The following is a 56,165-nucleotide window of genomic DNA, read 5'->3' as shown; positions in this document are numbered from 1 at the left end:
GGTCTCCTCCAGGGTGTCGGTGCCCTGCACGACCACCACGCCGTCGGCGCCACCACGCACCGCCCGGTCCGCGGCGGCGGCCAGCTCCGTCACATCCGCGATGCCGATCCGGGAGCTGCCGACGGCCCGGAAATCGACGTGGTCGACCTCGATGCCGAGCGCGGCCACCTCCGGCGCCCGCAGCAGGTCCGCGCCGGTCAGCCGGACCACCGCACCAGCCGCGTCCGTGCCCGTCATGCTGATCGTGCCGCCGAGGAAGAACACCGCCACCGAGGTCACGGCACCACCCTAGTGAGGCCTCAAGCAGCGAGTGCGTGCATGGCGACGCGGCGACGGTGCAGGTGCAGGGCGCCATACCCGGTCAGTGCAACGGCGGCGCCGATCGCGGCGACCAGCAGGAAGCCGCCGCCGAACCCGGTCGAGTCGATGGCTGCGCCGGCCAGCGGAGCCCCGAGGGCGGAGCCGGCGGTCATGAACGACCCGTGCCAGCCCATCGCCTCACCGCGGGCGGCGGACGGCACCACCCGGCTCACAGCATCCACCGTGGCGGTGATCGTCGGAGCGCAGAAGAGGCCGGCGATCAGGGCGATCGCGGCCAGCGACCACGTGCCACCGGCGAGCGCCATCGGCGCGGTGGCCACCGCCAGGCCGAGCAGCAACAGGAACGGCTGGACCGGACGGGACACGGCGCCGTAGATCAGGCCGCCGAACAGCGAACCACCTGCCCAGGGCACCAGCACGATGCTCATCTGACCGACCGCGTCGAATTCGCGCATGGCGGCGACGATGGCCACGTCGCTGCCACCGAGCACGATCGTGCAGGCCGCAGCCGCGCCACAGATCGCCAGGAAGCCGGCCCGGAACCAGGCGCGACGCGGGACGACCTGGCCGGCGGCGTCGGTCTCGGGGTCGGCCCCGCGCAGCGGCGGGTTCAGGACGTAGAGCGCGACGCCGGCCAGCACACCGGCCAACTCGATCCCGCAGAGCACGAAGCGGGTGTCGAAAGCCGTGGCGAGCCACACGGCGAGCACCGGGCCGACCATGAACGCCAGCTCGACACTCATGCTGTCCACCGACAGGGCTGTGCGGCGGTCGCTGTCGGGCACGGCGGCGATCACGCCCTGCCGGATGATCGAGAACGTCGGGACGATGAAAAGCCCTGCGACGGTGGCGAGTACGAGCAACATCCAGTAGCCCGCGAACGGCGCGATCGCCCAACACACGGCGTTGACGACGAGTGAAGGCAGCACGACCCGGCGCAGTCCCATCCGGTCCAGCAGCTTCCCGCGCCACGGTCCGGAAACGGCGATCGCCAGCGTGGCTCCGGCGGCCACCAGGCCCGCCTCCGAGTACGAGCGGCCGAGCGACTGCACGACGTGCAGCGTGAGCACGACGGCGGCCGAGGCGATCGGGATCCGCAGCAGGAGACCCAGGAGCAACACCCGCCGGGCATCGCTGATGCTCAACACGCGCTGGTAGGGGCTGAACGACATACGGGAGTCACTCCTTCACAGGTGTGGAGAACAGGACGAGAGTCGTCAGAACGACCAGATTCAATACTTCCATATCGAAATATTGACGCGCGACCCATTTACCACCCGTGAGACGAAAATCTCACCGGGCGCTCAGGTTGCGTTCCACCAGGTCGGAGACGCGCAGAAATACTCGCCGCACCGGGAATTAATCGGAGGACCCCTCCGTTACACCTACTGTCCGCCGGAGCCAGCAAGCGAAAGGACCTTGGGATGCCACCACGCACCTCCCCCGTCGTGCACCGCACCACCTCCAGGATGCTCGACCAGTTGCACCGAGCTCACATGACGCGCACCCACCAGCAATCGTCCGAGCAGCGCGAACTCCCGCGCATGCGGCCGTATGCCGAGCAACTCGCCTACGAACGCGGCGACGACTGACCGCAGCGCATCCGCCCCGTACGACCAAGCCGACCGGCACCACAGCAGCCCGGTCGGCTTCGTCATGTCCGCAACGTCAGCGGACGACCGCCCCCGGGTGTGTCGCGTCGACCAGCTCGCGATAGCGGGCCGCCGCCGCGGCGCCCGCCGCCGGATCGGACGGTTCGACGGTCGCCGCGACCGGCACGTCCCACGCCGGCGGAGCCTCGACGCCGCTCCACGCCCAGGCCGCCTGCCGGGCGGCGCCCAACGCGACATACTCGGCCGGCTGCGGGACCAGCACCGGCACCCCGAAAATGTCAGCCGCGGCCGAGCGAACGGTGCTCGCCGCCGCGGCTCCACCGATCAGCAGCACACGCCGGCCGTGAATGCCGTTGCGCGCCAGCGCATCGATGCAGCCCTTGAGGTTGCCGAGCATGCCCTCGACATACGCACGCGCCAGGTGCGCCGGCGTCGCGTTGGCACGGGTGATGCCGGCCAACGTCCCGCGCGCGGCCGGCAGATTGGGAGTGCGTTCACCGTCGAGGTAGGGCAGCAGGGTGAGGCCGCCGGCCCCGATCGGGGCCTGCGCCGCCAGTGCGTCGAGGCCGGTGAGGTCCACGTCGAGGGTGTGCGCCGCGGCCACCAGCACGCGAGCCGCATTGAGGGTCGCCAGCAGCGGCAGGTGGCGGCCCGTCGCGTCGGCGAAACCGGCGACGGCACCCGTGAGGTCCCCGACCGGCTGGTCGTGCACGGTGAACACCGCACCGCTGGTGCCCAGCGACACCACGATGTCACCCGGCTCGATCGCCAGCCCCAATGCCGCGGCGGCATTGTCGCCGGTGCCGGCGGCCACCAGCATGCCGTCCGCCGTCCGGCCCGCGGCCTCGGACGGGGCGACGACGCGCGGCACCTGCACGTCGCGACCGAAGGCACGCTGCAGTAGGTCCGGGCGGTATTGGCCGGTCACCGGTGACCAGTACGCCGTACCCGACGCGTCGCCCCGGTCTGTCGTCCAACCCTCGAATGCCTTGCCGTCCTTGAGGATCCGCCCGGTCAGCCAGTCGTGTGGCAGCACCACCGTGGCAGTGCGGGCAGCATTGTCCGGCTCGTGCTCGGCCAACCAGCGCAGTTTGGTGCCGGTGAAGCTGGCCACCGGCACCAGGTCGACGGCGTCGACCCAGGCCGGCGCACCGCCGAGCTCGTCGATCAGGGCCGCCGCCTGCGGCGCCGAGTTGGTGTCGTTCCAGAGCATGGCGTCGCGCACCAGGCCGTCGGCGTCGTCCAGCGTGACCATCCCGTGCTGCTGCCCGCCGACGGCGATCGCCCGCACACCGTCCAGCAGGCCACCGGCCCGTGCCTTCTCGTATGCCGCCCACCACGCTGCAGCATCGACCTGCGTGCCGTCGGGATGGCCGGCCCGCGCCTCCCGCACGATGCGCCCGGTCGCGGCCTCACAGACGACGATCTTGCAGGACTGCGTGGAACTGTCCACTCCGGCGACCAGCGGCTCACTCATACGGCTCCCAGCGTCATGGCCACGAGAGTAGTGGCTGCCCGATGTGGCGGACGCGGGAACGGTAGGGATATGCTCACCTCACTTAGTTGAGCCTTACCTAATTCCCGCAGAGAGGTGTCCGTGCTCGCGACATTCGTGATCGGCCTGCGCGAGGGCCTCGAAGCGGCGTTGATCGTCGGCATCATCGCAGCGTTCCTGAAGAAGAACGGCCACCGGCTCACCACCATGTGGATCGGGGTCGGCGCCGGCGTCGCGATCAGTGTCGCGGTGGGCGTCGTGCTGAAGGTGGTCGAATCGGGCCTGCCGCAACGCCAGCAGGAGATGATGGAGACCGTCATCGGCGCCGTCGCGGTGGTTTTCGTCACCGGGATGATCGTGTGGATGAGCACGCACTCGCGCGGGCTCAAGGGCGAGATCGAGTCGGCCGCGCGGAGCGCCCTCGGCGAAGGCACCTCACGGGCGATGGTCCTCATGGCGTTCCTCGCGGTGCTCAAGGAAGGGTTCGAGACCGCCGTCTTCCTGCTGGCCACCTTCCAGGCCGCGACCAACACGACCAGCGCCATCGCGGGAGCAGCGCTCGGCATCGGTGCGTCGGTGCTGCTCGGCATCGGTCTCTACACCGGTGGTGTCTCGCTCAACCTGGGCAAGTTCTTCAAGGGCACCAGCGCCTTCCTGATCCTCGTCGCCGCGGGCCTGGTGGTCACCGCCCTGCGCACCGCCCACGAGGCCGGCTGGCTCAACGCCGGGCAGGGCAGGACCGTCGACCTGCACTGGCTGGCCCCGGCGGGTTCGATCCGCAGCGCCATCTTCACCGGTGTGCTCGGCATACCCGCCGACCCCCGGCTGATCGAGGTGCTCGGCTGGTTCCTCTACGTCGTGCCCATGGCGCTGATGGCCTTCTGGCCGGCCGCGCACCGCCCGAGCGCCATACAGGGTGTGCGCCTGAAGCTGGCCCTCGCGGGCGGCTGCCTGGTTGGCGCCGTCGCGGCCTTCGCCGTCGTGCCGTCCGCCCACCTGGAGGTGCCCGCCTCGGCTCCGATCGTCGACGCCGCCGGCAGCCCGGTCGGCTCGGTGCGGCTCAGCGACGGAGCGCTGCACCGGTCGGCCGGCGAGCAGATCCGGCTGCGCTCCGCGGGCCGCGCGGTCGTGGCGGGCGTTGGCACCCGCCACTTCACCGGCATACTGCCGACCGCGACCGACGCAGAGCGTCCGGCGACGCTCACCTTGGCGCAGGTGACCGCCCTCAACGGTGGCCGGGTGCCGGTCGGGATCGACCCGAGTGTCGACCCCGGCCCCTACCGCGCGAGCTGGCAGCTGTCGGACACGGTCGAGGCGTGGACCAGCCACGGCAAGCTGTATGACGCCATGCGTACCGCACGCGCCAGCGTCAGCCTCAGCGGCGGAGGATTGAGCACCCAGCGCACGCTGACCATCCCCCCGGGAGCGACGCTGCCGGCCGGAATGTCCGCCCCGAGCGCGTCCTGGTCGGTGAGTCCGGCATACAGCGACGACTTCGCCGCCGCACTGAACCACTTCGCCGGAGAACGTGATTCGGCGAAGTTCTGGGGCCGCGTCGTGCCGCTCGGCCTGCTTGTGGCAGGCGCCGCTCTCGCCGTCGTCGCGTTCCGTGCGCGCCGCCGGCTGCCCCGCACCGGCACACGGGTCGGTGCACCGTCAACCCATCACTCCCCGAGGAGCTCAGCACATGCTTAGCCACCCCATCCGTCACGTTGCCGGGACCGGCGCGGCCGTCGCGATCGCCGTGACGCTCGCCGCCTGCGGATCGTCGTCCTCCGGCAGCTCGGCCGAGGGCGCCAGCGCCGGTGCGACGAGCGCCGCGGCCAAGGTGTCCGGCGGTGCGGCGCAGGTCAAGGTGACCCTGACCGGCGCTGATGGATGCCGACCCGACCACACTTCGGCGCCGGCCGGGCCGGTGACCTTCACAGTGACCAACAAGGACGCCACGGCGATCACCGAGATCGAGCTGCAGAGCGATCAGCGCATCCTGGGTGAGAAGGAGAACCTCGCTCCCGGGCTCGCTCCGGTGAAATTCACGGTCACGTTGTCCGGCGGCAAGTACCAGCTCTACTGCCCCGGCGCTGAGAAGGAGACGGTCCCGTTCACCGTCACCGGCAAGGCGGCTGCCGCTGCGTCGGGCTCGACGGCCACCATCCTGGCGCAGGGCACCAAGGGTTACGCCACGTTCGTCAACCAGAATGCCGCCGACATGGTCACCGGCGTCGCAAAACTGCAGTCCGCCATCGACAACGGCGACGTCGCTGCCGCCAAGAAGGCGTATGCCGGGGCACGCCCGTTCTACGAGAAGATCGAGTCGGATGTCGGTGGTTTCGTCCTGCCGGGATACAAGCCGGGCGACAACGCCGGCAACCTCGACTACCTGATCGACATGCGGCAGTCCAATTTGGACCCCAAGGTCGGCTGGCACGGCTTCCACGCCATCGAGAAGGACCTGTGGCAGGAGGGGAAGATCACCGCCCGGACGAAGAAGTACGCCCAGGAGTTGCACGGCAACGTCAGCAAGCTCGCCGGCCTGGTCAAGGGCATCACCTACCAGCCGGAGGATCTGGCCAACGGGGCAGCCAGTCTGCTGGAAGAGGTGCAGACCAACAAGATCAAGGGCGAGGAGGAGAAGTACAGCCACACCGATCTGGCCGACTTCGCCTCGAACGTCGAGGGCGCACAGCAGGCGTTCGCCTTCCTCAAGCCCGGGCTGCAGAGGATCGATCCGGCGCTCACCGCCCGGGTGAGCAAACAGTTCACCGCGGTCACCAACGCGCTCAACCCCTACCGTGACGGCGCCTCGCTGGGCGGATTCAAGCCCTGGACCGCGCAGCTGCGCAAGACCGACGCCGCATCCCTCAGCAAGAAGGTGCAGGCGCTGCAGGACCCGCTGTCCCAGATCGCGCAGAAGGTGGCGACGGCGGGTTGATCGATCAACAGACTCCGGAGGGGACCTCGGGCCTCCCCCGCCGACGGCTCTTCCAGGGAGCCGCCGGCGGGGTGGCGGCGGGCGCCCTCGCCGTCGGCGCCTCGTGGGGCATGGATGCGTCCCGCTCGCACTCTGCCGAGGCAGCGGACAAGGATGCGATCGACCTCACGACGCGGTACCCCTATTACGACCAGCCGGAGCCCGTCGGCATACGCACACCGCCCCAGCGGTACTCGATCTTCATGACGTTCGACATGGTCGACGGGTCGCTGCGGACGGACCTGCAGTCCCTGCTCGCACGCTGGACCGCCGCCAGTGCCCAGCTGATGAGTGCACAACCGATCGGGCAGGTGCAACCCTCGTCGGACGCTGCAGTCGGCGGAGACACCGGCGAGGCACTCGGGCTCGACGCCGCCAGTCTCACGGTGACCATCGGGCTCGGTCCCTCGCTCTTCGATGATCGATTCGGCCTGGCCGCCCAGCGCCCGAAGCTGCTCCACCCGTTGCCGAAGCTGCCCAGCGACAACCTGGCTGCCGCCACCAGTGACGGCGATCTGTCGGTGCAGGTGTGCGCCGATGATCCCCAGGTGTGCTACCACGCCGTCCGCAACCTGGCCCGTATGGCGCGAGACACCGTGCAAACCCGTTGGACCGTCATGGGATTCGGGCGGGCATCGGCCGGGAAGGGCCAGCAGACGCCGCGGAACCTGTTCGGTTTCAAGGACGGCACCCGCAACATCAGCACGACCGCCGACTTCGACAAGTACGTCTGGCTACGGGACGCGGACTGGATGACCGGCGGCACCTACCAGGTCGTCCGCAAGATCGAGATGAACATCGAGACCTGGGACGCCGACCGGGTCAGCGACCAGGAGCACATCTTCGGTCGCGGCAAGACCGAGGGTGAACCGCTCACCGGGCGCACGGAGCACGACATACCCCACTTCCACGCGAGGGCTGCGGACGGCAAGCCGGTGATCGCGCCCACGTCGCACATCGCACTCGCCGCCCACGAGAACAACGGCGGCATCAAGATCCTGCGTCGTGGCTACAACTACACCGACGGCATCAACGAGTTCGGTCAGCTCGACGCCGGGCTGCTGTTCGTCTGCTACCAGAACGACCCGGCACACTTCGTGCAACTGCAGCGCAAGCTGGGCGCGGCCGACCTGCTGAACGAATACGTCAAGCATGTCGGCTCCGGACTCTTCGCGATCCCGCCGCCCCCGCGGACCGGTCACTACATCGCCGAACAGCTCTTCCAGTAGCCCTCCTCACCGAGCGGACACGAACACCACCGAGCGGACACGAACACCACCGAGCGGACACACAATTTCGCAGGAATCGGCCCCTGGATCGTGTCCGCCCGGGAGTTTCGTGTCCGCTCGATCGGGGGCGCCGGTCAGATGACGAACGCACGCCTCGGCAGCGGTCCGTCGGGGACCGGCCACCCACCGTCCAGCACCGACCGGACGCCGTGGGCCGCGAGGATGCCGGGCAACATGCCAGCCGGCAGGGCCTCGTTCCAGTCCCACCGAGCAACGTCTCGCACGCCCCGGTGACGTCGCAGGAGTAGCTCACGCCGCTTTTCGCCCAGCAGCGCGTCGACGGCGGTGCGCCCCGGATCTTCTTGTTCCACGACGTATTTCAGCTTGCCGTCGCATTCCCCCACCAGCCCCAGGTGCTCCCAGTAGAAGTCGGTGCGACCGATGAATTCGTCGCCGTGGAAGAACTTCCATTGCAGCTCCGGCATCGGCAGGCTCGCCTGGAACATCCGAACCCGACTCAGAGACTCCAGTGGAGACTCGGCCCGCTCGTCGGCAAGATGTATGGCGAGCTCCGCCATGCGGCGACCACGCGCACCTGGTGGCACTCGACGCCATTCAGCGAACAACGCATCACGCGTGGTCAGACCCCGACGCAACGCGTCATCACAGACCGCAACCCCTGATGCGAGCTTCGCCTGGCGGGCGTGGTCGACGATCGTCCTCTCGTAGGTCGTGACACGCAACCCGCCGATGTCCGCGTCCGCAGCAACCAGCGCGCTCCTCCGCCGACGAACGTTCGGCGTGCGCCCTCGTGCGTCTGGCGAGAGGGCGTATTCGACGAGCTGACACCGTGATCCGATGGTCGGCAACTGCCAGATCGCGGCAGCGGTCAGGTGCGAGAAGAGCGGGTCACAGGCGGCCGCATCCTGCACCGCACAGGCCATCACGATCAGCTGGTCCTGCCATGACAGCTCGTCGTACTCGGCGGCCACGTAGGCATTGCGCCGCAGCTTGCGCCGGTCGGTGGGACCGGTGCCAAGGCTGATTCCGACCCCGGCGAGCCGACCGACGGGCAGCGACGCCACCAGCGAGCGCAATCGCGTCACGTGGGCCGCCCGGTTGCGGGTGTGGATGGCCAACAGATCCGGCTGGCTCGGGGCGCTGTCGGGACGTGTCGTCATACGTCATGATCGTTGCAGCTCTGGGCGGCCCGGAACCGTTGTCCACAGGCGGATCGAGCGGACACATCACGACCCAGCGGACACGAAAAACCGGCAAATCAGGCCGGTTTTTCGTGTCCGCCCGGTGTGTTTTGTGTCCGCTCGGTGGGAGGGTGGTGGGTCAGTCGCCGAGGCGGTCGATGAGTTCACGCAGCGTGGCGGCGGCTCCGTTGGCGTGCAACGACTCCAGGGCCGCGACGTAGGGCTCCGTGAACGCCTCCTGCTGTGCGAGATCGCCGAAGAGACTGCGGTCGCGGATGAACGCGAGCCGGTCCTCGCCCTGCCGGGCCGCCGCGGCCATCACCTGCTCCTTGCGGTGGTCGACGATGTCGATCGGCTCGCCGTGTTCGTCGACGCCCTCGGCATACCGCGCCCACGACGCCACCACCAGCGCGGCACGGTCGACCGGTCGCCCGGCGGCGAGGTCGTCACGGATCACCGGCACCAGCCACTTCGGGATCCGGTCACTGCTCTCGGCGCAGAGCCGGGAGAGGGTGTCGCGGATCTCCGGGTTGGCGAAGCGCGCCACGAGTTCGTGCTCGTATGCCGTCAGGTCCACGCCCGGCACGTCCGGCAGCGTCGGCTCACCCTCGTGTTTCATGTAACCCAGCAGGAACCGGGCGAATTCTTCGTCCTGGGCGACCTCGTGCGCGTAGCGGTAGCCGGACAAGTAGCCCAGGTAACACAGCGCCTGGTGGCTGGCGTTGAGCAACCGCAGCTTCATCAGCTCGTAGGGCATGACATCGGGCACGACCTGGACGCCGGCGTCCTCCCACGGTGGCCGACCGGTGGGGAACTCGTCCTCCAGGACCCATTGGGTGAATGGTTCGGTCACCACCGGCCAGGCATCGTCGATGCCGAATTCGTCGGCCAGCCGCTGGACGTCCTCCGGGGTCGTGACCGGCGTGATGCGATCGACCATGCAGTTGGGGAACGAGACGCTGGCGTCGATCCAGCCAGCCAGCTCGGGATCCTTCAGCCGGGCGAACGACGTGATCGTCCCTCGCGCCACATCACCGTTGCCGGGCAGGTTGTCGCACGTCATGACGGTGAACGGAGCGGTCCCGGCCGCCCGACGACGGCGCAACGCTTCGACGATGAAGCCGAACGCCGTGGTGGGCACGGCATTCTCCACCAGGTCCGGCTGGATCGACGGGTGCTTCGGATCGAACTCGCCGGTCACCTGATCGACCAGATAGCTACCCTCGGTGATCGTCAGCGACACGATTCGCGTCGCCGGATCGCTCATCACCTGCAGCACGGCGTCGGGCTCGCTCGGAGCGTGCAACAACCGCTGGATCGAGCCGATGACGCGTGGCTCGAGGTGGCCGTCGGGATGTTTGACGATCAACGTGTAGAGGCCGTCCTGCGCATTGAGCACATCGACGATCCGTTGGTCCCTGGGCAGCACACCGACACCGGTGAACGCCCAATCCTTCGCGCTGCCACCGGAAAGGAGGGTGTCGACATACATCGCCTGGTGGGCACGGTGGAAGCCGCCGACACCGAGGTGGACGATCCCGGTGGTCAGCTCGGTGCGGTCGTATGACGGCACGACAACCCGCGGGTCCAGCGAATCCACTGTTGCGGCAGAGAGTTTCGTCGCCATCCGGGTCACCGTACCGCTCCCATCGACAGGCCCTGGACCAGCTTGTCCTGTGCGGCGAATCCGGCCGCCAGCACCGGCAGCGACACCACGAAGGACGCTGCGCACACCTGCGCCAGGAACAGGCCTTGGCTCGTGACGAAGCCGGTCAGGAACACCGGTGCCGTCTCCGCTCGCGTGCCGGTGAGCACTCGGGCGAAGAGCAGCTCGTTCCAGCTGAAGATGAAGCAGATCAACGCCGCCGACGCGATGCCCGGCATCACGACCGGCGCGATGATCTCCCGCAGCGTCCGGATCAGCCCGGCGCCGTCGACCTGTGCGGCTTCGAGCATCTCGGCGGGGATCTCGGCGAGGAAGGAGCGCAGCATCCACACCGCGATCGGCAGGTTCATCGAGGTGTAGAGGATGATCAGCAGCCAGATGTTGTCCAGGAAGTGCACCTTCTCGGCGAAGAGATAGACCGGCAGCAGCGCTGCGACGACCGGCATGAACTTGGTGGACAGGAAGAAGAACAGCACATCGCTCCAGCGCTTCACCGGCCGGATCGACAGGGCGTATGCCGCGGGCAGCGCAAGACACAGCACCAGGACGGTGCTGATCACACTGGCGGTCAGGGAATTGAGGATCGCCGGCCACGGATTGCTGCCGAAGAAGGACTTGTAACCCTGAACACTCAGAGCTGACAACACTTTCGGCGGGTTGCTCGCTGCGTCGGTCTCGGAGTGGAACGACGTCCAGATCATCCAGACCACGGGGAACACGAACAGGACCGAAATGATCCAGGCAGCGCCGGTCAGCAGCATCCCGGAGCGCTTCTTGCTGCCGGCGACGCGCAACTGCGGCCCGGCCGGAGCGGTTTTGACAGTGGTCATGATCGGGTCTCCTCACGGAAGAGGCTGAGCACGGTTCGCAGCGCGAAGGTCGCGATGATGATGGAGCCGATCACCACGATCACGCCGGCCGCCGACGCGGTGCCGTAATCGTGTGCGGAATAGAAGGTTTGGTAGATGTAGTACGGCAGGTTGGCGGTGCCCAGGCCACCGGAGGTGATGGTGAAGACCGCGTCGAAGTTCTGCACGATGTAGATCGCACCGAGCAGGCCGGCCAGCTCGATGTACTGCCGCAGGTGGGGCAACGTCATGTTGGTGAAGATCTGCCACTCCGAGGCGCCGTCGATCTTCGCCGCCTCGACCACGTCCATCGGGCGGCTTTGCAGTCCCGCCAACAGGATCAGCATCATGAACGGCGTCCACTGCCATACCAATGACACGATGATCGCGATCAGCGGATGGTTGCTGATCCAGTCCGGCTGCGGTGCGCTGTCGCCGAGGATCCACTTGAGCACGCCGTTGAAGAGCCCGTACTGCGCGTTGTAGAGCGCGTGCTTCCACAGCAGCGCTGCCGCGACCGGGACGATGAGGAACGGCGTGATCATCAGCGTCCGGGCGATACTGCGCCCCCGGAACTTGCGGTCCAGCAGCAGCGCGACCGCGAGCCCGATGACCAGGCTGATCAGCACGACGCCGACCGTGAGCAGGACGGTGGCGATGATGGCCGAACGCGCGTCGACGTCCGTCAGCACCGCCTTGAAGTTGTCGACCCCGGCGAAGCCGCGATCATTGGGGTAGTACGCGTTCCAGTGCATGAACGAGATGACCAGCGTCGCCACGAATGGGATCTGCGTCACGATGATCATGAAGACCAGTGCGGGCAACAACGGTGCGCGCCGTGCCCACGCGCCGGACCTGGCCAGCGCACTGCTCGGCTGCTTGGCGCGCCCCTGGGTCGGGACGGGCACACTGCGTTCGGCGACGTTGCTCATTTGCCGGCCCTCCTGCGGTAGTCGGCCGCGACGTCCTCAGCCCGCTGCTGTCCCTTGGCGAGGGCACTTTCGACCGACATCTTCCCGGCGATGGCCGAGCTGATGTCCTGACTGATCTCGGTGCCCAGGTTGGTGAACTCGGGTATGTCGACGAACTGGATGCCGGGCACCGGTCGTGGCTGGACGCCGGGGTCGTTCGGGTCCGCCGACTTGATGGCGTTCAGCGTCGGCGTGGCGAACGCCTTGGCGACCTTGAGGTACTCGGGGTTGGCATACAGCGAGGACCGGAAGCCGGACGGCACCTGGGACCAGCCGAAGGCGGTCGCCGCCTCCTGCGCGTATCCCTTGCCGCTGGCCCACGAGATGAACTTCCAGGCCGCGTCCTTCTTGGCACTGGACGATTCGATCGACCAGGCCCAGGAGTACAACCAGCCGGAGTTCTCGGTCTTGACGACCGGCGCCGGCGCGTAGCCGATCTTGCCCTTGACCGGACTGCCGTTCGCCTCCAGCGAACCGGCTGCCGAGGTGGCGTCGTACCACATGGCGACCGAACCCTGGGTCAGGTCGTTGAGGCACTCGGTGAAGCCGGCCTGGGCGGCACCGGGCTCGCCGTGTGCGCGGACGAGGTCGACATAGAACTTGGTCGCCTTCGTGAATGCAGGTGCATCGACCTTCGCCTGCCAGTCCTTGGTGAACCAGGTGCCGCCGAAGGTGTTCACGACGGTCGTCAGGGGTGCGAACAGCTGCCCCCAGCCGGGCTGCCCGCGTAGACAGATTCCGCGCATGCCCTTCGGGTTGTCGATCTTCGCGGCGATCGCGGCGACCTGCTGCCAGGTGGGGTGCTCGGGCATCGTGATGCCCTTGGCGGCCAGCACGTCCTTGCGGTACATCAGGAACGACGACTCACCGTAGAACGGCTCGCCGTACACCTTCCCGTCGACGCTCAAGGCCGCTCGCATGGACGGCAGGATGTCCTGCTGGTCGAACCCGGGGTCCTTGGCCAGATGGGCGTTCATCGGCTCGACCCAGCCGCTCTTGGCATAGATCGGGATCTCGAAGTTGGACAGTGTCGCCACGTCGTACTGACCGGCCTGCGAGGAGAACTCCTGGCTGGCCTTGTCACGCAGGTCGTCCTCCGGCAGCACGGTGTAGTTGACGCTGATGCCCGTCTTCGCGGTGAAGTACTTGTCGGTCAGCTTCTGCAGATCGATCATCTGCGGGTTGTTGACCATCAGCACGTTGATCGTGCGGCTGCCGCCGCCACCACCCCCGCCGCCCCATCCGGCGGCCGCGCCACAACCGGTCACCGTGGTCAGTGCCACGGCCCCGGCCGCGAGCGCGGCGATCCGTCTCCTGCGAGCAGTCATGCGTCCTCCTGGATTGCTCAAATGAGCGCGTCAGTGCGCAGATGATTAGTAGTGTGACACACACCTCACGCCCGTGGGAGATTCGGAAGCACCCGATGCGAAAGACCGGACGATGACCGCCCAGCCACCCGACAGCTCCGCCACCGACCGCGAGCTGCTCGCCGCCGTCGCACGCCGTTTCTATGTGCAGGACGAATCCAAGGTCGACATCGGCAAGGAACTGGGCATGTCCCGATTCAAGGTCGCCAGATTGCTCGAGGCAGCGCGCGCCCAGGGCGTCGTACGCATCGAGATCGTGGGTGAGCCGAGTGTCGACTACGCGCTCTCGCAACGCCTTTCGCAGTCGCTGTCGATCGATGGCGTGCTGGTCGTGCGCAGTCACGACGGACAGTCCGAGGCCGAGACGCGCCGCGACCTCGGCACCGTCGCCGCGGCGGAGCTGACCCGGATCCTGACCGCGGACGACGTGCTCGGCCTGCCCTGGTCACGCAGCGTCGCCGCGACGGTCGGCGCGCTGCGCAGCCTGCCGGCGGTGCCGATCGTGCAGTTGTCCGGCGCCCTGGCCATCCCCGATCTGCACTCACCCGTCGACCTCGTGCGGTCCGCGGCCAACCTCAGCGGCGGCGCCGCACACCACTTCTATGCACCCCTGGTCGCCGCCGATCCGGCGAGCGCGCAGATGCTGCGGCGGCAGCCCGGTGTCCACGAGGCCGCCTCGCACATCCCCGAGGTGACCGTCGCCGTCGTCGGCATCGGCGGGTGGGCGGCCGGCGAGTCCACCCTCTTCGACCTGGCGACACCGGCCGAACGCGGCGCGATGCGCAAGGCCGGGGCCGTCGGTGAGATCAGCGGCGTCTTCATCGACGTCGACGGCAACGCAGTGGACGGCGGTCTGGCCGATCGGATCATCACGCTGTCCGACGAGCAGCTGGTCGCCATACCGACGGTCATCGGACTGGTGGCCGGCCCCGCCCGGGCACCGGTGGTGCGCGCCGCGATCCGGGGGCGCAAGGTCAACCGGCTCGTCGTGGACGCACCGCTTGCTCTGGAGCTGCTGCGGTAGGGCTATCGTTACGAAGCGTGGCACAACACTTTGACGTCGTCGTCCTCGGTGCAGGCCCCGGTGGGTATGTCGCTGCGATTCGCGCGAGCCAGCTCGGCCTCAAGACCGCCATCATCGAGAAGCAGTACTGGGGCGGTGTGTGCCTCAATGTGGGCTGCATCCCGTCCAAGGCGCTGCTGCGCAATGCGGAGATCGCGCACATCCTGACCAAGGAGGCCACGACCTTCGGCATCTCCGGTGAGGTCTCGATGGACTTCGGCACCGCCTGGAAGCGCAGCCGCGGTGTCGCCGACGCCAGCGCCAAAGGCGTGCATTACCTGATGAAGAAGAACTCCATCACCGAACTCGAGGGCACCGGCACCTTCACCGACGCGCACACCATCCAGGTGGCGCTGACCTCCGGGGAGAGCGAGACGGTGACCGCGGACAACGTGATCATCGCCACCGGCGCGACCACCCGGTTGATCCCGGGCACCGAGCTGTCCGAGCGCGTGGTCACCTATGAGGAGCAGATCCTCACCGACAACCTGCCGAAGTCCATCATCATCGCCGGCTCAGGTGCGATCGGCGTCGAATTCGCCTACGTGCTGTCCAATTACGGCGTCGACGTGACGATCGTGGAGTTCCTGGACCGGATGGTGCCGACCGAGGACGCCGACGTGTCCAAGGAGCTGCTGCGGCACTACAAAAAGCTCGGCGTCAAGGTCATGCTGTCGACCAAGGTCGAGAAGATCGAGGACACCGGCTCCGGCCCGGTCAAGGTCACCGTCTCCCCCGCCGCCGGCGGCGACTCCACCGTGCTCGAGGCGGACAAGGTCTTGCAGGCCATCGGTTTCGCGCCCCGGGTGGACGGCTACGGCCTGGACGCCACCGGTGTGCAGCTGACCGACCGCGGTGCCATCGCGGTCGACGAGCGTGGCCGCACCAACGTCGAGGGCGTCTATGCCATCGGTGACGTCACCGGCAAGCTGATGCTGGCGCACACCGCCGAGGCCATGGGCATCGTCGCGGCCGAGACCATCGGTGACGCCGAGACGGTGGAGATCGACTTCGACATGATCCCGCGAGCGACCTTCTGCCAGCCGCAGATCGCCTCGTTCGGCTACTCAGAGGCGCAGGCCAAGGACCGCGGCTACGACGTGAAGACCGCGTCCTTCCCCTTCTCCGCCAACGGCAAGGCCCGCGGTATGGCGGAGACGGCCGGCTTCGTCAAGATCGTCGCGGACGCCCAGCACCACGAGCTCCTCGGCGCGCACCTCATCGGTCCGGAGGTCACCGAACTGCTGCCGGCACTGACCCTGGCGCAGAAGTGGGACCTGACCGCGGACGAGATCGCCCGCAACGTCTTCGCCCACCCGACGCTGTCCGAGGCGATGAAGGAAGCCGTCGAGGGGATCGTCGGCCACATGATCAACCTCTGAGCTGATCGGGTCGCCCGTCCGGGCCCCGCACGCCCTCTTCGTCGAGGGGTGCGGGGTCGGTCAGGACGTCGCTGCCGAGACGATCGAGAACGCGAGCCCGTCGATCCGGGCTCGCGTTTCGCCGTCCGTGGCGATCTGCTCCCCGACTCGGCGCGCCAGTGCCTGCAACTCCTGTTGGGTCAGGCCGGGCAGCACTGCCAGCACGATCCGCAGCTCACCGGGCGACGCACCGGCTTCGCAACGCGCCTCGGCGATGTCGGGCTCGTCGCGTACTGCCGCCGAAACACCCTGCCGCACATGGTCGTCCAGATGTGGCGGCCGCCACGGCATACGTTGCGCGAGGGCCCACACCATGCTCGGCCGCAGCACCAGCGACCGGGTGGCGACGTCGAGCACCATGACGTCGCAGCGTTCGGCCACCGCGGCCTGCGCGGCCAGGTCGGCGCGCACCGGTGAGGGCCGCGCCTCCGCGTCCCACGCGGCCAGCGCCGCCAGGTCGGTGAAGACCGGCAGGGCACGCTCGCCGGACGGAGCGGTGAGGGTGACCACCGCCATGTCGGTGGCCTTCTCCACCGCGAGATCGCCGGAGTCGTCGACCTCGGTCGGTGCAGCGACGATCGGCACCAACAGCCGAGCCTCGGCCAACGCCGTCAGCAGTGCGGTCTCGTCCGCCGGGCCGGCCAACGCCGCCGCGAGACCGGCGTCGATCGAACCGTCGTCGCCCTCGAAGCCGGTGCCGGACAACGATCGCCCGGAGAAGGACTGACCGGCGGAGTCCGCGGGCTCGCCCGTCACGACCGCTCCTGCGGCCGGCCGGCGAGGTCGAGGGCGTCCGAGAGCCCGAAAGCGCCCCGGTAGAGCGCGGATCCGATGATGGCTCCCTCGACACCGGCAGGGACCAGCGCCCGCAGAGCGCGGATGTCGTCCAGGGTGGACACACCCCCGGAGGCCACGACGGGGCGGTCGGTGCGTGCGCAGACCTCCTGGAGGAGCGCGACATTGGGGCCCTGCAGCATGCCGTCCTTGGCGACGTCGGTGACGACGTAGCGGGCACAGCCCTCCCGGTCCAGACGGTCGAGGGTCTCCCACAGGTCACCGCCCTCCTTGGTCCAGCCGCGCGCCGCCAGCGTGGTGCCGCGCACGTCCAGGCCCACCGCGATCCGGTCACCGTGCTCGGCGATCGCCCGTGCCGTCCACTCCGGGTTCTCCAGCGCCGCTGTGCCGACGTTGACCCGTCGGCAGCCGGTGGCCAGCGCCGCGGTCAGCGACTCCTCGTCGCGTATGCCGCCCGACAGCTCGACCTGCAGGTCCAGCCGGCCGACGATACCGGCGAGCAACTCGGCGTTGTCGCCACGGCCGAACGCTGCGTCCAGATCGACCAGGTGCAGCCATTCGGCGCCGGCGTCCTGCCAGGCGAGGGCGGCCGCCAACGGGTCACCGAACTGTCCCCCGGTGCCGGCGACTCCCTGCACCAGTTGCACGGCTTGGCCACCGGCCACGTCCACGGCGGGCAACAGCTCGAGTCTGGGTGCGTCCTCAACCATCGAATTCTCCTGGAGTTGCTTGATTTCCGTGTTTGCGGACCGCCGACGGTCTCGATACGGCCTCGGCCAGCGCCTCGGCCTACTCGACCAGCGCGGGAGCCCCCGAGCTACTCGACCAGCGCGGAGCGGCGAGGTCGTCACAGCGACCGCAACCAGTTCTCGACCAGCTGCGCGCCGGCGTCGCCGGACTTCTCCGGGTGGAACTGCGTGCCGGCGAGCGGACCGTCCTCGACGGCGGCGACGAACGTCGTGCCGTGCTCGGCGGTGGTGACGGTGGGTTCACCGCCGGAGCGGCCGCCGAGCAGTCGGCGGGCGGCATACGAGTGCACGAAGTAGAAGCGTTCGGCGCCCACACCCGCGAGCAGCCGGGACCCGGCGCCCGCAGTGACGTGCGACCAGCCCATGTGCGGCACCACCGGCGCGTCGAGGCGTTCGACGACCCCGGCGAAGTGTCCGAGGCCCGGTGGCGGCGGCTGGATGGACGTCGGCTCGGTCGAGCCGTCGAAGAGCACCTGGAACCCGACGCAGACGCCCAGCACCGGCCGGCCCGACCGCAGCCGCTGCGCGATGAGTTTCGGTCCGCCGGCGGCGCGCAATCCCGTCATGCAGGCGTGGAAGGCGCCGACGCCGGGCACATACAGCCCGTCGGCGTCGAGCGCGGCCTGCCGGTCGGCGGTCAACGTGACGCGGGCGCCGACGCGTTGGAGCATGCGGACCACGGAGCGGACGTTGCCGCTGCCGTAGTCGAGCACCACCACACTGGGGTTCATAGTTGCTCCAACTCCGTGCGAATCTCGTTGTCCTCCTTGGTGACCCGGGAGAAGCGTTCGACGGCCTTGGCCGCCGGCTCGACGAGTGCGGCGCCCTCGGCGTCCTTCACCTGACCGTCGAGCAGTCGTTCGCCGGGCAGCGCCAGCGCGCCCATGAGGTCGGCGAGCACGTCGTCGAGCAACGCGGTCCGGTCGGTGAGGATCTCCCGCACCGCACGGACGGATTCGGGGACGACACCGGCCGCCATCGCCATGTCGCCCGGGCGTGCCGCCGGCAGGCCGGGCAGGCCGGACACTCCGTCGCCGGGCTCCCACACCAGCCAGCGGGTCATCGCCCGCCACCCCCGCGGGTGGACCACGACGACACCGCGGTCGTCGAGCCGGAACAACCCGATCGCCGCACGCATCCGGGCCGGCACGCGGCGGGCCAGCAGCAACCGTGCGGCGTCGTCGTACGGACTGCCGGCCTGCGAGGGGCCGCCGGGCACCACCGCCGTCCACCCTGCCAGCGGCACCACGTATGACGGCACGACACCTTGCCGCACCCACGCGGAGGCGGTCCTGGCGTCACCGTGCAGCAGCAGCACGCCCGAACGCCGCGCCGAGGAGCCACGAGGCATGCGGTTTACAGCGCTCCCTTCGCGCTCGGGATGCCGACGACGCGGGGGTCCCGGGCGATCGCGGCACGCAGCGCACGGGCGACGGCCTTGAACTGCGCCTCGACGATGTGGTGCGGATCGCGGCCGGCGAGCACCCGCACGTGCAACGCGATCGCGGCGTGGTGCCCGAAGCTCTCCAGCACGTGCTGGGTCAGCGAGCCGGTGTAGGTGCCGCCGATGATCGCGTAGACCTGGCCCTCCGGTTCACCGGTGTGCACGACGTAGGGCCGGCCGGCGACGTCGACCACCGCGTGCACCAGCGCCTCGTCCAACGGCACCGTGGCGTCGCCGAACCGGGAGATGCCGCTCTTGTCACCCAGGGCCTGACGGACCGACTGCCCGAGCACGATCGCGGTGTCCTCGACGGTGTGGTGCGCATCGACGTCGAGATCGCCGGTCGCCGTGACGCGCAGGTCGATCAGGCTGTGCTTGGCGAAGCTCTCGAGCATGTGGTCGTAGAAGCGCACGCCGGTCGAGACCTCGGCCGCGCCGGTGCCGTCGAGATCGACGGACAGGTCGATCCGGCTCTCCCTGGTCGCACGCTCGATGTGTGCGGTGCGGTGGTCGGTCATAGGTCTTCTCCTCGGGTCAGTGGTCTCGATACGCTCGCTCGTCCCTCACGAGCTACTCGACCGACGATGACATGATCTCGATACGCTCGCTCGTCCCTCACGAGCTACTCGACCGACGATGGCATGGTTTCGATACGCTCGCTCGTCCCTCACGAGCTACTCGACCGACGATGACATGGGCCTCGAGACGACCAGCGATCTGAGCGCACGCAGCACGGCGTCGTTCTCCTCGGGTGTGCCAGCAGTGATCCGCAGATGGTGCGGTATGCCGACGTCGCGCACCAGCACCCCACGGTCCAGCAGGGCCTGCCACGTCGCGGCCGCGTCCGCGAAACCGCCGACCAGCACGAAGTTGGCGTCGCTCGGCACCGGTCGCAGACCCAGCGCCGCGCACCCGGCGACCAGTTCGTCCCGCGTGGTCTTGATCTGCTCCACCATCGCCAGCATGGTGTCGGTGTGCTCCAGTGCGGCGCAGGCGACCGCCTGGGTGACCGAAGACAGGTGGTAGGGCAACCGCACCAGGCGCAACAGATCGGTGAATTCCTTTGCCGCCGCGAGGTATCCGAGCCTCGCCCCGGCGAAGGCGAACGCCTTGGACATCGTCCGGCTGACCACCAGCCGCTCACGACCGGGTAGCAGCGAGACTGCACTGCGGGTGCCGGTCCGGGAGAACTCGGTGTAGGCCTCGTCGACGACGACGATCGCGCGGTCGGTCGCGTCATACACGCGCTGCACGACGTCCAGGTCGAGTGCCGTGCCCGTCGGGTTGTTGGGCGAGCACAGGAAGATGATCTCGGGGTCGTGTCGCCGGGTCTGCTCCACCGCGAGGTCGCCGTCGAGGTCGAAGCGGGTCGCGTCAACGTCGCGCAGACCGTCGACCCACGTCGTGCCGTTGCGCCCGCTGATCAGCGGATGCATCGAGTAGGACGGCGTGAAGCCCAGTGCCGTGCGGCCCGCCCCGCCGAACGCCTGCACGATGTGCTGCAGCACCTCGTTGGAGCCGTTGGCCGCCCACACCTGTGCGGCGGTCACCTGCTCCCCCGTGGTCCGCCGCAGGTATGCCGCCAGCAGCTCTCGCAGCCGGGTGAATTCGCGGTCCGGGTAACGGTTGAGCGACCCGGCGACCTCGGCGACGTCCCGGGCGATGCGGTCGACCACCACCTGCGGGACGGGGTAGGACGACTCGTTGGTGTTCACCGCAACCGGGACGTCGAGCTGCGGGGCGCCGTACGGTGTCTGGCCGCGCAACTCGGGCCGGACCAGGTCCTGCAGGGTGCTCACGGGGTGGTTTCGGGAGCGCTGTCGGCGGCGAACCGCACGGTCACGGCGGCGCCGTGCGCCGGCAGGTCCTCGGCACCGGCCAGCGTCACGACGGTCTCGGCGATCTCCGCGAGCGCGTTGCGCGAGTAGTCGATCACGTGGATGCCGCGCAGGAAGGACTGCACCGACAGACCGCCGCTGTGGCAGGCGCACCCGCCGGTCGGCAGCACGTGATTGGAGCCCGCCGCGTAATCGCCGAGGCTCACCGGGGCGTAGTCGCCGACGAAGATGGCACCGGCATTGCGGATGCGCGCGGCGACCGCCGCCGCGTCGCGGGTCTGGATCTCCAGGTGCTCGGCGGCGTAGGCGTCGACCACGCGGACACCTTCCTCGAGCCCGTCGACCAGGACGATGCCGGACTGCGGCCCGCCCAACGCGGCGCGCACGCGCGCGACATGCTTGGTGGCGGCGACCTGCTCCTGGAGTGCCTGCTCGACCTTCGTCGCGAGCACCTCGCTGTCGGTCACCAGGACCGACGCGGCCAGCTCATCGTGCTCGGCCTGGCTGATCAGGTCGGCTGCCACGAGTGCGGGGTCGGCCGTCTCGTCGGCCAGGATCGCGATCTCGGTGGGGCCGGCCTCGGCGTCGATGCCGATGGTGCCCATCAACAATCGCTTGGCCGCCGCGACGTAGACGTTGCCCGGACCGGTCACCAGGTTGACCGGCTCGCACACTGTGGCGCCGTCATCGTCCAGCGCGCCGTAGGCGAACATCGCCACGGCCTGGGCGCCGCCGACGGCATACACCTCGTCGACGCCGAGCAACGCGCAGGCCGCCAGGATCGTGGGGTCGGGGAAGCCGACGAAGTCGCCGGTGTTGGAGCGCTGCGGCGGACTCGCCACCGCGAGGGAGCCGACGCCGGCGATCTGCGCCGGCACGACGTTCATCACCACACTGCTGGGGTAGACGGCCTGACCGCCCGGGACGTAGAGCCCGACACGCTCGACCGGCACGTGCCGCTCGGTGACGGTGCCGCCCGGCACCACCTCGGTCGTGACGTCGGTGCGGCGCTGTGCCTCGTGGACGATCCTGGCGCGCCGGATCGACTCCTCGAGCGCGTCGCGCAGCGCCGGATCGAGTCGCTCGAGCGCCGTCTCGAGCACCGCGGTGGGCACCCGCAGAGCGGGTGGCCGCACTCCGTCGAACTTCTCGTCCAGGTCGAGCAGGGCCGCGACGCCGCCGGCATGAACCTGCTCGCAGATGGGGCGCACGATGTCGAGTGCGGCCTCCACGTCGAGTTCGGCTCGGGGCAGCGTGTTGCGCAGGGCGCGGGCATCCAGATCGCGAAGCGCCGCACCACGCAGGTCAAGGCGGTTGATCACAGCCAGATTCTAGGCCACCCCACGAAGTTCGCCTCCCCCGCTACGCTCCTCCGGCGATACTTCGCGGGGACCCCGACCGATGGGCCGCGGTTGTCCGGCTTCGCTGCCGTCCGGCTTGCGGACCACCGTCGATACTGGGCGTCATGACCTTGGTCCAGATGCACGGGTTGCACGACGACATCGTGGTGCTGATCTTCGTGGTCGTTGGAGCGTTCCTGGCGGCGGGCATCGTGCGGTGGGGCCGACTGGACACCGGCCTGGGTCAACTGACCGCGGGTTTCCGGGCGTGCGTCCAGCTGGCGGCGGTGGGACTGATCATCGGTTTCGTCCTGCGGTCGTGGTTGTTGTCCCTGTTGTTCTGTGCGGTGATGCTGGCGGTGGCGGCATACACCAGCGCTCACCGCATCCTGGGCCGGGCGACGTGGTGGACGCTGGTGCCGATCTGCGGCGGCGCGCTGCCGGGGGTGCTCGGCATCCTGTCCACCGGCCTGGTGCCGTTGCGGCCGATCGCGGTGATCCCGGTGCTCGGCATCGTCGGCGGCAACTCGATGACGGCGACGTCGTTGTCCGGCAAGCGGATCCACGAGGCGTTGCGGACCCGCTACGGCGAGTTCGAGGCCGGTTTGAGCATCGGGCTCACCTCCTCGGAGGCGGCGGACGTCGTCGCGCGCGACGACGCGGCACTGGCGCTGATCCCGGGCATGGACCAGACGCGGACCGTCGGCCTGGTGACGCTGCCGGGAGCGTTCGTCGGCGCCCTGCTCGGCGGGGCCAGCGCGTGGGAGGCGGCCGCGGTCCAGTTGCTGGTGCTGGTGGCGCTGCTCGTGGCGCAGGCGATCTCGGTCCTGCTCACCACCGAGCTGACCATTCACGGGCGCCTCGGCCCGATCGGCGGCCGTCAGCGGGTGGGGTCGACGTCCCGGTCGGCGTCGGGATCGGTGCCGTAGAACTCCCGCTCCACGACGTCGCGCGCCCGGCGGGACACGCGCAGATAGCGTTCGGAGAGCTCGGAACCCGAGCCGACGGGTGAGCCGAGGATCCGGGCAATGCCGTCCGCGTCGGCCAGCGAACCCGGCAGCGAGTCGACCGGACGCCCCCGCCACAGGACCGACGCGTTGCGCAACCGGCTGGCCAAGGTCCACGACTCGCGCAGCAACGCCGCGTCCGGCACGTCGATCAGGCCGTGTTGCGCCATCGCGCGCAGCGGCGTCGTGGTGCCGGTGTGCCGCAGCTGCGGGATCTCGTGGGCGTGCTGCAGTTGCGCGAGCTGGACGGTCCACTCGACGTCGGAGAGGCCGCCGCGGCCCAGCTTGAAGTGGGTGCGCAGGTCGCCGCCGCGCGGCAGGCGTTCGGCTTCCATCCGCGCCTTCAGCATGCGTATGGCGCGCACCGCCTTCTCGTCGATGCCGCCCTCCGGCCAGCGCAGCGGGTCGATGAGCCCGGTGAAGCGCACCCCCAGCTCCTCGTCACCGGCGATCGGCGAGGCACGCAGCAGCGCCTGGGCCTCCCATCCCTCGGACCACCGCTCGTAGTAGGCCGCATACGAGGCGAGAGTGCGCACGATCGGCCCGGCCTTGCCCTCCGGTCGCAGGTCGGCGTCGACCACGAGGGCGGGGTCCGGTCCGCCGGCGCTCAGGCCGTTCTTCAGGTAGGTGACGACTTCCTCGGCCTGGTTCTGCGCCAGTTGCGGGTCGGCGTCCGGCAGCGGGTCGTGCACGAACATGACGTCCGCGTCCGACGAATAGCCCATCTCGGCGCCGCCGAGCCGGCCCATCCCGATGATCGTGATGCGAGTGGAAAGCGTTGCGCCGCTTTCCTTCTCGACATGCCGGACGGCGAGCTCGAGTGTTCCTTGCAGGGTGGCGGCGGCCAGGTCGGTCAGCGCCCGCTCGACGGCGTCGAGCTCGAGGTTGCCGGTCAGGTCCGCGACGGCGATCCGGATGAGTTCGGTGCGTCGGGCCGACCGGATCGCCAACAGTGCTGCGTCGTCGTCGTCCGGTTGGCGGTCGACCGCTGCCCGCATCGCGGTCAGCAGCTGATCCCTGGTCAGCGGCTGTTGCGCGTGCGTGGACCCGAAGACGCGCACGGCGGACGGGGCGTTCTCCAGCAGCTGACCGACATACCGGCTGCTGGCCAGGGACTTGGCGAGGGTCTCGGCGGCACGACCCTCGTCGCGCAGCATCTTCAGGAACCAGTGCGTCGTGCCCAGCGCATCACTCAGCTTGCGGAAGGCCAGCAGTCCGAGGTCGGGGTCGACCTCCTCGGCGAACCACTGCAACATCACCGGCAGCAACGTGCGTTGTATGGCGGCCCGGCGGCTCACCCCCGCCGTCAGCGCCTCGAGGTGCCGCACAGCGCCCTTCGCATCGCGAAAACCCAGCGCCGCGAAGCGATCCTGCGCACTCTCCGGGGTCAGCCGGGCGTCGTCGCGGGAGAGGTTGGCGACCGCGGAGAGCAACGGCCGGTAGAAGATCCGCTCGTGCAGCCGGCGCACCTGCGCGGCACGGTCGCGCCACTGCTTGACCACGTCGGTCTCGGGGTTGGCGCGCAGCCCGACGGATCGTCCGAGGATGCGCAACTCGGTGGAACTCGTCGGGATCAAGTGCGTGCGGCGCATCCGGGACAACTGGATGCGGTGCTCGAGCACGCGCAGCTGGCGGTAGGCCTGGTCCAGCTCGCGAGCGTCCACCCGCCCGATGTATCCGCCGGCCGACAGTGCGGCGATCGCGGCCAGGGTGCCGCGGTCCCGCAGCCGGTCGTCGGTGCGTCCGTGCACCAACTGCAGCAGCTGCACGCTGAACTCGATGTCCCGCAGCCCGCCGGGACCGAGCTTGAGCTGCCGGCCGGACTCTCCGTGCGGCACATGGTCTTCCACCCGCCGGCGCATGGCCTGCACGTCCTCGACGAAGTGGTCGCGGTCGGCGGCGCGCCAGATCAGCGGCCGGATCGCGGACAGGTATGCCGCACCGGTCTGCTCGTCTCCGGCGATGGGTCGTGCCTTGAGCAGCGCCTGGAACTCCCAGGTCTTGGCCCAGCGCTCGTAGTAGGCACGATGCGACTCGACGGTGCGCACCAGCGGACCCTGCTTGCCCTCCGGACGCAGCGCCGGGTCGACCGGCCACAGCGCCCCCTCCCCCGTCGGCTCCGAACAGGCGCGCATCACCTCGGTGGCCAGCCTGTTGCCGACCGTGAGCGCGTCGGCCTCGTCGACCCCATCGGCGGGCTCGGCCACGAAGATCACGTCGACGTCGCTGATGTAGTTGAGTTCCCGGCCGCCGCACTTGCCCATTCCGACGACCGTCAACCGGCACCTGTCCGCGTCCTCGACCGTGGTGCGCGCGATGCGCAGCGCCGCTGCGACAGCGGCCCCGGCCAGTTCCGAGAGGGCCTCGGAGATCCGCGGGAAGTGTTCGATCGGATCGTCGGTCAGGTCGATCGCCGCGATCTGCAGCAGCTGACGGTAGTAGGCGACGCGCAGCGCGTCATACGCCTGCAGGCCGGTGGCGTCTGCGACCGCGTCGGACAGGGCGGCGTAGAGGGCGTCCCGATCACGCACCTGAGCGGCCAGCACGTCCCGCCAGTGCTCGGGGTGCCGGACGACGTGGTCGGTCAGTGCCGTGGAGGCGCCGAGCAGCCGGACCAGCCGGTCCCAGCCGTCCCGATCATCGGCGAACAGCGTTGCGAACGTGTCGGTCTCGGAGTCGGGAAGCACTTCACCCAGACGCACCAGCCCCAGCAGGGCATGGTCGGGCGACGCGGCCTGCGCCAGGGAGGCGACAGCCGCTTCGACCAGAGCCGGTGCGACCCGCAACTCCGCCACCATTGCTTGCGCACGTTCGGGTTCGGTGAAACCGGCGCGGGCGAGCACGGGTCGGGAGCCGACTCCCGTCTCCCTCACAGCGTGCCCAGATAGCGATCCAGTTCGTACTGCGTCACCTGGTCGCGGTAGGCGGCCCACTCGGCGCGCTTGTTGCGCAGGAAGAAGTCGAAGACGTGCTCGCCGAGGGTGTCGGCGACGAGTTCGCTGTGCTCCATCAGGTGGATCGCGTGGTCCAGGGACGCCGGCAACGGATCAATCCCCATGGCGCGCAGCTCTCGGTCGGTCAGCGCCCACACGTTGTCCTCGGCCTCCGGGGGCAGTTCGTAACCCTCGTCGACGCCCTTCATGCCGGCGGCGAGCACCACGGCGTACGCGAGGTAGGGGTTGGCGGCCGAATCCAGTGAGCGGACCTCGATCCGTGAGCTCTGCCCCTTGGACGGCTTGTACATCGGCACCCGCACCATCGCGCTGCGGTTGTTGTGCCCCCAGCAGACGTAGGGCGGCGCCTCCGCCCCGCTCCAGATCCGCTTGTAGGAGTTGACCCACTGGTTGGTGACCGCGCTGATCTCACCCGCATGCCGCAGTATCCCTGCGATGAAACGTCTTGCGGTCGTGGACAGTTGGTATGGCGCGCCGGCCTCGAAGAAGGCGTTGCGGTCGCCTTCGAAGAGCGACACGTGGGTATGCATGCCCGAGCCCGGCGCATCGGCCAACGGCTTGGGCATGAACGAGGCGAAGACGCCCTGCTCGAGCGCGACCTCCTTGATGACGGTGCGGAACGTCATGATGTTGTCGGCCGTGGTGAGCGCATCGGCGTAGCGCAGGTCGATCTCGTTCTGGCCGGGCCCGGCCTCGTGGTGGGAGAACTCCACCGAGATCCCCATCTGCTCCAGCAGCGAGATGGCCGACCGGCGGAAGTCGTGCCCGGTGCCGTGCGGCACGTGGTCGAAGAAGCCGGAATTGTCGACCGGCACCGGCGGCCGGCCGGGTTGGAGGTCCTTCTCGAAGAGGTAGAACTCGATCTCCGGATGGGTGTAGAAGGTCAGCCCCTTGTCGGCGGCCTTGGCCAGTGCGCGCTGCAGCACGTAGCGCGGGTCGGCCATGCTGGCCGACCCGTCGGGCAGCCGGATGTCGCAGAACATCCGGGCGGTGCCGGGGTTCTCACCGCGCCAGGGCAGCACCTGGAACGTGTCGGCGTCCGGCAGGACGAGCATGTCGGACTCGTAGACCCGTGCCAGACCCTCGATGGCACTGCCGTCGAAGCCGATGCCCTCGGCGAACGCACCGTCCAGCTCGGCGGGCGCGACCGCCACCGACTTCAGCGTGCCCAGCACGTCGGTGAACCACAGGCGGATGAACCGGATGTCGCGTTCCTCGATCGTGCGAAGCACGTATTCCTGCTGTCGATCCATGAACAGAATCCTGCCTCATCAACGCGCCGGAGGTCTTGCCACCCGCACATACAAAAGCACGCTGGTCGAGCGGCGCAGGGGCCACTCGACCAGCGTGCTGTGGGTTCGTCCGAGTCCTACTTGCGGAACTTCACGTTCAGCAGCAGACCGTCACCCTGCTTGTGCTTGACGATGATCTGCGTGCCACTGCCGGCGACCTTCACCGAACCGGTGGGGTTCTGGCTGGACCAGTAGGCGTCGGTCCGGCTGTCGTCGAACATCCGGTTGCCCGCCTGCTTGGGCATGTCCAGCGACGTGCCCTTGCGGTGCAACGTGAACTTGTCGGTCTTGTGCAGGCCGAATGTCGAGTCGTAGCTCTGGATCCGGTTGGAGGCGACCTCACCGGTCTTCCAGACGACGGGGACCGGGTGCGCGTCGACCGGCAGCACGAGACCGTGACCCGGGTGGACCGTGGTGTTGTTGTTCTCGTACTCGTTGTCGACGTACCAGACCAGCAGACCGTCCTGGTAGGGGTAGTGCTCGACCCAGTCCGGCTTGTCGCTGAAACCGAAGTTGTACGGACCGGTCTTCAGCGTGTCGTCGTAACCGGAGTAACGACGGGACTCGGCGAGGTAGTAGTGCGACTTGGTGACGGTGTTGCTGCCGGTCATCCGGGTGAACCCGTCGGCCGTCCACGCGGAGTCGGCCGACTCCACGTCGTCGGTGGTGGTCACACCGTCGACCGTCACCGCGAGGTCGTCCAGGAAGGCGCCGTCGTAGTGGACCCCACCGTCGGTCTGGTATGCGAACCGGAAGAGGACCTTCTTGCCGGCATACGGAGTCAGGTCGAAGCTCACCGAGGTCCACGACTTGTGGGAGCCGGTGACTCCGTCGCCGACGGTGGTCCAGGTGGACCCGCCGTCGGTGGAGACCTGGCCGTAGAGGAAGTCGTAGTCCTGCTCGATGTCGTACCACGCCGCGGCGGACACCGAAGCCGACTTGGCACCGGTCAGGTCGATCTGGCGGGACAACGTCGTGTTGAGGTTGTCGGCGCTGCCGCTCCACCACTCATGTGTGCCGGACTTCGGGGTGTTGTAGTCGGTGGTGATCTTCTTGTCCGGCAGGCTGACCGCGACCGCCTGCGGCTCCTTGCGGTTGTCCAGGTCGGCCGGGCCGAGGTGGACCTCGGTGTCCTTGCCGTATTGCACGGTCTGCAGGTCGCTCCAGCCGAGCTGGACCTTGGACCAGGCGTCCATGTAACCGGGCGTGGTGCCGATCGCGTCCTTGCCGTGGTTGAGCCATGAGCCGCTGCTCATCAGGCTCCAGAAGCCGACGGTGTTGTCACCCTTGTTGGTGGTGTCGTAGAGGTCGGGCAGTCCCAGGTCGTGACCGAACTCGTGGGTGAACACGCCCAGGCCGCCGTTCTCCGGCTCGGTGGTGTAGTCCTGCACCCAGATGCCGGTGTCGCCGATCTGGACACCGCCGGACTTGTTGCCGGCCGGGCCCGAGGTGCCGTAGCCGGTCTGCACCGCCCAGCGGTGCGACCAGATGGCGTCGGCGCCCTCGGCGCCGCCGCCGGCTTCCTCGCCCTCGCCGGCGTGCAGTGCCTCGTAGTGGTCGATGTAACCGTCGGGCTCGTTGAAGTCGCCGTCACCGTCGTAGTCGTAACGGTCCCAGGTGTCGAACTGCTTGAGTTCTTCGGTGATCTGCGCCTTGGTCTTACCGGACTCGATCTGCTTGTTGTACCAAGCGGTCAGCGAATCTTTCACGAACGCCCAGTAGCCCTCGGCCTCGCTCGTGCCGTCACCCTTGACCGGGTTGTGGCCGTAGCGCGCCTCGTTGTAGGGCACCTGCACCCAGTCGCTCACGGTCGTGTCGACCTCGAACCGGCCCTGCGACTGATCCTTGTAGAAGTTGCGGAACGACTCGCCGTCACCGTTGAACAGGTCGTTGTAGTGCGCCTGGTTGAAGTCGTCGACCCAGTAGGTCGAGTTGTTGGTGCTGCGGTCCGGCTTGGGGATCTGGTTGTGCAGCGGACCCGCGGCACCACCGGTCTGCGGCTTGGTCTGGGTGCCGAATTCGGCCAGCGTGGTGAAGATCTCGGTCGACTGGTTGGGGTCGTACTGGACGTACTTGCCCTTCTTGGGTGTGGTGCCCTTGCCGCGTTTCTTGGCGTGGGCGGCCGACTCCGGCGCCTGCAGCTCGATGACCTTCTTGCCGTCGATCGTCTTGACCTCGGCCTCGCCCTTGACGAGCTTGTTGACCGCAGCCGTGCGCTCGGCCGCCTGTTGTTCTGCCCGGGGGTTGGGCAGATTGTCCGCGCGGTGGCTGAGGCCGGGTCCGGCCGGGGACACCACCTGTGCATGAGCCGGCTGGGTCAGGCCGACGATGGCGAACGACGCGGTGGCGGCGAATGCCGTCGTTCCGGCGACCGCCTTGAAGACGCGTGTGGTCACTTGTTCCTCCTGTGAGGCTCTCCTGCGAGGTGGACGGCACTCAGCGAGCTACGTGCCCGGACCTCGATGTGAAACGGCCGCCGCGAACGGGGTGTGCGGCGGGCCGCAGTCAGCCTGCCCACTTCTGGGCGTATTTGCGGGCCATCTCCAGGTTCTTTTAATGTTTCCATGCGTGCGCTTTACCTGCCGTTGAGGATTCGCGCGCCGATAGGGTCGACGCCATGACCGACAAATCCTCAGAAGTCAGCGCGCCCTACGGCACCGGGGCACAGGCCGCCCCGCAGCGCCGGGTCCGCGTCCCTCACCTGCAGGCGAAGAAGGCCCGGGGCGAGAAGTGGGCGATGCTGACGGCATACGACATGTATGCCGCCGAGATCTTCGACGAGGCCGGCATCCCGGTGCTGCTGGTCGGCGACTCGGCCGGCAACAACGTCTTCGGCTTCGAGACCACCGTGCCGGTCACCGTCGACCACCTGCTGCCGCTCGTGCGCGCGGTGAGCACGGCGACCTCGCACGCGATGGTGGTGGCGGACCTTCCGTTCGGCTCCTACCAGGCCAGTCCGCAGCAGGCGCTGGAGACCGCTGCCCGCTTCATGAAGGAGGGACTGGCGCACGCCGTCAAGCTCGAGGGTGGCAAACCGATGGTGCCCGAGGTCGAACTCCTCGTCCGCGCCGGTATCCCGGTCATGGGCCACATCGGGTTCACCCCGCAGAGCGAGCACGTGCTGGGCGGCTACCGCGTCCAGGGCCGCGGCGAGGGCGCCGAACGCCTGCTGGAGGACGCGCTGGCGTTGCAGGACGCCGGCTGCTTCGCAATCGTGCTGGAGATGGTTCCGGCCCCGGCCGCACGGAAGGTCACCGAGGCGCTCGCCATCCCGACCATTGGCATCGGCGCCGGTCCGGATTGCGATGCACAGGTGCTCGTCTGGCAGGACATGGCCGGCCTGCGCGGCGGGAAGGCACCGCGGTTCGTCAAGAAGTATGCCGACCTGCGCGGCGAACTCGGCCGTGCCGCACAGGACTACGCTCGCGAGGTCGCGTCCGGCGTGTTCCCCTCCGCGGAGCAGAGTTTCGAGTCCTGACGGGTGTGTGGTCCGGCTCCCTTGGTGGGGACCGACCACCACATGACCGCGGCGGCGAGCAGGCCGAACGCACCGGAGACCACGATCCCGGCGGCCAGCGCGGCCGCCGCGGTGACCACAGACAGCACGGCCGGCCCGACCGTTGCGCCGGCGTCGGAGAGTTCCCGCCAGATCCCGAGGAACTGCGCCCGCCCCACGGATGGTGAGAAGTCCGCCCCGAGCGTCATCACCATGCCGGATCCGATGCCGTTGCCGAAGCCGAGGACGCACGCGACGACGCAGAGCAGGACGGCGCCGTGAGTGAGCGGGATGGCCATCATGGACAACCCCATCACCAGCATCGAGGGCACGGTCACCCAGCGCCGGCCGAACAGGTCCATGACCTTCCCCGCCGGGTAGAACACCAGCATGTCGACGCCCCCGGCGATGCCGGCGATCACCGAGATGGCCTGCGGCGACAACCCGAGGTGCTCCGCCCACAGCGGGATCACCGCCTGCCGGGTGGCACGGATCATCGCGACCAGCAGGATGCCCATGCCGACGGTCAGGAAGATGTGCTTATAGTCCCGGGCCACCCCGCGCACGGTCGCGCTGGCCGCCGTCGTCCCCTCCGCGCCGGCGGCGGCCGGCAGATCCTGCAGGGTGGCCCCCGCCAGGCCGGCGACGGCGAGCGCCACGACACAGACGGCATACGCGCCGTGCAGGCGCCACAGCCCCATCGCGGCCGCGCCCACGAACGGACCGAGGAACATGCCGACGCGCATCACTCCCCCGAGCGTCGACAGCGCTCGGGCGCGATAGCGCGCCGGCACCACCTCGGTCAGGTAGCTCTGCCGCGCGAGCATGAAGACGGAGCCGCTGACGCCCATGAGGAAGGCGCCGGCACCGAAGAGCCACACGGTGTTCGCGGTCATGCACAGGGCAGCCGCCAGCACACCGACGATCGAGGCGCCGATGATCGCGTGGCGTTCGCCGTACCTGGCGGTGATCATCGAGCTCGGGACGTTGAAGAGCAGCGAGCCGATGTTCAGCAGGGTGACCATCAGCGCGGCGGTCGCCACCGAGCCGCCCAGCTCGCGCGCCGACAACGGGACCACGGGAAGCATGGCGCCCTCGGCCACTCCGAAGAGCAGCGACGGAGCGTATGCCGGGATCGCCAGTCGTTTCAGGTCGAAGTCCGGCATCTCACTCATTGTTAGCCAGTCTAATGACTTCGGCCGTCTCCGCGACCGAGTGCCACCCGGGTCCGTGCCGATCCGGATCGTCGTCGGCGACGAATCACCGGTGACTTCGCTCCACTCACCGAACGCAAGGGGTTCGTCATGATCGACCGTTTCCTGGGCAGGCCGCTGCGGTCCCCGCTGCGCCTGCTGGTCGTGGCGGCAGCGCTCGTCGCCGCGTGCGCGCACGTCCCGGTGATCGCGCCGCACCTGGACGAGGCGCCCTACATGGGTGCCTTGTTCATCGTGCTGACGGTCGCGTGCGTCGTGCTGGCAGCCACCCTGCTGGTGCACGACGCGCCGCGTGTCTACGCGCTGTCGGTCCCGACCTGCGGCCTGGCAGTGATCGGGTATGCCGCCACCCGGATCGTGGCGTTCCCGATGCTCGCCGACGACGTCGGCAACTGGTTCGAGCCGCTGGGCGTGGTGTCCGTGATCAGCGAGTCCGTCGTGGTCGTCGCCTCGGTGGTCGCCCTGCGCGGTCGAGCGGTCCATCCGACGCTGCGGGACCGGTCCGCGGCCACGGCATAGCCCCGCGAGCTGCCCCAGCGGGCCCGACGACGCCGCGTCATTCTGTCGACGAACGGCGCCGTCGGCACGACCTCAGCGACCGGTGAGGTGCTCGACCGCGAGCTGGTTCAGCTTCACGAAGCCGTAGTCACGCTCCGCCGCCTGCTGGACGTCGAAGTCGTCGTCCGCCGCCAGGAAGTCGGCGAGCGACTCGCTCGCCGCGAGCGTCGGCTCCTGGAGCGCGGTCACGCCGGCGTAGTCCATGGCCTCGGTGACTCGCGGGTCCGCCCGGAAAGCCCGCGCCTTCTCGGCAAGGTGCAGATAGGTCGACATACACGCCGCGGCCGAATCCCATACGCCCTGCATGTTCTCGGTGCGTGACGGCTTGTAGTCGAAGTGCCGGGGGCCGGTGTAGCGCGGTGCGTCGGGCTGGCCCGGGAAGCCGTTCTCCAACAGGTCGACGGTGAAGAACGCCGACAGCAGGTCGCCGTGCCCGAAGACCAGGTCCTGGTCGTACTTCAGGCCGCGCTGACCGTTGAGATCGAGGTGGAACAGCTTGCCGCTCCACAACGCCTGCGCGAGCTGGTGGCTGTAGTTGAGGTTCGCCATCTGCTCGTGACCGGTCTCCGGGTTGAGCCCGACGATGTCGCCGTTGTCGAGCTCGGCGATGAACGCCAGCGCGTGCCCGACGGTGGGCAGGAAGATGTCACCACGCGGCTCGTTCGGCTTGGGCTCCAACCCGATTCGCAGGTCGTAGCCCTTGTCCTTGATATATGCCGCCACCGTGTCGATGCCCTCCTTGTAGCGCTCGAGGGCGGCATACACGTTCTTGCTGCCGTCGTACTCGGCACCTTCCCGGCCGCCCCACATGACGAAGGTCTGCGCGCCGCACTCGGCCGCGATGTCGACCGCGCCGAGGATCTTGCGCAGTCCGAACCGGCGGACGCCGCGGTCGTTGCTGGTCAGCCCGCCGTCCTTGAAGACCGGGTGGGTGAAGGTGTTGGTCGTGACCATCTCGATGGTGATGCCGGCCTCGTCGCAGGACTTCTTCAACTGCTCGATCCGGGAGCGCTTGGTCGCCTCGTCGGCGTCGAACGCGAAGACGTCGTTGTCGTGGAAGGTGATGCCCCAGACGCCCAGGTCGGCCAAGTGCTTGACGTAGTCCCACGGTTCGAGGGGCTCGCGAGACGCCGTGCCGAACGGGTCCACGCCGGTCCAGCCGACCGTCCACAGGCCGAAGGAGAACTTGTCGTCGGGGGTCGGGGTGAGTGCCATGGGGATGCCTGCTTCCTGGTGAGTGATCAGAACAAGTGTGTATGACGTCAGTGCGGTGCCGTGACGACGGTTGCCGGGGTGTGCAGCACCCGTCCCTCGCCGACCTCCCGGACCGCGCCGTCGATGCGGAACCGTCCGGTGAGCGGCAACGCGTCGCTGGCCGTGCCGAGCGCGATCTCGACGTCGCCCGGCTCGACGATGCGGTGGCCGGCCAGGCCGATGAAGGATGTGCGGTCGGCGTGCACCTCGAAGGTGACGCGCGCTGCCGCACCGGGCGCGAGGTCGACCTTGGCGAACCCGCTGAGCCAGCGGGTCGGCCGGACCACCTGCGCCACCGGATCCGACAGATAGAGCTGGACCACCTCCGCACCGGCCCGATCACCGGTGTTGCGAACGGTCGCACTCACCAGCACGGTGCCGTCCGCCGGAATGGAGTCTGCGGACACGCCGAGGTCGGCGACCTCGAAGGTGGTGTAGCTCAGTCCGTGACCGAAGGGGTACGCCGGCTGCGGGTCGAGGTTGGAGACGCCGTCGTCGCTGATCGCCAACGGCGGTCCCAGATAGGTGCCGGGCTGCCCGCCGCGGAGCGCCGGAAGTCCGACCGGGATCTTGCCGCTCGGGTTGACTCGTCCGGAGAGCACGCCGGCGATGGCAGCACCACCCTCCTCACCGGGCATGAAGGCTTGCACGATCGCGGCCGTCCGGTCGACGAAATCGCCCACCGCGTAAGGACGTCCGGTGATCAGGACCAGGACGACCGGGACACCCAGCCGCTGCGCCTCGGTGAGCACCGCATCGACCAACTGCGGCTGCGCACCGGGCAGGGCGAGATCGACCACGTCGCAGCCCTCGCCCGACGTGCCCCTGCCGAACAGCCCCGCCAGATCGCCGACGGCCAGCACGACCACGTCGCTGTCGCGGACGACCTCGAGCGCCTCGGGCACACCGGACAGATCGAGGTCGGTGAAGTCGACACCGCGTGCGTGCCGCAGCGTCGCCTGCGGCAGCTCGGCATCCAGGGCGTCGACCAACGTCTGCAGGTCGATGCCGGCGCCGTGCTCCTCGAAGCGGGACAACACGTGGTTGGGAAAGGTGTAACACCCGAGGTAGGTGCGGGCCTGCACCGCGGAGGGTCCGATCACACCGACTCGCTGGGCGCCGGCCGTCAGTGGCAGCGCGTGATTCTCGTTGCGCACCAGGACGATCGACCGCTCCGCCATGGTGCGGGCCAGTGCCCGGTTGCCGGCGCTGTCGAGCTCCACCCGGTCGGCCGTCGGCGGCGCCGCGACCCAGTCGGGGTCGAGCAGGCCGAGGGTGATCTTGTGCCGCAGCACCCGCGCCACGGCCCGGTCCAGCACGTCTTCGGCGAGACGGCCGGACCGCACCGCGTCGGCCAGGCCGAAGAAGGCACTGGTCTCGGGCAGCTCGACGTCCATCCCGGCGCTCAGTGCCAGGACGCCGGCGTCGTCCCTGGTCTCCGCCACGCGGTGCATCGACTGCAGGAAGGTCACCGCCCAGTAATCGGACACCACGGTGCCCTCGAATCCCCAACGATCGCGCAGGATCTGGGTCAACAAGCGGTATGACGCCGCGGGTGGTTCGCCGTCCACGTCGGCGTAGGAGTTCATGACCGACTCCACGCCGCCGAGCCGGACCGCCATCTCGAACGGCACCAGGATGACGTCCTCGAACTCACGCGGCCCGATCGACACCGGTGCGTGGTTGCGCCCGGCGCGGGAGGCGGCATACCCGGCGAAGTGCTTGAGGGTGGCGATGACTCCGGCGTCCTGCAGTCCACGCACGTAGGACACGCCCAGGGTGCCGGTCAGATACGGGTCCTCCCCCATCGTCTCCTCGACCCGCCCCCAGCGGTAGTCACGCACCACGTCCAGCACCGGGGACAGGCCCTGGTGCACCCCGACAGCCTTCATGTCATTGCCGATTCGCGTCGCCATCGCCGCCACCAGCTCGGGTTCGAAGGATGCGCCCCAGGCGATGGCGGCGGGATAGCAGGTGGCCCCGAGCGTGGTGAACCCGGTGAGGCACTCCTCGTGGGCGATCGCCGGGATGCCCAGCCGCTGATGGTCGACGACGTACCGCTGCAGCTCACGCAACCGTTGTGCGCCCGTGGCCGGGTCCACCGGTCCGGAGCCGAAGACGCGCGTCAGGTGGCCGAGGCCGTCCCGCGCCGTCCCGGCCAGATCGCGGCGCCCCTCCTCGAAGGCCGACTGCATCGGCGCGACGTCACCGTCTGGCGAATCCTCTTGCGGCCGTGGCCAGTAGGAGCCGAGTTGGGCCGCCTTCTCAGCGACTGTCAGCTCGCCGAGCAGCGCCGCGACGCGGTCCTCGACGGTGAGTGTCGTGTCGTTCCAGGGCAGGGAGGCCATCCCCACCGTCTGTTCTGAAGTCATGGTTCACTTTCCGAAGCCGGCGGTGAGGCCGGCGACCAGTTGGCGACGCCCGATGATGTATGCCGCCAGGATCGGCAGGCAGGACAACACGATCGCCGCGAGCACGGCGGGGATGTCCGAGTTGAACTCGCCCTGGTAGCTCCACAGCGACAACGGCAAGGTGCGCACGTTCTCGCTCTGGGTGAGGATCAACGGGAAGAGGAATCCGTTCCAGCAGTTGAGCGCGTCGTAGATCGCGACCGTCGTGATCGCGGGCTTCGACAGGGGCAGCACCAGGCTGACGAAAGTGCGCCAGTCGCTCGCGCCGTCCGCGTGCATCGAGTCGTAGAGTTCGGCGGGTATGTCGCGCAGGTAGTTGACCAGGATCAGCACGGTGATCGGGATCGCGAATGCGATGCCCGGCAGCATCAGCGCCGGCAGGGTGTCGTAGAGACCGAGCTGCACGATCAGGTAGTAGACCGGCACGATCGTCGCCTGGATCGGGATGGCGATCCCGAGCAGGAAGACGCGTTGCGACATACGGGCGATGAGCGAGGAGCGGCGCACGATGACGTAGCTGGCCATCAGCGAGATCGCCACCACCACGACCACTGTGACCACGGCCACGAGCAGGCTGTTGACGAAGTAGCGCAGGAAGTCGTTGTGCAGCACCGTCCGGTAGGCACGCAGCGTCGGATCGGTCGGGATGCCCAGGGCGTTGGAGCTGTAGTAATCGGCCTGTGACTTCAGGCTGGTGATCACCACGTAGTAGATCGGGCCGATCGTGAGGATCAGCCAGACGAATCCGAGCACACCGCCGAAGACGTTGGGCCGCTGCCGTGTCGTGACCGCGCGCGCCATCACATGCCCTCCATCTGGCTCTCCATGCGGTCCGATCCGCTCAACCGGTTCAGCACCAGCGAGAAGGTCAGTCCGAGGACGATCAGGATCACCGCGATCACACTGGCGACTCCCATGTCATTGCTCTTGAAACCCTGCAGGTACATGTCGACCGGCAGGATGCGCGTTGCGTCCCCGGGGCCGCCGTTGGTCATCACGTAGATGAGGTCGAAGGCCGTCAACGTGCCCACGATCATCAGCGTCGTACTGGTCACGATCGTGTACTTCAGCTGCGGCAGGGTGATGCTGAAGAAGCAGCGGACCCGGCCGGCACCGTCCAGCTGGGCGGCCTCGTAGAGCGACTGCGGGATCTGCCGCGCCCCGGCCTGGTAGAGCAGCGAGTGGAACGGGATGAAGCACCACGAAACGACGGCGATCACGACCCAGAACGCCAGCGTCGGCGAACCGAGCCAATCCTGTTGCAGCAGGCCCAGATGCAGCGCGTTCGACAGCCCGAAGTTGGGATCGAGCAGGTTCTTGAACGCGATGCCGATCGCGGTCGCGGAGAACAGCAGCGGCAGGAAGTAGAGCACCGCCAGCACCGCGCGGTAGCGCTGCCGGCCGGCCATGAAGACGCCGATCAACAGACTCAGCGGGAACTGCACGACGAAGGTCGCGATGCACATCAGGATCGTCAGCCAGAGCGCGTGGTACATCGAGCTCTGCTGCAGCACCGACGTCCAGTTGTCCAGCCCGGAGAAGGCCGGGGTGCCCAGGCCGTTCCAGTCGAAGAAGGACAGCACCAGGGTGCCGACCAGCGGCACCAGTCCGAAGAACGCGAAGAACGCCATGGCCGGGGCCAGCATCCACAGACTCGGACCTCGTCCCGTACCGCGGCCGGCTCCGCGACGGGCGTTCCGGCCGGCGATCCGACTCGCGTTGCGTGGACGGTCCGCCGCGGCTGCGGCAGTCCCGTCCGAACTCATTTGATCGTGCCGTTCATCGCCGTGATGAAGTCCTTGGCGGTCGCCTGGCCGAGGAAGAACGCGGACAACTTGGTGAGCACGGTCTGCGCCTGCTCGTCGGAGAGTGCCTGGTCCCAGGACAGCTGGAAGCTCTTGGCATTCTTGGTCTGGTTGTAGGTGAACAGCAGGAAGTCCTTGTCCTTGCTGGCCTCGAGCTTGCTCTCGATGTTCTGGACAGCGGGGATGAGGCCCATGTCGATGAGTTCCTGACACGCCTTGTCGTCCAGGTTGTACTTGTCGAGGAATTTGGCGGCCAGGTCCTGGTCCGCCTTGGACGCCTTGGCGGACACCGAGAAGTAGTTGGCCGGGTTGCCGTAGACGTTGCTCGGGTCGCCGACGCCACCTTCCACCGACGGGAAGGCGAACCAGCCCAGGTTGCCGTCCTCGACCCACTTCTTGGCATCGGTGGTGAAGGTCGTGTAGACCCAGTTGCCCTGCAGCAACATCGCCGCCTTGTCGGTGTAGACCAGTGCCGCGTCGGCGTTGTTGTCGGCGACCACCGAGCCGAACTTGTTGCCGAACGCCCCGGCGTCGATGAGTTGCTTCAGCTTGCCGAACGCCTTCTCGAAGGCCGGGTCCGACCAGGCGCCCTTCTCCTGCTGGTACGCCTTGTTGAACGGCGCCGGGCCACCGATCCGGTCGACCAGGAACTCGATCCACATCAGCTCCGGCCACTGGCTCTGGCCGGCGAGCGCGATCGGCAGGATGCCCTTGGTCTTCAGCTTCTGGACCGCGGTGAGCAGCTCGTCGAAGGTCTTGGGCACCTCGACGCCGGCCTGCTTGAACAGCTTCTTGTTGTAGTAGATCAATTCGGGCTGCGAGTTGTTGATCGGGACGGCATACACCTTGCCGTCGACCTTGCCGACATCGAGCACGGAGGGGATCGCGCGCTTGGTCAGCGTGGGGATCTTGTCGGTGATGTCGACGACGTCCTTGCTGGCGACGTAGTCGCGCAGCGTGCCGCCCGCCCAGGAATAGATCAGCGTCGGGCCGTTGCCGGACCCGACGCTGGTGCGGATCTTCTGCTTGTAGGAGTCGTTCGCGAAGTACTGGACGGTGAACTTGTGGTCCGGGTTGTCCTTGTTCCAGGCGGCGAAGGTGTCCTTGAAGACCTGCTCGGGCCCACCGGTGAGCGCCCAAGCGGACAGACCGGACGAACCCGCTCCGCCCGGCTTGCCACCGCCGCTACCGCAGGCGGTGAGCGCGAACAGGGGTGCGGACGCCACCGCACCCATCAGAAGCTGACGACGTGACACGGACATGAACGGACTCCTCAGCAGGTCTTCGAAACTTTCGGAAACGTTTCGGTTCGGGTTAATCTAAGTCCGCCCGGGCCACCGGTCAAGCAGTTTCGACGAACGTTCGGCCAGAACGTCCACGCACAGCAGGGAGCGACATGCACATCGAACGAGCCGCATCATGACGACGCTGCGGGCCGTTGCCGAGGACGCCGGCGTGTCGATGTCCACCGCGTCAAAGGTGCTCAACGGCCGCCCGGACGTGAGCCCGAAGACCGCCGAGAAGGTGCTGCGGTCGGCCGCCAATCTCGGCTATCACGCACGCCACCGAGCCCGGCAGCGCGCCAATTCGGTGCTGATCCTCTTCGACGACCTGATCAGCCCCTACTCGCTGTCGGTGCTCAGCGGCGCCACCGAAGCCGCCATGCGGCTGGGGCAGTCGCTGGTCATCGAGCGGATGCTGACCGACGAGCAACCGCGGGGGCTCACCAAGCGATGGTTCGACTCGGTCGCCGCCCGCGGCATCGGCGCCCTGGTGACGGTGACGACGCCGATGACCGACCTGGAGCTGCAGTGGTGTGCCGACGCCGGCATCGCGCTGGTGGTGGTCGACCCGATCGGCACCACCACCCGGTCGGTGGTGACCGTCGCGGCGACCAACTGGGCCGGTGGCCGGGAGGCGACCCAGCACCTGCTCGACCTCGGGCACCGCCGCATCGGCTTCCTCAACGGCCCACCGACCTCGCAACCGGCCCGCGAGCGACTGCACGGCTACACCAGCGCGCTGACCGATGCCGGGATCGACTTCGACCCCGCACTCGTCCTCGGCGACGTGTATGCCGTCGAGCCGAGCCTGCACGCCGCACACGCCATGCTGGCGTTGCCCGATCCCCCGACGGCGATCTTCGCCTCCAGCGACGCCAGTGCGTTGGGTACCCTGCGCGCAGCGATGGAACGCGGTATGACGGTCCCGGGCGACCTGTCGGTGGTCGGCTTCGACGACACCCTGATGGCCCGTTGGGCGCCGATCCCGCTGACCACCGTCTATCAGCCGCTGGTCGAGATGGGCAAGGTCGCGGTCGAGCGGGTGCTGACGCTCGCCGACGACCCCGACGCGTTCTCGCACCCGTTCCAGCTGGAGACGCATCTGATCGTGCGCAAGACCACCGGACCGCTCGCGGGTCAGCCGGACAGCTGAATCTCGGCCGGAGGTGCCGGCGGGGCGGTCCGCTGCAACAGACGGAACGCCAACGCGGCCAGTGCGATCGCGCCGACCCCGGACAGCACGGGCACGGCATACGCGACGTGAGCGTTCCACCGCTCGATGACCGCGCCGCTGATCGCCGAGCCGGCCGCGACCCCGATCAGCAGCCCGGTGAAGACCACGCCCATCGATTCGTTGACCTGCCCGGGCCGCACGAGCGTCTGTGCCAGCTTCATCGAGGTGATCAACGTGGGTGCGGTGGCGGCACCCGCGACCAGCAGCACCGCGGACAGCGCCACGAGGTTGTCCACCAGCAGGATCGGCGCCTCCAGGACGCACATCGCCACGGTGCCGAGCAGCAGCGTCCGCGACAGCGTCCCCTTCATCTCGCATGCACCGAAAACGATTGCCGCGCAACCGGATCCGAGGGCGAACAGCGCAAGGATCAGCCCGGCGAGGTCCTTGTGCCCGTGCTCGGCGGAGAACGCCAGGGTGACCACGTCGTTCGCGCCGAGGATGCCGCCGGTCAGCACCATGATGAGCGCCACCACCAGCACCGGCAGATTGCGTATGACGCCTGCCGTCACCCCGCTCTCCGGCGGCTGCACCGGGGGCTCACTGGCACGCGCACTGACGAACAGCAGCGACCCGACGGCGTAGAGGACCGCCGCCGCGATGAATCCGGCCTCCGGCGTCACGGTCGTCGCCAGCAGCACCGCGACCGCCGGCCCCACGACGAACGCGAACTCGTCGAGCACTTGTTCCAGCGACATGGCGGTGTGCAACCGCTCCGGCTGGCCGGCCAGCAGGTGGACCCAGCGGGCCCGGCTCATCGCGTCGGGGGCGGCCACGACCGCCGACAGCGGGTAGGCCACGAACAGCAGCCAGTGCGGCGCACCGGACATGGAGACGACGACCAGCACCGCGTCCCAGCACACGCCCCACAGGGCGAGCGGCACGGTTACCCGGCGCTGCCCGAACCGGTCGACCATCCGGCCGACGCCGGCGGCAGTGGCGGCCAGCATGATCAGGCCGACCGCGGAGACGGCCCCGGCGAGCGAGTAGGAGCCGCTGCGACCGGCGACCATGGCGACCACGGCCACACCGAACATCGCTCCGCCGAGACGGGCGATCAGCGACCCGACGAGGAAGCGCGCGGCCTGCGGGGTGGCGAGCAGCGCGCGGTAGGGCTTCAGCAACGGGGTATGGCGCGTCGCTCGGTCAGTTGTCGCCGTTCCACTCCTTGTCCTCGGCGTCCCAGGCGGCCGTGCGCTCGGCCGCGTGCTGGATCGCGTTGCGGGCTTCGGCCTCGGTCTCGTAGGGACCCAGCAGGTTGGCCTTCGGGTCGGTCTCGCCGTCCTGCTCGACCTTGTTACTGTCCACGTTGTACCAGTAGGCCACGGTGCGGCTCCTTCGTCGTGATGGTCGGGTCTTCGCTCCTTAGACTGCACCCTATGTCCGTCACCAGCCCACCGGTGCGAGCCGGTCGCATCGGCCCGCGCCGCGCCGTCCCCGCCATCATCGACCGGCCCGAATACGTCGGTCGGCCGGCGCCGGCGCCGTTCACCGGCCCGGAGGTCCGGGACCCGGAGCTGATCGACCGGATCCGGGTGGCCGCCCGCATCGCTGCGCAGGCGCTGCAGGCCGCCGGTGCCGCCGTCCGTCCCGGGGTCACGACCGACGAGCTCGACCGGATCGGTCACGAGTTCATGCTCGACCACGGTGCCTACCCGTCGACGCTCGGATATCGCGGGTTCCCCAAATCCTTGTGCACCAGCGTCAACGAGATCGTCTGTCACGGCATACCCGACGACCGGCCGCTGGCGGACGGCGACATCGTCAAGATCGACGTCACGGCATACAAGGACGGCGCCCACGGCGACAACTGCGCGACCTTCCTGGTCGGGGACGTCGACGAGGAGTCCCGGCTGCTGGTCGAACGCACCGAGCAGGCGATGCTGCGCGGCATCAAGGCGGCGCTGCCCGGGCGGGCCGTCAACGTCATCGGCCGGGTCATCGAGAAGTACGCCCAGCGGTTCGGGTACGGCGTGGTGCGCGACTACACCGGACACGGTGTCGGCCCGGTCTTCCACTCCGGACTGGTCATCCCCCACTACGACGCCGCGCCGGCGCACGCGGACGTGATCGAGCCGGGTATGACGTTCACCGTCGAGCCGATGCTCAATCTGGGCACCGCGGACTGGACCCTGTGGGACGACGGATGGACCGTCGCCACCCGGGACCTGCGACGGTCCGCGCAGTTCGAGCACACCGTGCTGATCACCGACAGCGGGCCGGAGATCCTGACCGTGCCATAAGGTCTTGGTCACAGCAGCAGTCGCGAAGGAGCCTGGAAAGAAATGACCACCACCTACCCGCTGGGCATCGATGTGGGCGGCACCGGCATCAAGGGAGCTCCGGTCGATCTGGACAAGGGTGCCTTCGCCAAGGACCGGTTGCGCATCGACACCCCCAAGGAGTCCACGCCGGACGCGGTGGCCGAGGTGATCGAGCAGATCGCCGACAAGTTCGCCGACGACATCGACGGCCAGCCGATCGGCATCACCCTGCCCTGTGTGGTGACTCACGGCGTGGTGAGGACCGCTGCGAACATTGACAGTTCGTGGATCGGCACCAACGTCGAGGACCTGCTGAGCAGACGGCTGGGCAGGTACGTCACGGTCGTCAACGATGCGGACGCGGCCGGTGTCGGCGAGTTGCGCTTCGGTGCGGCACGCAACACCGAGGGCACTGTGCTGGTGTCGACCCTCGGCACCGGCATCGGCTCCGCGCTCCTGGTCGACGGGCAGTTGCTGCCCAATTCCGAGCTGGGCCACCTGGAGATCGACGGCCACGACGCCGAGACCAAGGCCGCCGAGAGCGCTCACGTCCTGGAGGACCTGTCCTGGGAGCAATGGGCCCAGCGCCTGCAGCGCTATTACAGCCACATCGAGGACCTGCTCTGGCCGGACCTGATCGTCGTGGGCGGTGGCATCTCGAAGAAGGCCGACAAGTTCCTGCCGTTGCTGCACCTGCGCGCGCCGATCGTCGCGGCGCAGTTGCGCAACGCGGCCGGCATCGTCGGTGCGGCGTGGCTGGCCGATCACGCGGCGACCCTCAAGCAGCAGCGGCTGTAGCTCAGGGCTGCCGGCTCAGGGCTGCCGGCTCAGGGCTTGGTGTCGCCCCGCCGGCGGACGGTGCCGGCCACCCGGTCGAGTGCCGATTTCGGGTCACGGGCCGTCGCGCGCAGGGCCGGCAGACCGCGCTTGAGCGCGTGCCGCACCGTCGGCAGCGCCGTCGCGAACGCCGGGTAGAGCGGCGACAGCGGCTTGTCCCAGGTGCCGATCAGCAGGTCCTCGTGCTTGCTGAACTGTCGCTTGAAGTCGGAGATGCCGTCATTGAGCAGGCCGTTGAAGTCGTACCGCGCCACGCCTTGCGCCTTCACGTGTTGCATCGCGTGGAACTTCAGGCCGTAATTGAGCCGCAGCTTCATGCCGCGCGGGGAGACCCCGCCATACAGCTCGAAGGCCGTGGTGTCGGAGACGACCAGCCAGACGAAGGCCACGAGGTCGTCGCCCTCCCAGGCGGCGAGGAGTTGGGAGCGCTCCCCCATCAGGTCACGGATCGCACGATGGTAGCTGTCGTCGTGCACCGCGAAGCCGGCGCGCCGGCCGGTCTCCTTGTTGATCGCCAGCACCTGCTCCAGGTCCGTGTCGGAGGTGACCACGCCGAAGCGGACACCCTCGGCGCGGAACGACTTGCGGACGTTCTGCCGGGTGCTGGAGTTGAAGGCACCCCGGATGTCGTCCTCGTCCGGTGTCAGGTCGACGACCAGGGTGCGCGGGATCAGGCCGGTGTTGGCGCTGCGGCGGAATCCGGCACCGGCGACCGACGCCAGCCAGCCGGTCGGGGGTAACTGCTGAATGCGGGCGATCTCCTCGTCGTCGACGCCCTTGGGCAGCGGCGACTGCGGATCGGCCCAGTCCGGCTCGATGCTCAGCGCGATCGAGCCCCGGGTGCCCTTGACGTGGTCGGCCAGCGCGGTGAGCACGGCCGCCCGGTCGCCCTCGACGGCGACCGGGCCGCGCGGGATGTAGGCGAGGGACCTGAACGGCGGCGGCAACCGGCGGTGGAGCACCTGGGCCGCCCCGACCTGGCGGCCGTGCGCGTCCTGGACGAACAGCCGGTCGGCCGTCCACGCGTAACGTGACTTGACCTCGCCCCATCCCCACAGCTGCAGCGGATGACCCCCAGCGGACAGAACGGCGCGGTCCCAGGTGTCACGGTCATGGCAGGTGGTCACTCGCAGCTTCACGGCCACCAAGGTACCCGGGGCCGGACGGCCTGCTTCGATCAGACCGTCACGGCACCGGCGCCGCGCAGGTCCCGCACGGGTACGCCGCCGTCGCGCCCGAATTCGGTGATGTGGTGCAGGTAGACGCCACGGCCGGGATCGGTCAGCAGGCCGTCGTGGATCGGCACGACCGCTGTCGGTGCGATGCGTCGGACGAACTCGACGGTCTCCTTCACCGCACACCACGGTGCACTGACCGGCACGGCCAGCAGGTCGACGGCCGGGACCTCCGCGTCCAGCGCGTCGCCGGGGTGGAACAGCGAGGGCTCGCCCGGCGCGCGCAACACCAACCCGACGTTGGCGATGCGCGGGACGTACTCGGTGATCACCGCGTGTTGCGCGCCGACCGGCGTCACCGTGAGGTCCCCGAACGAGAACGGCTCACCGTCCACCGTCGGACGGGCCGGGATGTCCCTGTCGGCGAGCAGTCGCACCGACTCCGGGTCCGCGTGCACCACGGCGTGCGGGTTGCGCTCCAGCAACACCGGCACGCGATCCGGGTCGAGATGGTCGAAGTGCTGGTGGGTGATCAGCACCGCGTCCAGGCCCTCGACGCCCTCGAACGAGGAGAACGTGCCCGGATCGAGCAGGACCCGGCGTCCGGCGACCTCGACGAGCAGGCAGGAATGACCGAGATGTGTGATCTGCATGCCTCTCACGGTATGACGCGCGGGCCGATCACACGTAGCATGGCCGAACGTGAAGTTTCTCGGCGACCGCCCGGCATACGACCTGACCTACAACGACGTCTTCATGGCGCCCTCCCGTTCCTCGGTGAGCAGCCGCCTCGACGTCGACCTGACCACCCCGGACGGGGTCGGCACCACCATTCCGCTCGTCGTGGCGAACATGACGGCGATCTCCGGGCGCCGGATGGCCGAGACCGTCGCGCGGCGCGGCGCGATCGCGGTGCTGCCGCAGGACATCCCGGAGCACGCGATGCGCGAGACGGTCGGGTATGTGAAGTCGCGTCACACGGTCTACGAGACGCCGGTGACCGTGCGCCCCGACGAACCGGTCGGCAATGTGCTGGCGCTCATCGGCAAGCGCGCACACCGCACCGCCGTCGTGGTGGATGACCTGCGGGCACCGGTCGGGCTGGTGACCGAGCGGCATTCCCGGCGGGTCGACCGCTTCGCCACCGTCGGCGAGGTGATGACCCGCGACCTGTTCACCGTCAAGGACGGCGACGACCTCGGTGCGGTCTTCGACTCCCTCACCGAGCACCACTTCGAGCTCGCGCCGGTCGTGCGCGACGGCGAACTCGCCGGGGTGCTCACCCGGCAGGGCATCCTGCGCTCGACGATCTACCGGCCGGCAGTGGACGCCGACGGCCGGCTGCGCATCGGCGTCGCCATCGGCATCAACGGCGACGTGCGGGCCAAGGCGGCCGCCGCGCTCGACGCCGGCGCCGACGTGCTGGTGGTCGACACCGCGCACGGCCACCAGGACAAGATGATCGACGCACTCGCCGTCGTCCGGGCCGTCCGCGACGAGCACGCAGCCCAGGTCGGCAACCACGTCCCGATCGCCGCAGGCAACGTGGTGACCGCCGACGGGGCGCGCGATCTGGCCACCGCGGGCGCCGACATCATCAAGGTCGGCGTCGGACCGGGTGCCATGTGCACCACCCGGATGATGACCGGAGTCGGCCGCCCGCAGTTCTCCGCAGTGCTCGAATGCGCCGCTGCGGCAACGGAACTCGGCGCGTCCGTGTGGGCCGACGGCGGTGTGAAGTATCCGCGGGACGTGGCCCTCGCGCTGGCTGCCGGCGCCGGGTCGGTGATGATCGGCTCGTGGTTCGCCGGCACCTGGGAGAGCCCGGGCGACCTCAACACCGACGCCGACGGGCGCCTGTTCAAGGAGTCGTTCGGTATGGCGAGTGCGCGCGCCGTCAGTGGGCGGACGCAGGCGCGCAGCGCGTTCGACCGCGCACGGTCCGCGCTGTTCGAGGAGGGCATCTCCTCCTCGCGGATGTTCCTGGACCCGGCACGTCCGGGTGTCGAGGACCTGATCGACTCGATCATTGCCGGGGTGCGGTCCAGCTTCACCTACGCCGGCGCCCGCAGCATCGCGCAGTTCCGCGAGCGCGCCCTGGTCGGCGTGCAGAGTGCCAGCGGGTACGACGAGGGCCGGCCGCGCGAGACATCCTGGTGACTCCCACCTAGCCACGTCGTCGGGGCGCACGGGCCCTCAGGAAGTCGCACGCGCCGCTGAGGTCGTCGGTGTCGAGATGGTCCACACCGGCATCCAGCAGCGTCGCCCAGAGTGTGTCCCGGGCAGGTCCCGGCCGGTCGGGGGTGTCCCAGAAGCGCACCCGCTGGCCGCGGAAGTGTGCGTCGGCGACCATCCGGTCCAGCCGCGCACGCTGATCGGCCGGCATCTGCCCGACGCCCCGCCAGGAGAAGAGCTCGGGCCAGCAGTCGCTGCGCAACGGCATCAGGTCCGCCGTGACATCGAGACCGGTGCGTCGAACCCGACCGTCGACACCGGTCCAGCGGTGTGGGGCGTCATACAGCTGCTCGGAGAGGGTTCCGCTGACGATCACCGTGACGCCGGCGGCCGCGAACCGCCCGTCCCGCCAGGAACTGACCAGGTCGGAGTAGCGCCGCAGCGTCGCCTCGATGACCGGCCGCGCCCTGCGCGGATTGCTCTTGACGTCCAGCAGCAGCGTGAGCGGCTCACTGGAATCGCTGTGCACGCAACCGGTTTCGCGGATCATCGCGGCCAGCGGGTCGAGGTAGAGCCGGCGCAGGCTCCGCAGCGGGCGCGGCGCGCTGTGCCCGACGAGGATCCGGCCACCGACCACCCAGACGTCCACCTCAAGACTGGTGAAGCCGGCCGTCAGCGCATCCCACAACGGCCGGCGATGCCGGGAGTCGGCGTGGGCATGGGCGTGTGGCAGGGACGTCGTGGCAGCGACCTGTCGCCAGAGCGAGGAGCGGTCGCGAGGCGTCATACGGCCCATCATGGCGGAGCGTTCGGCGCTACCGGCCGTGCGGCGTCGGTCCCCCCACCGTCCCGTCCGGGTCGATGTGCCGCAGCACCTGCCCGGGGCTGCGCGGGCAGTCGCACTGCCGACAGCCCAGCACGGTGTTCACGTGCATGCCCGCGATGTGACCGCACCGGTCACACACGTCCGGCGCCGGCGTGTGATGTCGGAACAGCCCCATGGCCGGATGCTAGGAACACCGGCTGGGAACTGCCTCCGAACCCGCCACGTACCGATCTCCCGAGCAGCGCCGGCACCCGACCGGGCCGGGACAGCGAAGCGCCCCACCCGACCGGAAATCGGCCAGGTGGGGCGCTGCTCCGTGGTCGTCAGACCCTGCGCTTGATCCAGCCGTATGCGGCCGTCGCGAGGAACAGGATGATCCCCACGAAGGCCAGCCACAACAAGCCCTTGATCACGAAACCGAGGACGGCAAGGACGATCCAGATGACGAGCAGCAGCCCGAGGAATGCCAACATGCGTCACATCCTTGCCTGCTGCAGATCCGCGACGGGACGGCCACTGGACACGGCGTTCGGTTCGTACACCGTTGATCCGCGCAACGTTTCAGGTGCTGTTCGCCCCTACTTGCACGTAGCCACGACGACGTCGACTACTGTCCATTCCCGGCACTGATCGAGGCGCCAGTCAGCACGACCACAGGGGACCCACGCCACCGACCATGGAAGAGGAACCCGAACCAGATGTTGACGTGGGCGTGGTGCTCCTCCCTGGCTGTCCTCCTGCTCGGCTACCTCAGCTTCGCGCTGGGCGCGGTCCTGAGCATCAACGGCCGCACGCGTAGTGGCCGGCACGCGGTGAGGTTCGCGTTCCGCGCGATCCTTCTCGGGGCGACCGGGACGTTCGCCGGCGCGATCTGGTGGATCGGCGCCAGGATCAACGGCTCGTGACCGCCTTCGCCTCGGTGTCCACGGCGTCCCGGTGGGTCGCTCCGCGCCGCCCCACGGCACGGTGGGTGGATGAGCCGGCCTGTAAGCCGGATTTTGTATGGCGCCCGCCGCACGCGGCGGACACGTGGCGATCATCCATCTAGGACCACCGTTGCCGGTGGCCTCCAGCGATCTACCCGCGTGCTCGGACGGGCCGCCCTCGGTCACACGCTGTCTGATCTTGCTCCAGGTGGGGTTTACCCAGCCACGCCAGTCGCCTGGCGTGCTGGTGGTCTCTTACACCACCGTTTCACCCTTACCCCCGGCGAACCGGAGGCGGTCTGTTTTCTGTGGCACTGTCCCGCGGGTCACCCCGGGTGGCCGTTAGCCACCACCTTGCCCTTCGGAGTCCGGACTTTCCTCGCCCCGATCGCTCGGGCCGCGACCGCCCGGCCGACTCATCCGCGGGCCATCCTATCCGTGCCAGCGTTTCACCCATGCCAGCCGGGCGGTATGGCTCAGGCTTGGCATGGGGCAAGGCCGGCGCAGCGCCCTACGACGCCCTACACCATCTCGAAGCGGACCCGGTGTTCCTCGATGTTCGCCTCGGTGAGCTTGACCCGGACCTCGGCACCCGCTTCGGCGTGGCCGTCGGCCTTCGCGGTGACGGCCAGGTCGACCAGTTGCACGGTCAGTCCCCTCTCGTCAGTGTCCACCACGTATGCCGCGAACGTCTCGCCCACCCGGTGCACCAGCAGGGCCGCCTCGACGGCGTCGGTGCACGCGTGTTCGGCCTGGCTGGCCCTCTGATCGGTCGTGCGCATAATGTCCGGCAGGGTGGGCAGCGCCTCGCGCACCCAGTCGGGCACCTGTGCGCCCTGGCTGACGGCTTCGCACACGACCAGCCCGAAGCGATCGACCAGTCGCCGCAATGGCGCAGTCACGTGGGCGTAGGGCGCCGCGACCGCCGCCTGAATGGTCTCCTCCGGCTGCTGTCCGTCGAACGGCGTGTAACCGGCTCCGCGGAACAGGCTCGTGGCGTCGTGGACCAACGCCAGATGCTTGGGATCGGACCGGTCGAGGCCGCGGATGAAATCGCCGTACTCCTGGTCCCCGGGCCAGGCGACCCCCAGCGCCTTGGCCTGCCGTCGCAGCCGGTCGATCGCCTTCTGCTCCGGCGCGGGCATGGTCCGCAGGATGCCGACCTTCGCCTGCAGCATCATCTCGGCGGCCGCCATACCGGTCAGCAGCGAGATCTGGGCGTTCCACTCCTCCGCGGGCAGCTGCGGCCGGAAGGTCAGGTGGTAGCTGCCGTCCTCGGCCTTGCTGATCTCCTGCTCCGGCATCGGCAGATTGGCACCACCGCGCTTGGCCTCCAACGCGATCCGCAACTGCCCGATCTCCCGCAGCAGCTTCAGACCGCCCGGTGCGGACCCATCGTCGAGCCGTTGTTGCACGTGCTCGTAGTCCAACCGGGCGGTGCTGCGGACGCGGGCACGATAGACCTCGCTCGACGTCGTCTCCCCCAGCGACGAGAGCCGGATGTCCCACACGTACGCCGACCTGTCCTGGTCCGGCAGCAGGCTGACGGCGTCCTCACTGAGCACCTTGGGGTGCAGCGGCACGCGCACGTCGGGCAGGTAGATCGTCTGGCCACGATGGCGGGTCTCGGCATCGAGCTGCCCGCCGGGTGAGACGTAGGCGGGGACGTCCGCGATGGCGTAGCGCACCCGATAGCCGTCACCGTCGCGATCCAGGCACATGGCCTGGTCCAGGTCCATCGATCCGAACGGGTCGATGGTGAAGAAGGGCACCGCCGTCTCGTCGCGGTCCGGCAGCGGCACGGCCGTCGCCGCCCTTTCGGCTTCGGTGAGCGCCGCCTGCGGGTAGTCCAGCGACAGGTCGAGTTGCTCGCGCAGACTTTCGAACGCGCGCTCCAACGGGCCGGCGTCGGCTCCGGCCTTCGGGTCGGCCTTCGGGGCGATCAGGTGCCGTGGGTTCATGCGCCAACCATAGGCATCGGGCGGGTCGCAGCGGTCCGTTCCGCGACGGTGCGCGTCCGCGTCGTAGCCTGTGCGCGTGCTGATCCTGCTGCCGCCCTCCGAGACCAAGACTCCACGAGCGCGTGGCAAGGCGTTGGACCTGTCCCGGCTGGCACTGCCGGACCTGACCCCGGCGCGGGACAAGCTGCTGCACGTGCTGGCCGCGGCCAGTGCCCGCCCGGACGCCCTGCAGGTCCTCGGGGTGGGGGCCAGTCTCGCCGGTGACGTCGCACGCAACCTGCAGTTGCGCACCGCGCCCGCCCAGCACGTCGCCGAGCTCTACACCGGCGTGCTGTATGACGCCCTGGACCTGCCCGGCCTCGACACGGCCGCGCTCCGCCGCGCCCGTCGCTGGATCGTCGTGCAGTCCGCACTCTTCGGCGCGCTCCGGCTGACGGATCGCGTGCCGGCATACCGGCTGTCGATGGGCACCCATCTGCCGGGCGCCGGACCGCTGGCGGCCTACTGGCGCGGTGAACTGGCGGCGCCTATGACCGCACTCGCCGGCAACGGCGTCGTGGTCGACTGCCGGTCGAGCACGTATGCCGCCGCGTGGACACCGACCGGGGCGACCGCCGAGCGTTGGGTGCGCATCCAGGTGCCGGGCGCCACCCACCATGCCAAGCACACCCGTGGCCTGGTGACCCGGCACCTCGCCGAAGCGGGCATCTCGCCACGGACGCCGGCGGCGCTGCGTGACGTCGTCGGCTCCGCGTTCGCCGTCGAGCTGCACGAGCCGCGGCGCCCCGGAACGCCGTGGGAGCTCGCCGTGAGTGCCGCATGACACGGAGCGCGGCGTGACCGACTTCGCCGGTCAACTGGTCGACCGCGTCGGCCCGGTCCTTGCCTTCCTCGTCTGCATTACCGTCGTCGCCGAGATCTCCGACCACGCGGGCGTTTTCGATGTCGCCGGACACTGGGCAGCGCGGATGGCGAAGGGGCGCACGCTCGGTCTGTGGCTGATCGTGGTGGCGCTGTCCTGTGTGGCGACGACGGTCCTCAGCCTGGACACCACCGCGGTGCTGCTCACCCCGGTCGTCATCACCACGGCCCGTCAGGCGCAACTGCCGCCCTTGCCCTTCGCCTTCACCACGGTGTGGCTGGCGAACACCGCGTCGCTGCTGCTACCGGTGTCCAACCTCAGCAACCTGCTGGCGTTGCACGAATTCGACTACTGGGGCGGTTTCTCGGCATACGTGCGGGTGGCCTGGGCACCCGCACTGGTGGCGATGGCGTCGACGGTGGCGGTGATCGCGCTGCTGCATCACCGCCGGTTGCGCGGCCGGTACACCGTGCCCCAGATGCCGCGGCCGCACGACGTGGTGCTGCTGCGGGTGTGCGCTGCCGTCTGTGTGGCGCTGGGACCGCTGTTCGTCACGGGTGTCACGCCCGCCATACCTGCTGCAGCCGGGGCGCTGGTCCTGCTGGTGACGTTGGCGGTGCGTGAACGTGCGGCGCTGCGCAACGTCGCGGTCCCGTGGCTGATGGTCGTCGCGGTGACCGTGCTCTTCGCGCTGGTGGATTTCCTGCGCACGCACGGCCTCGACACGGTGCTGGCCCGCGTCATGGGCACGGGTGAGTCCACGGTGGATCTGTTGCGCGTGTCCGGTCTCGGTGCCGTCGGCGCCAACCTGATCAACAACCTGCCCGCCTACCTGGCCGCCGAGTCCGCCGCGAGCGGTTCGGCCCACCGGCTGATGGCGTTGTTGGTCGGTGTCAACGCCGGACCCATCGTCACCGTCTGGGGTTCCCTGGCCACGCTGCTCTGGCTCGGTCGCTGCCGACGCGCCGGACTGTCGATCCCGTTGCGGCACTTCACCATCGAGTCCTCACTGGTGGCTGTGGTCACCGTGGTGGCAGCCACCGTGGCGCTCGGTCAGGTCTGATCGGGGGCGACCGGCCAGGCGTCCCAGAAGTGGTGCACCGGCCCGTGACCGCTGCCGATCGACAGGGTGTCCGCTGCGCGCAGCGCACCGGTCAGATAGGTTTTGGCATCCCGGACCGCGTCGGCCCACGAGTCACGCTGCGGCCGCAGCGCCGCGATCGCCGACGACAGCGTGCAGCCGGTCCCGTGCGTGTTGCGGGTGTCCACGCGCGGGGTGTCGAACTCGGTCATCCGGCCGTCGACCAGCAACAGGTCCGTGCTCTCCGGGCCGTCGAGATGACCGCCCTTGAGCAGCACCCCGGAGGTCAGCTGCGCCAGTGCCCTCAACTGCCGGTCCATCTCGCACACGCTCGTGGCTTCCGCGACACCGAGCAGATCGGCCGCCTCCGGGAGGTTGGGTGTGATCAGGTCGGCGAGCGGCACCAGCTCGTCCCGCAACGCCGCGACGGCATCGGCGGGCAGTAGCCGGTGACCGCTCGTGGCGACCATCACCGGGTCGAGCACGACCGGCCCGGGCCGGCGCGCGCGGAGCACGTCGGCGACCGCCTCGGTGACCTCGGCCGTGCCCAGCATGCCGATCTTGACCGCGTCGACCCGCACATCGTCCAGCAGGTTGGTCAGTTGCCCCGCGACCGTGCGCCCGTCGAGCTGGTGGATCGCAGCGACGCCGCGGGTGTTCTGGGTGACCACCGCCGTCACCACCACGGTGCCGAAGGCGCCGAGCGCGGAGAACGTCTTCAGGTCGGCACTGATCCCGGCCCCGCCGCTGGGGTCGGTGCCGGCGATGGTCAGCACTGTCGGGATGTATGACGTCATCAAATCTGCCCTGCTGCCAACATGTTTCGCGCCGCGCCGGCCGGGTCGGGCGCGGCGCAGAGGGCCGACACGACCGCGACCCCGGCGGCACCGGCGTCCTGCAACGGCGCGACGTGTTGCTGCGTGATGCCGCCGATCGCCACGGCCGGCCACGGACAGCCGGCCAGCGCTTCGCGGACGCCGTCGATCCCGAGTGGCGCGGCGGCTCTCGGCTTGGTCGGCGTGGCGAAGACCGGGCCCACACCCAGGTGGTCGACCGTGCCGGCGGGCCACTCGCCGACCGCGTCGATCTCCGCCCGGCAGGAGACCGAGTGCCCGATCACGAGTCCCGGACCGGCGATGCGGCGCGCGTCCACCGGGTGCAGGTCGGACTGGCCGAGGTGCACCCCGTCGGCACCGACAGCGAGCGCGACGTCGAGCCGGTCGTCGACGATGAACGGCACGCCGGCGTCTGCGGTCACCTGCCGCAATTGCCTTGCTGTGTCCAGCAGTTCACGGGTCGTGGCGTCGTGGTCGCGCAGCTGCACGAGCGTCACCCCGCCCACGAGCGCCTGTCGCACGGTCTCCACGACACCGCGCTCACCACAGAGCGCACGGTCGGTCACCAGGTAGAGCCGCAACCATCCGGCATCGAAGGACCTCACGACCTGAGCCTTGCCAGCTGATCCGGATCGATGCCGTGCAGGGCGTCCAGCAGCTCCACGGCGAACGAGCCGGGGCCGCTCGATCGCTCGACCGCCAGCTCGGCGGCGATCGTCCAGACGGCCGTGGCCGCGAACGCGGCGTCGGCCGGTGGAGCGCACGCGGCGAAGGCCGCGGTGATCGCGCCGAGTGCACAGCCCACGCCGGTCACCTTGGTCATCATCGGCGTGCCGTTGGAGACGGTGCGCACGGTGTCGCCCACGATGTGGTCGACCGGGCCGCTGACCGCGACCGCTCCCCCGGTCCTGGACCGTAGGGCGTGCGCCGACTCCAGGGCCGCGTCGGTGCCGGCGGTGCTGTCGACGCCTCGTCCGCCGCCGTCCGCGCCGGCCAGGCTCATCACCTCCGAGGCATTGCCGCGGATGACGCACGGCCGCAGCGGCACCAGCTCCGCGGCGACCCGGTCCCGCAACGGCAGGCCGCCCACGGCGACCGGATCGAGCACCCACGGGGTGCCCGCCTGTCCGGCGGCCTGCGCGGTGGCGACCATGGTCTCCGCCGCCGCCGGCGACATGGTGCCGACATTGATCAGCAGCGCGTCGGCGACACCGGCGAAAACCGTTGCCTCCTCGAGGTTGTCGACCATCGCGGGCGCGGCGCCGAGCGCCAGGAGCGTATTGGCGGTGAAGCCGGTCACCACCGAGTTGGTGATGCACTGGACCAAGGGTGCGGTGCGGCGCAGTTCGGCCAGCAGATCGGCCACGTCGTGATGGTTCACCAGGGCCACCGCTCCTCGCGGACCGCCGCGTCCCAGAACATCCACTCGTAGCGGGTCGCGGTCTCGACGTGTGGCGCCATGCCGGCGAGCATGCCGTCGCTGCACGAGACGGTGGTCCGGTCGACGATCGCCAGCATCTCGGCGACGCTGCGCGCGAAGTCAGGGGCGGCATACGACTCGATCCACCGCGCATAGACCGGGTCGGATGACCCGCGCACCGCCAGCGCCGCACCGACCTGCTGATAGATCCAGTAGCAGGGCAACACGGCAGCGAGCCCCTCGTGGAACGGCCGCTGCGCGCAGGTCGCCAGCAGATAGCTGGTGTATGCCGTGGTGGTGGGCGACGTGGGCGTGGTGTGCAGCAACCGAGGGTCCAGGCCGGCCTGCTCGAGCAGGGCCGGGTGCAGCCCGAGCTCGGTGGCGACGGCGGAGCCGGCGTGCGCGGCGAGGGTCCCGGCGGCCTCGGACGGCGCCTTGGCGGCGAGCAGCGCGAGGGCCCTGGCGTATTCGCGCAGATAGAGCGTGTCCTGCACGATGAAGTAGCCGAAGGCGTCTCGGGGCAGGGTGCCCGCTGCGAGACCGCTCAGGAAGTCGTGGGCGAGCACCCGTTTGAGGCCGTCCTCCATCGGTGTTCCGAGCACCGGCCACCAGGTGTATGACGATGTGGTTTCCACTGCGGACATCGCAGATCCCTTCCTCCGCCGGCATTGTCCGGCTCAGGTCGTAGCGGTCGGCGACGCGTCAGTCGCCCTCTCAGCCCGGTCGTTCCGAGCTCCCGCGGGTTGTCCAGCCCACCGTAGCGGGCGCGGATCAGGACAGCGCGGCCAGCCCGCCGGTGAGGTCCCGGACCAGGTCATCGGCGTCCTCCAGGCCGACCGACAGCCGCAGCACACCGTCGGTGATGCCGATCGCCGCGCGCGCCTCGGCACCCATCCGGCGGTGGGTGGTGGTCGCCGGGTGGGTGATCAGTGATTTGGAGTCGCCCAGATTGTTCGAGATA

General features: G+C 69.1%; 53 protein-coding genes, 1 other RNA gene and 1 riboswitch (2 of these 55 running past the window's edge). Of the genes, 16 read left to right on the top strand and 38 right to left on the bottom strand.

Translation table 11 applies throughout. The features are described from left to right. Positions 1–279, bottom strand: partial view of an asparaginase gene (locus ACYVBN_RS14600; protein WP_460601153.1) — the 5' end (the start) only. Its footprint begins 702 nt before the window's first position; only the first 279 of its 981 coding nucleotides appear in the window; it begins with the start codon at positions 277–279; the stop codon falls past the left edge of the window. A gap of 20 nt (positions 280–299) precedes the next feature. Further along, entirely contained in the window at positions 300–1,493 is a 1,194-nt protein-coding gene (locus ACYVBN_RS14595; RefSeq protein ID WP_440283120.1) for an MFS transporter, read from the bottom strand. A 252-nt stretch (positions 1,494–1,745) separates the two neighbouring features. Here ACYVBN_RS14595 and ACYVBN_RS14590 point away from each other — a divergent pair, with 252 nt between their 5' ends. After that, entirely contained in the window at positions 1,746–1,913 is a 168-nt protein-coding gene (locus ACYVBN_RS14590; RefSeq protein WP_440283121.1) for a hypothetical protein, read from the top strand. Positions 1,914–1,989: 76 nt separating this feature from the next. Here ACYVBN_RS14590 and ACYVBN_RS14585 read toward each other — a convergent pair whose 3' ends face one another. Continuing rightward, a complete protein-coding gene (locus tag ACYVBN_RS14585) occupies positions 1,990–3,411 on the bottom strand; it encodes a xylulokinase (RefSeq protein ID WP_460601152.1) in 1,422 nt (473 codons plus the stop codon). Positions 3,412–3,531: 120 nt separating this feature from the next. On the opposite strand from ACYVBN_RS14585, the gene efeU reads away from it, so the two are divergent. From efeU to efeB, 3 genes are read left to right on the top strand one after another with little or no spacing between them, the layout of a single operon-like run. Beyond that, positions 3,532–5,124 carry an FTR1 family iron permease gene (gene efeU, locus ACYVBN_RS14580; RefSeq protein ID WP_460601151.1) on the top strand — a complete coding sequence of 531 codons (1,593 nt, stop codon included), beginning with the start codon at positions 3,532–3,534 and terminating at the stop codon, positions 5,122–5,124. After that, a complete protein-coding gene (gene efeO, locus ACYVBN_RS14575) occupies positions 5,117–6,361 on the top strand; it encodes an iron uptake system protein EfeO (RefSeq protein ID WP_460601150.1) in 1,245 nt (414 codons plus the stop codon). Before efeU ends, efeO begins: the two co-directional genes overlap by 8 nt. Beyond that, positions 6,358–7,629: a Dyp-type peroxidase gene (gene efeB / locus ACYVBN_RS14570; RefSeq protein WP_460601149.1), complete on the top strand. Its 1,272-nt coding sequence runs from the start codon at positions 6,358–6,360 to the stop codon at positions 7,627–7,629. Before efeO ends, efeB begins: the two co-directional genes overlap by 4 nt. Positions 7,630–7,763: 134 nt before the next feature. Here efeB and ACYVBN_RS14565 read toward each other — a convergent pair whose 3' ends face one another. The 5 genes from ACYVBN_RS14565 to ACYVBN_RS14545 all read right to left on the bottom strand — a co-directional run bounded on the left by ACYVBN_RS14565 (position 7,764) and on the right by ACYVBN_RS14545 (position 13,644). Beyond that, positions 7,764–8,810 carry a hypothetical protein gene (locus tag ACYVBN_RS14565; protein WP_460601148.1) on the bottom strand — a complete coding sequence of 349 codons (1,047 nt, stop codon included), beginning with the start codon at positions 8,808–8,810 and terminating at the stop codon, positions 7,764–7,766. A 160-nt stretch (positions 8,811–8,970) separates the two neighbouring features. Next, positions 8,971–10,458 carry a mannitol dehydrogenase family protein gene (locus ACYVBN_RS14560; protein WP_460601147.1) on the bottom strand — a complete coding sequence of 496 codons (1,488 nt, stop codon included), beginning with the start codon at positions 10,456–10,458 and terminating at the stop codon, positions 8,971–8,973. A 5-nt stretch (positions 10,459–10,463) separates the two neighbouring features. After that, on the bottom strand, positions 10,464–11,327 hold the full coding sequence (locus ACYVBN_RS14555) for a carbohydrate ABC transporter permease (protein WP_460601146.1): 864 nt from the start codon (positions 11,325–11,327) through the stop codon (positions 10,464–10,466). Then, complete coding sequence (locus ACYVBN_RS14550; RefSeq protein ID WP_460601145.1) at positions 11,324–12,277, bottom strand: carbohydrate ABC transporter permease; 954 nt, start codon at positions 12,275–12,277, stop codon at positions 11,324–11,326. Before ACYVBN_RS14550 ends, ACYVBN_RS14555 begins: the two co-directional genes overlap by 4 nt. Continuing rightward, on the bottom strand, positions 12,274–13,644 hold the full coding sequence (locus tag ACYVBN_RS14545; protein ID WP_460601144.1) for an ABC transporter substrate-binding protein: 1,371 nt from the start codon (positions 13,642–13,644) through the stop codon (positions 12,274–12,276). Before ACYVBN_RS14545 ends, ACYVBN_RS14550 begins: the two co-directional genes overlap by 4 nt. A 112-nt stretch (positions 13,645–13,756) precedes the next feature. Between ACYVBN_RS14545 and ACYVBN_RS14540 the strand changes: the two genes are divergently transcribed. Both ACYVBN_RS14540 and lpdA read left to right on the top strand, forming a co-directional pair. Next, positions 13,757–14,707, top strand: a complete 951-nt coding sequence (locus tag ACYVBN_RS14540) for a sugar-binding transcriptional regulator (protein ID WP_460601143.1) — start codon at positions 13,757–13,759, stop codon at positions 14,705–14,707. A gap of 17 nt (positions 14,708–14,724) precedes the next feature. Beyond that, positions 14,725–16,128 (top strand): dihydrolipoyl dehydrogenase family protein, encoded by a 1,404-nt coding sequence (gene lpdA / locus ACYVBN_RS14535; protein ID WP_460601142.1) that lies wholly within the window; start codon positions 14,725–14,727, stop codon positions 16,126–16,128. Between the two features lie 60 nt (positions 16,129–16,188). Here lpdA and ACYVBN_RS14530 read toward each other — a convergent pair whose 3' ends face one another. The 7 genes from ACYVBN_RS14530 to hisD all read right to left on the bottom strand — a co-directional run bounded on the left by ACYVBN_RS14530 (position 16,189) and on the right by hisD (position 22,315). Next, complete coding sequence (locus ACYVBN_RS14530) at positions 16,189–16,923, bottom strand: SseB family protein (RefSeq protein ID WP_460601141.1); 735 nt, start codon at positions 16,921–16,923, stop codon at positions 16,189–16,191. Beyond that, on the bottom strand, positions 16,920–17,672 hold the full coding sequence (priA, locus tag ACYVBN_RS14525) for a 1-(5-phosphoribosyl)-5-[(5-phosphoribosylamino)methylideneamino] imidazole-4-carboxamide isomerase (protein WP_460601140.1): 753 nt from the start codon (positions 17,670–17,672) through the stop codon (positions 16,920–16,922). Before priA ends, ACYVBN_RS14530 begins: the two co-directional genes overlap by 4 nt. A 137-nt stretch (positions 17,673–17,809) precedes the next feature. Beyond that, positions 17,810–18,442: an imidazole glycerol phosphate synthase subunit HisH gene (gene hisH, locus ACYVBN_RS14520; RefSeq protein WP_460601139.1), complete on the bottom strand. Its 633-nt coding sequence runs from the start codon at positions 18,440–18,442 to the stop codon at positions 17,810–17,812. After that, on the bottom strand, positions 18,439–19,062 hold the full coding sequence (locus ACYVBN_RS14515; protein WP_460601138.1) for a hypothetical protein: 624 nt from the start codon (positions 19,060–19,062) through the stop codon (positions 18,439–18,441). Before ACYVBN_RS14515 ends, hisH begins: the two co-directional genes overlap by 4 nt. Positions 19,063–19,067: 5 nt before the next feature. Further along, entirely contained in the window at positions 19,068–19,673 is a 606-nt protein-coding gene (gene hisB, locus ACYVBN_RS14510; protein WP_460601137.1) for an imidazoleglycerol-phosphate dehydratase, read from the bottom strand. 156 nt (positions 19,674–19,829) lie between these two features. Further along, positions 19,830–20,954 carry a histidinol-phosphate transaminase gene (locus tag ACYVBN_RS14505; RefSeq protein ID WP_460601136.1) on the bottom strand — a complete coding sequence of 375 codons (1,125 nt, stop codon included), beginning with the start codon at positions 20,952–20,954 and terminating at the stop codon, positions 19,830–19,832. Continuing rightward, positions 20,951–22,315 carry a histidinol dehydrogenase gene (gene hisD / locus ACYVBN_RS14500; RefSeq protein WP_460601135.1) on the bottom strand — a complete coding sequence of 455 codons (1,365 nt, stop codon included), beginning with the start codon at positions 22,313–22,315 and terminating at the stop codon, positions 20,951–20,953. The genes ACYVBN_RS14505 and hisD overlap by 4 nt, the downstream gene beginning before the upstream one ends. Before the next feature lie 143 nt (positions 22,316–22,458). Here hisD and ACYVBN_RS14495 point away from each other — a divergent pair, with 143 nt between their 5' ends. Further along, entirely contained in the window at positions 22,459–23,262 is an 804-nt protein-coding gene (locus ACYVBN_RS14495; protein ID WP_460601134.1) for an ABC transporter permease, read from the top strand. Here the strand turns inward: ACYVBN_RS14495 and ACYVBN_RS14490 are convergent. From ACYVBN_RS14490 to ACYVBN_RS14480, 3 genes are all read right to left on the bottom strand, one after another. Beyond that, a complete protein-coding gene (locus tag ACYVBN_RS14490) occupies positions 23,214–26,138 on the bottom strand; it encodes a bifunctional [glutamine synthetase] adenylyltransferase/[glutamine synthetase]-adenylyl-L-tyrosine phosphorylase (RefSeq protein ID WP_460601175.1) in 2,925 nt (974 codons plus the stop codon). The genes ACYVBN_RS14495 and ACYVBN_RS14490 overlap by 49 nt on opposite strands. Positions 26,139–26,209: 71 nt before the next feature. Next, a complete protein-coding gene (locus ACYVBN_RS14485) occupies positions 26,210–27,547 on the bottom strand; it encodes a glutamine synthetase family protein (protein ID WP_440283159.1) in 1,338 nt (445 codons plus the stop codon). A gap of 116 nt (positions 27,548–27,663) precedes the next feature. Next, positions 27,664–29,982, bottom strand: coding sequence for an immune inhibitor A domain-containing protein (locus ACYVBN_RS14480; RefSeq protein WP_460601133.1), 2,319 nt, complete (start codon positions 29,980–29,982; stop codon positions 27,664–27,666). 221 nt (positions 29,983–30,203) lie between these two features. Here ACYVBN_RS14480 and panB point away from each other — a divergent pair, with 221 nt between their 5' ends. Beyond that, positions 30,204–31,064: a 3-methyl-2-oxobutanoate hydroxymethyltransferase gene (gene panB, locus ACYVBN_RS14475; RefSeq protein WP_460601132.1), complete on the top strand. Its 861-nt coding sequence runs from the start codon at positions 30,204–30,206 to the stop codon at positions 31,062–31,064. On the opposite strand, the gene ACYVBN_RS14470 is transcribed toward panB, so the two are convergent. Next, on the bottom strand, positions 31,004–32,257 hold the full coding sequence (locus tag ACYVBN_RS14470; RefSeq protein WP_460601131.1) for an MFS transporter: 1,254 nt from the start codon (positions 32,255–32,257) through the stop codon (positions 31,004–31,006). The genes panB and ACYVBN_RS14470 overlap by 61 nt on opposite strands. A 129-nt stretch (positions 32,258–32,386) precedes the next feature. On the opposite strand from ACYVBN_RS14470, the gene ACYVBN_RS14465 reads away from it, so the two are divergent. Further along, positions 32,387–32,815 carry a hypothetical protein gene (locus ACYVBN_RS14465; RefSeq protein WP_460601130.1) on the top strand — a complete coding sequence of 143 codons (429 nt, stop codon included), beginning with the start codon at positions 32,387–32,389 and terminating at the stop codon, positions 32,813–32,815. Positions 32,816–32,887: 72 nt separating this feature from the next. Here the strand turns inward: ACYVBN_RS14465 and xylA are convergent, their stop codons facing one another. From xylA to ACYVBN_RS14440, 5 genes are all read right to left on the bottom strand, one after another. Continuing rightward, the gene (xylA, locus tag ACYVBN_RS14460) at positions 32,888–34,069 is read right to left on the bottom strand and encodes an apurinic/apyrimidinic endonuclease family protein (RefSeq protein ID WP_460601129.1); all 1,182 of its coding nucleotides are present in this window, start codon (positions 34,067–34,069) and stop codon (positions 32,888–32,890) included. 47 nt (positions 34,070–34,116) lie between these two features. Continuing rightward, positions 34,117–36,480, bottom strand: coding sequence for a beta-glucosidase family protein (locus tag ACYVBN_RS14455; protein WP_460601128.1), 2,364 nt, complete (start codon positions 36,478–36,480; stop codon positions 34,117–34,119). Positions 36,481–36,483: 3 nt separating this feature from the next. Further along, entirely contained in the window at positions 36,484–37,320 is an 837-nt protein-coding gene (locus tag ACYVBN_RS14450; RefSeq protein WP_460601127.1) for a carbohydrate ABC transporter permease, read from the bottom strand. Next, positions 37,320–38,165, bottom strand: coding sequence for a carbohydrate ABC transporter permease (locus tag ACYVBN_RS14445; protein ID WP_460601126.1), 846 nt, complete (start codon positions 38,163–38,165; stop codon positions 37,320–37,322). Before ACYVBN_RS14445 ends, ACYVBN_RS14450 begins: the two co-directional genes overlap by 1 nt. A 116-nt stretch (positions 38,166–38,281) precedes the next feature. After that, positions 38,282–39,586, bottom strand: a complete 1,305-nt coding sequence (locus ACYVBN_RS14440) for a type 2 periplasmic-binding domain-containing protein (protein WP_460601125.1) — start codon at positions 39,584–39,586, stop codon at positions 38,282–38,284. A gap of 157 nt (positions 39,587–39,743) precedes the next feature. Between ACYVBN_RS14440 and ACYVBN_RS14435 the strand changes: the two genes are divergently transcribed. Beyond that, positions 39,744–40,760, top strand: coding sequence for a LacI family DNA-binding transcriptional regulator (locus ACYVBN_RS14435; protein ID WP_460601124.1), 1,017 nt, complete (start codon positions 39,744–39,746; stop codon positions 40,758–40,760). Here the strand turns inward: ACYVBN_RS14435 and ACYVBN_RS14430 are convergent. Both ACYVBN_RS14430 and ACYVBN_RS14425 read right to left on the bottom strand, forming a co-directional pair. After that, positions 40,745–41,965 carry an MFS transporter gene (locus ACYVBN_RS14430; protein ID WP_460601123.1) on the bottom strand — a complete coding sequence of 407 codons (1,221 nt, stop codon included), beginning with the start codon at positions 41,963–41,965 and terminating at the stop codon, positions 40,745–40,747. The two genes, ACYVBN_RS14435 and ACYVBN_RS14430, sit on opposite strands and share 16 nt — an antisense overlap. Before the next feature lie 22 nt (positions 41,966–41,987). After that, positions 41,988–42,167: a methionine aminopeptidase gene (locus ACYVBN_RS14425; protein ID WP_440283171.1), complete on the bottom strand. Its 180-nt coding sequence runs from the start codon at positions 42,165–42,167 to the stop codon at positions 41,988–41,990. 53 nt (positions 42,168–42,220) lie between these two features. Here ACYVBN_RS14425 and map point away from each other — a divergent pair, with 53 nt between their 5' ends. Beyond that, positions 42,221–43,084: a type I methionyl aminopeptidase gene (map, locus tag ACYVBN_RS14420; RefSeq protein WP_460601122.1), complete on the top strand. Its 864-nt coding sequence runs from the start codon at positions 42,221–42,223 to the stop codon at positions 43,082–43,084. A gap of 42 nt (positions 43,085–43,126) precedes the next feature. After that, entirely contained in the window at positions 43,127–43,903 is a 777-nt protein-coding gene (gene ppgK, locus ACYVBN_RS14415; protein WP_440283173.1) for a polyphosphate--glucose phosphotransferase, read from the top strand. Positions 43,904–43,932: 29 nt separating this feature from the next. Here ppgK and ACYVBN_RS14410 read toward each other — a convergent pair whose 3' ends face one another. Both ACYVBN_RS14410 and ACYVBN_RS14405 read right to left on the bottom strand, forming a co-directional pair. Continuing rightward, a complete protein-coding gene (locus ACYVBN_RS14410) occupies positions 43,933–45,081 on the bottom strand; it encodes a lipid II:glycine glycyltransferase FemX (protein WP_460601121.1) in 1,149 nt (382 codons plus the stop codon). 38 nt (positions 45,082–45,119) lie between these two features. Beyond that, positions 45,120–45,770 carry an MBL fold metallo-hydrolase gene (locus ACYVBN_RS14405; RefSeq protein ID WP_460601120.1) on the bottom strand — a complete coding sequence of 217 codons (651 nt, stop codon included), beginning with the start codon at positions 45,768–45,770 and terminating at the stop codon, positions 45,120–45,122. A gap of 49 nt (positions 45,771–45,819) precedes the next feature. Here ACYVBN_RS14405 and ACYVBN_RS14400 point away from each other — a divergent pair, with 49 nt between their 5' ends. Then, on the top strand, positions 45,820–47,277 hold the full coding sequence (locus tag ACYVBN_RS14400; protein WP_460601119.1) for a GuaB1 family IMP dehydrogenase-related protein: 1,458 nt from the start codon (positions 45,820–45,822) through the stop codon (positions 47,275–47,277). A gap of 7 nt (positions 47,278–47,284) precedes the next feature. Here the strand turns inward: ACYVBN_RS14400 and ACYVBN_RS14395 are convergent, their stop codons facing one another. The 3 genes from ACYVBN_RS14395 to ACYVBN_RS14385 all read right to left on the bottom strand — a co-directional run bounded on the left by ACYVBN_RS14395 (position 47,285) and on the right by ACYVBN_RS14385 (position 48,591). After that, positions 47,285–48,079: a PI-PLC domain-containing protein gene (locus tag ACYVBN_RS14395; RefSeq protein WP_460601118.1), complete on the bottom strand. Its 795-nt coding sequence runs from the start codon at positions 48,077–48,079 to the stop codon at positions 47,285–47,287. Between the two features lie 28 nt (positions 48,080–48,107). Then, a complete protein-coding gene (locus ACYVBN_RS14390; protein WP_460601117.1) occupies positions 48,108–48,293 on the bottom strand; it encodes a hypothetical protein in 186 nt (61 codons plus the stop codon). Between the two features lie 148 nt (positions 48,294–48,441). Then, positions 48,442–48,591, bottom strand: a complete 150-nt coding sequence (locus ACYVBN_RS14385) for a hypothetical protein (protein ID WP_460601116.1) — start codon at positions 48,589–48,591, stop codon at positions 48,442–48,444. Between the two features lie 225 nt (positions 48,592–48,816). On the opposite strand from ACYVBN_RS14385, the gene ACYVBN_RS14380 reads away from it, so the two are divergent. Next, positions 48,817–49,023: a hypothetical protein gene (locus tag ACYVBN_RS14380; RefSeq protein ID WP_440283180.1), complete on the top strand. Its 207-nt coding sequence runs from the start codon at positions 48,817–48,819 to the stop codon at positions 49,021–49,023. 66 nt (positions 49,024–49,089) lie between these two features. On the opposite strand, the gene rnpB is transcribed toward ACYVBN_RS14380, so the two are convergent. Together rnpB and ACYVBN_RS14370 are read right to left on the bottom strand one after the other, a co-directional pair. Continuing rightward, an RNA gene (rnpB, locus tag ACYVBN_RS14375) (RNase P RNA component class A) lies at positions 49,090–49,463 on the bottom strand. A 102-nt stretch (positions 49,464–49,565) separates the two neighbouring features. Further along, the gene (locus tag ACYVBN_RS14370; protein ID WP_460601115.1) at positions 49,566–51,005 is read right to left on the bottom strand and encodes an RNB domain-containing ribonuclease; all 1,440 of its coding nucleotides are present in this window, start codon (positions 51,003–51,005) and stop codon (positions 49,566–49,568) included. 76 nt (positions 51,006–51,081) lie between these two features. On the opposite strand from ACYVBN_RS14370, the gene ACYVBN_RS14365 reads away from it, so the two are divergent. Together ACYVBN_RS14365 and ACYVBN_RS14360 are read left to right on the top strand one after the other, a co-directional pair. After that, entirely contained in the window at positions 51,082–51,828 is a 747-nt protein-coding gene (locus tag ACYVBN_RS14365; protein ID WP_460601114.1) for a YaaA family protein, read from the top strand. Positions 51,829–51,841: 13 nt separating this feature from the next. Further along, positions 51,842–52,930, top strand: coding sequence for a transporter permease (locus ACYVBN_RS14360; RefSeq protein WP_460601113.1), 1,089 nt, complete (start codon positions 51,842–51,844; stop codon positions 52,928–52,930). On the opposite strand, the gene thiD is transcribed toward ACYVBN_RS14360, so the two are convergent. The 5 genes from thiD to ACYVBN_RS14335 all read right to left on the bottom strand — a co-directional run. Then, the gene (gene thiD, locus ACYVBN_RS14355; RefSeq protein ID WP_460601112.1) at positions 52,921–53,745 is read right to left on the bottom strand and encodes a bifunctional hydroxymethylpyrimidine kinase/phosphomethylpyrimidine kinase; all 825 of its coding nucleotides are present in this window, start codon (positions 53,743–53,745) and stop codon (positions 52,921–52,923) included. The two genes, ACYVBN_RS14360 and thiD, sit on opposite strands and share 10 nt — an antisense overlap. Then, positions 53,745–54,389 carry a thiamine phosphate synthase gene (gene thiE / locus ACYVBN_RS14350; protein ID WP_460601111.1) on the bottom strand — a complete coding sequence of 215 codons (645 nt, stop codon included), beginning with the start codon at positions 54,387–54,389 and terminating at the stop codon, positions 53,745–53,747. The genes thiD and thiE overlap by 1 nt, the downstream gene beginning before the upstream one ends. After that, positions 54,386–55,165, bottom strand: coding sequence for a hydroxyethylthiazole kinase (gene thiM / locus ACYVBN_RS14345; protein WP_460601110.1), 780 nt, complete (start codon positions 55,163–55,165; stop codon positions 54,386–54,388). The genes thiE and thiM overlap by 4 nt, the downstream gene beginning before the upstream one ends. Continuing rightward, complete coding sequence (tenA, locus tag ACYVBN_RS14340) at positions 55,162–55,848, bottom strand: TenA family protein (RefSeq protein WP_460601109.1); 687 nt, start codon at positions 55,846–55,848, stop codon at positions 55,162–55,164. Before tenA ends, thiM begins: the two co-directional genes overlap by 4 nt. After that, positions 55,842–55,954: riboswitch (TPP riboswitch) on the bottom strand. Its footprint overlaps the gene before it by 7 nt. Positions 55,955–55,975: 21 nt before the next feature. After that, positions 55,976–56,165, bottom strand: partial view of a PLP-dependent aminotransferase family protein gene (locus ACYVBN_RS14335; protein WP_460601108.1) — the 3' end only. Its footprint extends 1,004 nt past the window's final position; only the last 190 of its 1,194 coding nucleotides appear in the window; its start codon lies beyond the right edge, outside the window — the gene reads right to left on this strand; the stop codon is at positions 55,976–55,978.

It is taken from the genome of Flexivirga lutea (genome assembly GCF_054778955.1).
This window is presented reverse-complemented; position numbering and strand designations above follow the sequence as displayed.

Bases quoted from the DNA above. Each gene is read 5' to 3' on its own strand.
- ACYVBN_RS14485 (WP_440283159.1), bottom strand. From the start codon at position 27,547: ATGGATCGACAGCAGGAATACGTGCTTCGCACGATCGAGGAACGCGAC.
- ACYVBN_RS14385 (WP_460601116.1), bottom strand. From the start codon at position 48,591: ATGTTGGCATTCCTCGGGCTGCTGCTCGTCATCTGGATCGTCCTTGCC.
- tenA (WP_460601109.1), bottom strand. From the start codon at position 55,848: ATGTCCGCAGTGGAAACCACATCGTCATACACCTGGTGGCCGGTGCTC.
- panB (WP_460601132.1), top strand. From the start codon at position 30,204: ATGACCGACAAATCCTCAGAAGTCAGCGCGCCCTACGGCACCGGGGCA.
- ACYVBN_RS14440 (WP_460601125.1), bottom strand. From the start codon at position 39,586: ATGTCCGTGTCACGTCGTCAGCTTCTGATGGGTGCGGTGGCGTCCGCA.
- ACYVBN_RS14545 (WP_460601144.1), bottom strand. From the start codon at position 13,644: ATGACTGCTCGCAGGAGACGGATCGCCGCGCTCGCGGCCGGGGCCGTG.
- hisH (WP_460601139.1), bottom strand. From the start codon at position 18,442: ATGAACCCCAGTGTGGTGGTGCTCGACTACGGCAGCGGCAACGTCCGC.
- ACYVBN_RS14370 (WP_460601115.1), bottom strand. From the start codon at position 51,005: ATGAACCCACGGCACCTGATCGCCCCGAAGGCCGACCCGAAGGCCGGA.
- ACYVBN_RS14590 (WP_440283121.1), top strand. From the start codon at position 1,746: ATGCCACCACGCACCTCCCCCGTCGTGCACCGCACCACCTCCAGGATG.
- ACYVBN_RS14555 (WP_460601146.1), bottom strand. From the start codon at position 11,327: ATGACCACTGTCAAAACCGCTCCGGCCGGGCCGCAGTTGCGCGTCGCC.
- ACYVBN_RS14515 (WP_460601138.1), bottom strand. From the start codon at position 19,062: ATGCCTCGTGGCTCCTCGGCGCGGCGTTCGGGCGTGCTGCTGCTGCAC.
- ACYVBN_RS14390 (WP_460601117.1), bottom strand. From the start codon at position 48,293: ATGGGGCTGTTCCGACATCACACGCCGGCGCCGGACGTGTGTGACCGG.
- ACYVBN_RS14435 (WP_460601124.1), top strand. From the start codon at position 39,744: ATGACGACGCTGCGGGCCGTTGCCGAGGACGCCGGCGTGTCGATGTCC.
- thiD (WP_460601112.1), bottom strand. From the start codon at position 53,745: ATGACGTCATACATCCCGACAGTGCTGACCATCGCCGGCACCGACCCC.
- ACYVBN_RS14550 (WP_460601145.1), bottom strand. From the start codon at position 12,277: ATGAGCAACGTCGCCGAACGCAGTGTGCCCGTCCCGACCCAGGGGCGC.
- ACYVBN_RS14490 (WP_460601175.1), bottom strand. From the start codon at position 26,138: ATGGTGGCGGAGTTGCGGGTCGCACCGGCTCTGGTCGAAGCGGCTGTC.
- ACYVBN_RS14450 (WP_460601127.1), bottom strand. From the start codon at position 37,320: ATGGCGCGCGCGGTCACGACACGGCAGCGGCCCAACGTCTTCGGCGGT.
- priA (WP_460601140.1), bottom strand. From the start codon at position 17,672: ATGGTTGAGGACGCACCCAGACTCGAGCTGTTGCCCGCCGTGGACGTG.
- ACYVBN_RS14560 (WP_460601147.1), bottom strand. From the start codon at position 10,458: ATGGCGACGAAACTCTCTGCCGCAACAGTGGATTCGCTGGACCCGCGG.
- ACYVBN_RS14445 (WP_460601126.1), bottom strand. From the start codon at position 38,165: ATGCTGGCCCCGGCCATGGCGTTCTTCGCGTTCTTCGGACTGGTGCCG.
- ACYVBN_RS14465 (WP_460601130.1), top strand. From the start codon at position 32,387: ATGATCGACCGTTTCCTGGGCAGGCCGCTGCGGTCCCCGCTGCGCCTG.
- efeO (WP_460601150.1), top strand. From the start codon at position 5,117: ATGCTTAGCCACCCCATCCGTCACGTTGCCGGGACCGGCGCGGCCGTC.
- ACYVBN_RS14540 (WP_460601143.1), top strand. From the start codon at position 13,757: ATGACCGCCCAGCCACCCGACAGCTCCGCCACCGACCGCGAGCTGCTC.
- ACYVBN_RS14380 (WP_440283180.1), top strand. From the start codon at position 48,817: ATGTTGACGTGGGCGTGGTGCTCCTCCCTGGCTGTCCTCCTGCTCGGC.
- hisB (WP_460601137.1), bottom strand. From the start codon at position 19,673: ATGACCGACCACCGCACCGCACACATCGAGCGTGCGACCAGGGAGAGC.
- ACYVBN_RS14405 (WP_460601120.1), bottom strand. From the start codon at position 45,770: ATGCAGATCACACATCTCGGTCATTCCTGCCTGCTCGTCGAGGTCGCC.
- ACYVBN_RS14585 (WP_460601152.1), bottom strand. From the start codon at position 3,411: ATGAGTGAGCCGCTGGTCGCCGGAGTGGACAGTTCCACGCAGTCCTGC.
- ACYVBN_RS14395 (WP_460601118.1), bottom strand. From the start codon at position 48,079: ATGACGCCTCGCGACCGCTCCTCGCTCTGGCGACAGGTCGCTGCCACG.
- xylA (WP_460601129.1), bottom strand. From the start codon at position 34,069: ATGGCACTCACCCCGACCCCCGACGACAAGTTCTCCTTCGGCCTGTGG.
- ACYVBN_RS14495 (WP_460601134.1), top strand. From the start codon at position 22,459: ATGACCTTGGTCCAGATGCACGGGTTGCACGACGACATCGTGGTGCTG.
- ppgK (WP_440283173.1), top strand. From the start codon at position 43,127: ATGACCACCACCTACCCGCTGGGCATCGATGTGGGCGGCACCGGCATC.
- ACYVBN_RS14595 (WP_440283120.1), bottom strand. From the start codon at position 1,493: ATGTCGTTCAGCCCCTACCAGCGCGTGTTGAGCATCAGCGATGCCCGG.
- ACYVBN_RS14565 (WP_460601148.1), bottom strand. From the start codon at position 8,810: ATGACGACACGTCCCGACAGCGCCCCGAGCCAGCCGGATCTGTTGGCC.
- ACYVBN_RS14455 (WP_460601128.1), bottom strand. From the start codon at position 36,480: ATGACTTCAGAACAGACGGTGGGGATGGCCTCCCTGCCCTGGAACGAC.
- ACYVBN_RS14470 (WP_460601131.1), bottom strand. From the start codon at position 32,257: ATGAGTGAGATGCCGGACTTCGACCTGAAACGACTGGCGATCCCGGCA.
- map (WP_460601122.1), top strand. From the start codon at position 42,221: ATGTCCGTCACCAGCCCACCGGTGCGAGCCGGTCGCATCGGCCCGCGC.